General features: G+C 66.3%; 57 protein-coding genes (2 of these 57 running past the window's edge). 9 read left to right on the forward strand and 48 right to left on the reverse strand.

The window, feature by feature from the left end; translation table 11 throughout:
• The 11 genes from ACIQF4_RS11300 to ACIQF4_RS11350 form a co-directional block, all read right to left on the reverse strand.
• On the reverse strand, positions 1 to 224 hold the 5' portion of the coding sequence (locus ACIQF4_RS11300) for a hypothetical protein (RefSeq protein WP_142938888.1). Its footprint begins 40 nt before the window's first position; the window shows 224 of its 264 coding nt (coding positions 1-224); the start codon lies at positions 222 to 224; the stop codon falls past the left edge of the window.
• A gap of 2 nt (positions 225 to 226) precedes the next feature.
• Positions 227 to 757: a hypothetical protein gene (locus ACIQF4_RS11305; RefSeq protein ID WP_400514689.1), complete on the reverse strand. Its 531-nt coding sequence runs from the start codon at positions 755 to 757 to the stop codon at positions 227 to 229.
• A gap of 206 nt (positions 758 to 963) precedes the next feature.
• Positions 964 to 1,905 (reverse strand): hypothetical protein, encoded by a 942-nt coding sequence (locus ACIQF4_RS11310; protein WP_400514691.1) that lies wholly within the window; start codon positions 1,903 to 1,905, stop codon positions 964 to 966.
• A gap of 62 nt (positions 1,906 to 1,967) precedes the next feature.
• Positions 1,968 to 2,588: a hypothetical protein gene (locus ACIQF4_RS11315; RefSeq protein ID WP_142938885.1), complete on the reverse strand. Its 621-nt coding sequence runs from the start codon at positions 2,586 to 2,588 to the stop codon at positions 1,968 to 1,970.
• A 107-nt stretch (positions 2,589 to 2,695) separates the two neighbouring features.
• Positions 2,696 to 5,485: an AAA family ATPase gene (locus ACIQF4_RS11320; protein WP_400514693.1), complete on the reverse strand. Its 2,790-nt coding sequence runs from the start codon at positions 5,483 to 5,485 to the stop codon at positions 2,696 to 2,698.
• A 328-nt stretch (positions 5,486 to 5,813) separates the two neighbouring features.
• Positions 5,814 to 6,017 carry a hypothetical protein gene (locus tag ACIQF4_RS11325; protein WP_400514695.1) on the reverse strand — a complete coding sequence of 68 codons (204 nt, stop codon included), beginning with the start codon at positions 6,015 to 6,017 and terminating at the stop codon, positions 5,814 to 5,816.
• 106 nt (positions 6,018 to 6,123) lie between these two features.
• Positions 6,124 to 8,058, reverse strand: coding sequence for an AAA family ATPase (locus tag ACIQF4_RS11330; RefSeq protein WP_400514697.1), 1,935 nt, complete (start codon positions 8,056 to 8,058; stop codon positions 6,124 to 6,126).
• A gap of 148 nt (positions 8,059 to 8,206) precedes the next feature.
• Positions 8,207 to 9,898 (reverse strand): hypothetical protein, encoded by a 1,692-nt coding sequence (locus ACIQF4_RS11335; RefSeq protein WP_400514699.1) that lies wholly within the window; start codon positions 9,896 to 9,898, stop codon positions 8,207 to 8,209.
• Between the two features lie 103 nt (positions 9,899 to 10,001).
• Positions 10,002 to 11,246 carry an AAA family ATPase gene (locus ACIQF4_RS11340; protein WP_400514701.1) on the reverse strand — a complete coding sequence of 415 codons (1,245 nt, stop codon included), beginning with the start codon at positions 11,244 to 11,246 and terminating at the stop codon, positions 10,002 to 10,004.
• Between the two features lie 218 nt (positions 11,247 to 11,464).
• The gene (locus ACIQF4_RS11345; protein WP_400514703.1) at positions 11,465 to 12,544 is read right to left on the reverse strand and encodes a hypothetical protein; all 1,080 of its coding nucleotides are present in this window, start codon (positions 12,542 to 12,544) and stop codon (positions 11,465 to 11,467) included.
• 88 nt (positions 12,545 to 12,632) lie between these two features.
• Positions 12,633 to 13,583, reverse strand: a complete 951-nt coding sequence (locus ACIQF4_RS11350) for a hypothetical protein (RefSeq protein WP_330194200.1) — start codon at positions 13,581 to 13,583, stop codon at positions 12,633 to 12,635.
• 171 nt (positions 13,584 to 13,754) lie between these two features.
• On the opposite strand from ACIQF4_RS11350, the gene ACIQF4_RS11355 reads away from it, so the two are divergent.
• The gene (locus ACIQF4_RS11355) at positions 13,755 to 14,312 is read left to right on the forward strand and encodes a LysM peptidoglycan-binding domain-containing protein (protein WP_400514705.1); all 558 of its coding nucleotides are present in this window, start codon (positions 13,755 to 13,757) and stop codon (positions 14,310 to 14,312) included.
• Between the two features lie 70 nt (positions 14,313 to 14,382).
• Here the strand turns inward: ACIQF4_RS11355 and ACIQF4_RS11360 are convergent, their stop codons facing one another.
• The 7 genes from ACIQF4_RS11360 to ACIQF4_RS11390 all read right to left on the reverse strand — a co-directional run bounded on the left by ACIQF4_RS11360 (position 14,383) and on the right by ACIQF4_RS11390 (position 18,788).
• Positions 14,383 to 14,724 (reverse strand): hypothetical protein, encoded by a 342-nt coding sequence (locus tag ACIQF4_RS11360; protein WP_142938877.1) that lies wholly within the window; start codon positions 14,722 to 14,724, stop codon positions 14,383 to 14,385.
• Positions 14,717 to 15,013: a hypothetical protein gene (locus tag ACIQF4_RS11365; protein WP_257371019.1), complete on the reverse strand. Its 297-nt coding sequence runs from the start codon at positions 15,011 to 15,013 to the stop codon at positions 14,717 to 14,719. The genes ACIQF4_RS11360 and ACIQF4_RS11365 overlap by 8 nt, the downstream gene beginning before the upstream one ends.
• Before the next feature lie 216 nt (positions 15,014 to 15,229).
• Complete coding sequence (locus ACIQF4_RS11370; protein WP_316963748.1) at positions 15,230 to 15,757, reverse strand: hypothetical protein; 528 nt, start codon at positions 15,755 to 15,757, stop codon at positions 15,230 to 15,232.
• Between the two features lie 169 nt (positions 15,758 to 15,926).
• Positions 15,927 to 16,244: a transcriptional regulator gene (locus ACIQF4_RS11375; protein ID WP_056387481.1), complete on the reverse strand. Its 318-nt coding sequence runs from the start codon at positions 16,242 to 16,244 to the stop codon at positions 15,927 to 15,929.
• Between the two features lie 230 nt (positions 16,245 to 16,474).
• Entirely contained in the window at positions 16,475 to 17,113 is a 639-nt protein-coding gene (locus ACIQF4_RS11380; protein WP_400514709.1) for a hypothetical protein, read from the reverse strand.
• Positions 17,110 to 18,231 (reverse strand): hypothetical protein, encoded by a 1,122-nt coding sequence (locus tag ACIQF4_RS11385; protein ID WP_400514711.1) that lies wholly within the window; start codon positions 18,229 to 18,231, stop codon positions 17,110 to 17,112. Before ACIQF4_RS11385 ends, ACIQF4_RS11380 begins: the two co-directional genes overlap by 4 nt.
• A complete protein-coding gene (locus ACIQF4_RS11390) occupies positions 18,231 to 18,788 on the reverse strand; it encodes a hypothetical protein (protein ID WP_400514713.1) in 558 nt (185 codons plus the stop codon). Before ACIQF4_RS11390 ends, ACIQF4_RS11385 begins: the two co-directional genes overlap by 1 nt.
• A gap of 116 nt (positions 18,789 to 18,904) precedes the next feature.
• On the opposite strand from ACIQF4_RS11390, the gene ACIQF4_RS11395 reads away from it, so the two are divergent.
• Both ACIQF4_RS11395 and ACIQF4_RS11400 read left to right on the forward strand, forming a co-directional pair.
• Positions 18,905 to 19,603, forward strand: a complete 699-nt coding sequence (locus ACIQF4_RS11395; RefSeq protein ID WP_400514715.1) for an SDR family NAD(P)-dependent oxidoreductase — start codon at positions 18,905 to 18,907, stop codon at positions 19,601 to 19,603.
• Positions 19,604 to 19,605: 2 nt separating this feature from the next.
• Positions 19,606 to 20,691 carry a hypothetical protein gene (locus ACIQF4_RS11400; RefSeq protein WP_400514717.1) on the forward strand — a complete coding sequence of 362 codons (1,086 nt, stop codon included), beginning with the start codon at positions 19,606 to 19,608 and terminating at the stop codon, positions 20,689 to 20,691.
• Here ACIQF4_RS11400 and ACIQF4_RS11405 read toward each other — a convergent pair.
• The 28 genes from ACIQF4_RS11405 to ACIQF4_RS11540 all read right to left on the reverse strand — a co-directional run bounded on the left by ACIQF4_RS11405 (position 20,688) and on the right by ACIQF4_RS11540 (position 44,635).
• Positions 20,688 to 21,377, reverse strand: a complete 690-nt coding sequence (locus tag ACIQF4_RS11405) for a bifunctional 2-polyprenyl-6-hydroxyphenol methylase/3-demethylubiquinol 3-O-methyltransferase UbiG (RefSeq protein WP_056387501.1) — start codon at positions 21,375 to 21,377, stop codon at positions 20,688 to 20,690. The genes ACIQF4_RS11400 and ACIQF4_RS11405 overlap by 4 nt on opposite strands.
• Positions 21,378 to 21,537: 160 nt before the next feature.
• Positions 21,538 to 21,885, reverse strand: coding sequence for a hypothetical protein (locus ACIQF4_RS11410; protein WP_133830752.1), 348 nt, complete (start codon positions 21,883 to 21,885; stop codon positions 21,538 to 21,540).
• A 28-nt stretch (positions 21,886 to 21,913) separates the two neighbouring features.
• Positions 21,914 to 22,276 carry a hypothetical protein gene (locus ACIQF4_RS11415; protein ID WP_056387508.1) on the reverse strand — a complete coding sequence of 121 codons (363 nt, stop codon included), beginning with the start codon at positions 22,274 to 22,276 and terminating at the stop codon, positions 21,914 to 21,916.
• Positions 22,277 to 22,358: 82 nt separating this feature from the next.
• The gene (locus ACIQF4_RS11420; RefSeq protein ID WP_400514720.1) at positions 22,359 to 23,687 is read right to left on the reverse strand and encodes a replication-associated recombination protein A; all 1,329 of its coding nucleotides are present in this window, start codon (positions 23,685 to 23,687) and stop codon (positions 22,359 to 22,361) included.
• Positions 23,688 to 24,170: 483 nt separating this feature from the next.
• On the reverse strand, positions 24,171 to 24,485 hold the full coding sequence (locus tag ACIQF4_RS11425; protein ID WP_400514723.1) for a hypothetical protein: 315 nt from the start codon (positions 24,483 to 24,485) through the stop codon (positions 24,171 to 24,173).
• A 29-nt stretch (positions 24,486 to 24,514) separates the two neighbouring features.
• Complete coding sequence (locus ACIQF4_RS11430; RefSeq protein ID WP_400514725.1) at positions 24,515 to 24,925, reverse strand: WhiB family transcriptional regulator; 411 nt, start codon at positions 24,923 to 24,925, stop codon at positions 24,515 to 24,517.
• Between the two features lie 202 nt (positions 24,926 to 25,127).
• A complete protein-coding gene (locus ACIQF4_RS11435) occupies positions 25,128 to 25,472 on the reverse strand; it encodes a hypothetical protein (RefSeq protein WP_256248792.1) in 345 nt (114 codons plus the stop codon).
• Complete coding sequence (locus ACIQF4_RS11440; RefSeq protein WP_256248791.1) at positions 25,469 to 25,954, reverse strand: hypothetical protein; 486 nt, start codon at positions 25,952 to 25,954, stop codon at positions 25,469 to 25,471. Before ACIQF4_RS11440 ends, ACIQF4_RS11435 begins: the two co-directional genes overlap by 4 nt.
• The gene (locus tag ACIQF4_RS11445; protein WP_056387525.1) at positions 25,954 to 26,295 is read right to left on the reverse strand and encodes a glutaredoxin family protein; all 342 of its coding nucleotides are present in this window, start codon (positions 26,293 to 26,295) and stop codon (positions 25,954 to 25,956) included. Before ACIQF4_RS11445 ends, ACIQF4_RS11440 begins: the two co-directional genes overlap by 1 nt.
• A 58-nt stretch (positions 26,296 to 26,353) precedes the next feature.
• Entirely contained in the window at positions 26,354 to 27,034 is a 681-nt protein-coding gene (locus ACIQF4_RS11450; protein ID WP_400514730.1) for a hypothetical protein, read from the reverse strand.
• A complete protein-coding gene (locus tag ACIQF4_RS11455) occupies positions 27,031 to 27,300 on the reverse strand; it encodes a hypothetical protein (RefSeq protein WP_256248789.1) in 270 nt (89 codons plus the stop codon). Before ACIQF4_RS11455 ends, ACIQF4_RS11450 begins: the two co-directional genes overlap by 4 nt.
• The gene (locus tag ACIQF4_RS11460) at positions 27,297 to 27,497 is read right to left on the reverse strand and encodes a hypothetical protein (RefSeq protein WP_056387535.1); all 201 of its coding nucleotides are present in this window, start codon (positions 27,495 to 27,497) and stop codon (positions 27,297 to 27,299) included. Before ACIQF4_RS11460 ends, ACIQF4_RS11455 begins: the two co-directional genes overlap by 4 nt.
• Entirely contained in the window at positions 27,494 to 27,811 is a 318-nt protein-coding gene (locus tag ACIQF4_RS11465; RefSeq protein WP_256248788.1) for a hypothetical protein, read from the reverse strand. The genes ACIQF4_RS11460 and ACIQF4_RS11465 overlap by 4 nt, the downstream gene beginning before the upstream one ends.
• 104 nt (positions 27,812 to 27,915) lie before the next feature.
• Positions 27,916 to 28,434: a hypothetical protein gene (locus ACIQF4_RS11470; protein WP_400514733.1), complete on the reverse strand. Its 519-nt coding sequence runs from the start codon at positions 28,432 to 28,434 to the stop codon at positions 27,916 to 27,918.
• Positions 28,435 to 28,523: 89 nt separating this feature from the next.
• Positions 28,524 to 28,823: a hypothetical protein gene (locus ACIQF4_RS11475; RefSeq protein ID WP_166185640.1), complete on the reverse strand. Its 300-nt coding sequence runs from the start codon at positions 28,821 to 28,823 to the stop codon at positions 28,524 to 28,526.
• Positions 28,820 to 29,002, reverse strand: a complete 183-nt coding sequence (locus ACIQF4_RS11480; protein WP_256248786.1) for a hypothetical protein — start codon at positions 29,000 to 29,002, stop codon at positions 28,820 to 28,822. The genes ACIQF4_RS11475 and ACIQF4_RS11480 overlap by 4 nt, the downstream gene beginning before the upstream one ends.
• Positions 29,003 to 29,203: 201 nt before the next feature.
• Positions 29,204 to 29,821, reverse strand: coding sequence for a hypothetical protein (locus ACIQF4_RS11485; RefSeq protein WP_400514737.1), 618 nt, complete (start codon positions 29,819 to 29,821; stop codon positions 29,204 to 29,206).
• A gap of 547 nt (positions 29,822 to 30,368) precedes the next feature.
• A complete protein-coding gene (locus ACIQF4_RS11490; RefSeq protein WP_071416425.1) occupies positions 30,369 to 32,237 on the reverse strand; it encodes a DEAD/DEAH box helicase in 1,869 nt (622 codons plus the stop codon).
• Between the two features lie 39 nt (positions 32,238 to 32,276).
• The gene (locus tag ACIQF4_RS11495) at positions 32,277 to 33,107 is read right to left on the reverse strand and encodes a hypothetical protein (protein ID WP_400514739.1); all 831 of its coding nucleotides are present in this window, start codon (positions 33,105 to 33,107) and stop codon (positions 32,277 to 32,279) included.
• A complete protein-coding gene (locus ACIQF4_RS11500; protein WP_400514741.1) occupies positions 33,104 to 33,523 on the reverse strand; it encodes a dATP/dGTP diphosphohydrolase domain-containing protein in 420 nt (139 codons plus the stop codon). The genes ACIQF4_RS11495 and ACIQF4_RS11500 overlap by 4 nt, the downstream gene beginning before the upstream one ends.
• On the reverse strand, positions 33,520 to 33,849 hold the full coding sequence (locus ACIQF4_RS11505) for a VRR-NUC domain-containing protein (RefSeq protein WP_071416422.1): 330 nt from the start codon (positions 33,847 to 33,849) through the stop codon (positions 33,520 to 33,522). The genes ACIQF4_RS11500 and ACIQF4_RS11505 overlap by 4 nt, the downstream gene beginning before the upstream one ends.
• Positions 33,850 to 33,855: 6 nt before the next feature.
• Positions 33,856 to 34,305 (reverse strand): hypothetical protein, encoded by a 450-nt coding sequence (locus ACIQF4_RS11510; RefSeq protein ID WP_400514743.1) that lies wholly within the window; start codon positions 34,303 to 34,305, stop codon positions 33,856 to 33,858.
• 163 nt (positions 34,306 to 34,468) lie between these two features.
• Entirely contained in the window at positions 34,469 to 37,693 is a 3,225-nt protein-coding gene (locus ACIQF4_RS11515; protein WP_400514745.1) for a hypothetical protein, read from the reverse strand.
• A 298-nt stretch (positions 37,694 to 37,991) separates the two neighbouring features.
• Entirely contained in the window at positions 37,992 to 38,228 is a 237-nt protein-coding gene (locus ACIQF4_RS11520) for a hypothetical protein (RefSeq protein WP_056387559.1), read from the reverse strand.
• A gap of 7 nt (positions 38,229 to 38,235) precedes the next feature.
• The gene (locus ACIQF4_RS11525; protein WP_400579961.1) at positions 38,236 to 40,164 is read right to left on the reverse strand and encodes a phage/plasmid primase, P4 family; all 1,929 of its coding nucleotides are present in this window, start codon (positions 40,162 to 40,164) and stop codon (positions 38,236 to 38,238) included.
• A 1,120-nt stretch (positions 40,165 to 41,284) separates the two neighbouring features.
• Positions 41,285 to 41,695, reverse strand: coding sequence for a hypothetical protein (locus ACIQF4_RS11530; RefSeq protein ID WP_400514749.1), 411 nt, complete (start codon positions 41,693 to 41,695; stop codon positions 41,285 to 41,287).
• Positions 41,696 to 41,865: 170 nt separating this feature from the next.
• Positions 41,866 to 42,690 (reverse strand): lysostaphin resistance A-like protein, encoded by an 825-nt coding sequence (locus tag ACIQF4_RS11535; RefSeq protein ID WP_400514751.1) that lies wholly within the window; start codon positions 42,688 to 42,690, stop codon positions 41,866 to 41,868.
• Positions 42,691 to 42,709: 19 nt separating this feature from the next.
• Positions 42,710 to 44,635, reverse strand: a complete 1,926-nt coding sequence (locus ACIQF4_RS11540) for a DHH family phosphoesterase (RefSeq protein WP_400514752.1) — start codon at positions 44,633 to 44,635, stop codon at positions 42,710 to 42,712.
• Positions 44,636 to 44,842: 207 nt separating this feature from the next.
• Here ACIQF4_RS11540 and ACIQF4_RS11545 point away from each other — a divergent pair, with 207 nt between their 5' ends.
• Positions 44,843 to 45,178, forward strand: a complete 336-nt coding sequence (locus tag ACIQF4_RS11545; RefSeq protein ID WP_056387574.1) for an Lsr2 family protein — start codon at positions 44,843 to 44,845, stop codon at positions 45,176 to 45,178.
• Positions 45,179 to 45,302: 124 nt separating this feature from the next.
• Here ACIQF4_RS11545 and ACIQF4_RS11550 read toward each other — a convergent pair whose 3' ends face one another.
• Both ACIQF4_RS11550 and ACIQF4_RS11555 read right to left on the reverse strand, forming a co-directional pair.
• Positions 45,303 to 45,791, reverse strand: coding sequence for an SLOG family protein (locus tag ACIQF4_RS11550; RefSeq protein WP_256248776.1), 489 nt, complete (start codon positions 45,789 to 45,791; stop codon positions 45,303 to 45,305).
• A gap of 168 nt (positions 45,792 to 45,959) precedes the next feature.
• On the reverse strand, positions 45,960 to 46,292 hold the full coding sequence (locus tag ACIQF4_RS11555; protein ID WP_400514755.1) for a hypothetical protein: 333 nt from the start codon (positions 46,290 to 46,292) through the stop codon (positions 45,960 to 45,962).
• Positions 46,293 to 48,406: 2,114 nt separating this feature from the next.
• Here ACIQF4_RS11555 and ACIQF4_RS11560 point away from each other — a divergent pair.
• The 5 genes from ACIQF4_RS11560 to ACIQF4_RS11580 all read left to right on the forward strand — a co-directional run.
• Complete coding sequence (locus ACIQF4_RS11560; protein WP_256248774.1) at positions 48,407 to 48,874, forward strand: hypothetical protein; 468 nt, start codon at positions 48,407 to 48,409, stop codon at positions 48,872 to 48,874.
• Between the two features lie 52 nt (positions 48,875 to 48,926).
• Complete coding sequence (locus ACIQF4_RS11565) at positions 48,927 to 50,240, forward strand: hypothetical protein (RefSeq protein WP_400514758.1); 1,314 nt, start codon at positions 48,927 to 48,929, stop codon at positions 50,238 to 50,240.
• Between the two features lie 26 nt (positions 50,241 to 50,266).
• Positions 50,267 to 50,653, forward strand: coding sequence for a hypothetical protein (locus ACIQF4_RS11570; RefSeq protein ID WP_256248772.1), 387 nt, complete (start codon positions 50,267 to 50,269; stop codon positions 50,651 to 50,653).
• A gap of 3 nt (positions 50,654 to 50,656) precedes the next feature.
• Positions 50,657 to 51,130 (forward strand): hypothetical protein, encoded by a 474-nt coding sequence (locus ACIQF4_RS11575; RefSeq protein ID WP_256248771.1) that lies wholly within the window; start codon positions 50,657 to 50,659, stop codon positions 51,128 to 51,130.
• Between the two features lie 235 nt (positions 51,131 to 51,365).
• Positions 51,366 to 52,725: the 5' portion of a M50 family metallopeptidase gene (locus tag ACIQF4_RS11580; RefSeq protein WP_400514760.1), read on the forward strand. The gene runs 95 nt beyond the window's last position; the window shows 1,360 of its 1,455 coding nt (coding positions 1-1,360); its start codon is at positions 51,366 to 51,368; the stop codon falls past the right edge of the window.

The following is a 52,725-nucleotide window of genomic DNA, read 5'->3' on the forward strand; positions in this document are numbered from 1 at the left end:
GCCACCCAGTACTCCCCGAGGGGCTGGATGGTCCCGTTCTCATGGCCATGGCAGGTCAGTTCGAGAGAGCCCGCCCATTCGTGGGGACCCTGGGTAATCGCGGTGCCAGCCGGCACCTGCAGCGGAGCGTGGTCGTGGCCGTGGTAGTCGCGGCAGGCCGACTCGTCGTCGTTCGCGAGCTTGAGGGCGCAGCACGCGCAGAGGATGAAAACACCACTGGCCAAGGTCAGTCCCCGCCTTCCTGGTTGTCGTACTGGCTGACATAGCCGATGAGAAAGTTGTCGTCGACCGGATCGAAGCCGTGCTGCTCTGTGAACTCCGCGTGGTACTCGGCAGGGTCCCGGTCTCCCGGGTGCGGCCGGACGGAGCCGATCGCGTTGGCGATCCACTCCAGTTCGTCGGCACCGGACCACTCCGGCTTGGTGCCGAGGCCGAGGGCAATGGCGTCGACGATGTCGGTGTCGGTCACAGGTCCGGGGTTGCCGTTGGTCCGGGACAGCGGCCTGCGGCAGTCGGGGATGAATCCCATGGCAAGCAGGACGGTCACCGGCAGGTGGTGGGCGTGCCAGATCGCGTCGGCGGCGTCGGTGGGGGAATCGCCCGAGGAGAGTCCGCCGGAGAGGTACAGCCGGTAGCCGGCGACCTCGATGGTGTCCGTCTCGCTGGAGTTCAGCGCCTCTTCGAGCTCGTCGATGACCCTGCGGCCGACGCGTTTGATGACCTCCGGGCTCGGCTCGCCCTCGGCGTCCAGGTGCATGTCGGGGTCGAAGTCCTCGACCAGCTCCTCGAGCTGGGACTCGGGGTCGTCGAACCGGAACGATTCAGGGTCCGCGGTCTCTCGACCATCAGGCGGCCGCGTTCGAAGTCGATCGGCTTGGTGCGGTCGGCCGGGACGGCGATGGCCGCGGTGAGCATATCGGCGCTCATGGGTTCTCCTTGGGTCGGGATGTGGGTGGGGTCGGCTCAGGCGGCGGATTGCTGTGTCTTCGCGGCGGCGTGCTCGCGGTAGAGGCGCACAGCCAGGTCGACGCAGTAGCAGGTGAACAGGAAGTGGATGTCCCAGTCGCGCAGGTCCCACTCCCAGGTGTCGGAGCCGACGGTGTCCTCGTGCTCAGCCAGCCATTTGTGGGCCTCCGACTCGCTGTCGGCGTGCCAGCGGGCGTCTTCGATGATTTCCATGCGCCGCTCGGCAGGGGAATGTCGTGGGACCTCGATGTCGGCGAGCTCCATCCAGTTGTGTTCCTCTGTGAGCCGGTCGAACTTCTCGTCGGGGATGCCGTCGGTGCTCCAGAGGGCAGCGCGCACGGCAGCGGCCGCGTTCCGGCGCTCGTGGTTCAGCACGGTGCCGGTGGCCGCGAGGTGCTCCTGGGCGTTCCAGTGGGCCTCGAAGAGCGCCAACTGTGCGTCCCCGTCAAGGCCGCGCAGTTCGTGCAGGCGCGCCAGCAGCGCCAACTGCTGATGGTGGACCTCCTGGGCCTCGGTGCCGAGTCCCTCGCTTTCTTCGAGGTGCTCCCGCACCAGCTGGATGAAGAGATCTGGGTCGTACTGCTTTACTTCGCGGGAGCGGCCGCCGCAGAGCTTCTCGGCCCAGTAGCGGAAGTCGATGCTTGGCGCACCGTCGGAGTAGTAGCCCTCGCTCTTGCCGGCCGACGCGAAGAACCCGATCATGTCTGGTTCTCGGGTGAACATGTAGCCGTCGGCGATGTCGCCGCTGGTGGCCAGGTGGCCGGGCCAGGTGGTGACGTCCCAGGACCACATGCGGGTCCCTGGGGCCTGGATCCTGAAGTGGCGGTAGAGATCCTCGTCGTGCAGAACGACGAGGACGTGCTCCCGGGTTTGGGCGAGAAAGTCGGCGTACGTATGGGCGTACGGGTTCTCGGGCTTGACGGTGTCAGGTGCGGACATGGCGGGTCCCTTCCGGGTCTGCTGGTCAGGGTTGTGGTCGGGGCCGTCCGCTCGGGCGGTGCTCAGAGGATCGGCAGTGGCCGGCCGGAGGGCTTGTAGTGGCCGTCGGCCTCGTCGAGCACGGCCTCGGTGAGGAGCACGGTGGCGGGCATGAGGAACGCACCCACGAGCGCGGCGAGGCGCTGCTCGTCGGCCAGCACCCGCTCGGGGATGCTGCCGCGGGAGCTGAAGAACATGTCGGCACGCTCGATGAGGCTGGCCCGGCGGGCCTCTCTGGAGGTGAAGTGCTCGGCGACGGTCTGTCCGGGGCCGTACTCGGTGATCACCGAATAGAGCGCGGCGGGAACCTCGGTCTTCTTGCGGGTTGTGCTCACGTAGACCTGGACGCCCCATCGGCGGCAGAGCTTGGCGATGGCGTTAACCACGCTGTCCGGGGCGCTCTCCCACTGCCCGGAGCTGGACTGGTACAGCTCGTGCACTTCGTTCGCGGCGGAGGCGTCGATTGCGCCCAGGACGACGTCCGAGGCGGTCAGCAGCTGCGCGCACATGCGCAGCCGGAATGCTGGCGAGGGGTAGTGGTCGTGGAAGACGATCCGGTCGTCGTGGCAGATGACCAGGTCGTAGGCACTGTCGGGGCCCGGCACGAGCTCCTCTGAGCCGGCCTGGATTCCAGTGGCGGTCATGGCGTGCTCCTTCGAAGCTGCATTGGCTGTGTTTATGGGATGGGAAGCAGGAGGCGCGGGCGCTCCGACCTCTCGTGGAGGTGGAGCGCCCGCGCCGGTGCCGTCGGTCAGACGGCTTCTGCGACCTGCTGCTGGTCGCCGGCGGTACCGGCGTCCTCGTCGTCGACCAGAAGGGTCGGGTCGATGCCCGCAGCGCGCTGCGCGTTCTTCTCGTCACGCTCGGTGAGGGCGTTGACGATCTGTTCGTAGCTGCTCTGGATCGGCGGGTTCTTCGCCGTGCCGTAGGAGAGCACGTACTGGCTCTTCATGGCGCGCGTGAACGCGACGTAGAACATCCGCTTGGTGTCCTGGGTCATCTTCGCGTCCTCCTTGTAGAGGACGACGACGTTGTCGAACTCGAGGCCCTTGGCACCGTGGATCGTCGAGACGACGAGATCGGCCTTGGACTCGAGGTTCTTCCGCTTGCGCTCCTGGTTCTTCTGCTTGTTCACGTTCAGCTTCTGCTGGTTGCGCGTGATCTCGAAGGACAGGAGGTTGTCGCGGAGCCGGTCGAAGAACACGTTCGCAGGCAGACTGCCCTGGTTGCACAGGGCCACCCAGCCGTTGATCGCGGCGCTGTTCTCGACCCACCACTCGGAGATGGTGCGCAGGATTGCCTTCTCGACGTTGACGTTTCCGGCATTCTTCGTCAGCTTGCCCATGTTGTCCTTGATCCCCTGGGAGACCACGAACGAGGCGTTGGCCGGCTGCACCTGCAGGACGTCGTTCCAGAAGAACTTGATGTACTTCGAGAAGATGTCCGTGGCGTAGACGCGGTCGCTGACGAGCGAGGCCACGTGCTTATTCGGGTAGGCCTTCTCGAGCACTTCCTGGATCAGCGCCACCTCACGGCGGGCGTAGGCCAGGAAGGCCACCTGCTCGCCGCGGTCCAGGCAGGCCTGAACGTACTCCGGGATCACCGTGTTGCGCACGAGCGGCTGCAGGTCGTTGGCGATGAAGCCGGTCAGGCGGGCCACCTCGTGGTAGTTGAGGGTGACCTTCTCCTGGAAGGAGTCGGCCGTGGGCACCGCCAGCGAGTTGGCCTGCAGCTGGATGTTGGCGAACTGGTTGGTCTCCAGACCGCCAAGCACGACGTTCGCGAAGTCGAGAATCTCCTGGTTGCTCCGGTAATTCGTCGTGAGCCGGAAGGTTGCGAAGACCCCCGAGCCCTCCAGCGTGTTGAGCGCCCTCGGGTTGGCCGAGCGGAACTCGTACAGCGTCTGGCTGGCGTCGCCGACGATGAACAGCGACTGGGCGTGCTTGGTTATGTACTTCAGCACGTAGATGAACTCGAAGACCGAGTTGTCCTGGACCTCGTCGATGATCAGGTACTTGCTCTGCACGTGGGCAGGCTCGGACATGTCATCGATCTTCTGGTAGCAGATGATGATCTGCAGCTCCAGCGAGGTCTGCTCGATGCGGTCGAGCAGCGCGATCACCTCGTCGAAGTGGTTCTCGACGAAGGTGTTCAGGGCCGTGAACGCGCCGGTCTTGTTCTGGTCGACCTCCAGCAGGCGGTGTCGGAACGTCGCCGCGAACTGGCTGTTCGGGTAGAAGATGTCGATCGAGTTGATGATCGTGTCGATGGCCGAGACCTTGTGGGTCGGGTGGTTCATCGAATAGATGTCGATGATCATCTTGGCGATCGTCATCGAGCCGACGTTCGGGTTCTTCTCGGTGATGTTGTCGGCGGCGGCGTTGGTGAACGACAGGACGGTGATGTCGCTGGCGGGCACCCCGCAGGTCTCGAGGTACTTGATGCGCTCGAGGATCACGGTCGACTTGCCTGTGCCCGCGCCGGCCTGCGTCATCACCAGCGGCTCGTGCGTGCTGAGCGCGTCGAGCTGCTGCTTGGACAGGTGCGGCGGGAACACCGCCGCCGTGGCTGGCTGCGGCGGCGTGATGAGCTGGCCCTTCATCCGCTCCAGGTGGTCGAGGGTGTGGTTCATCAGCAGGCTGAGGTTCTGCTTGGACAGCTTCGCCGCGATCGGCGCGGAGAACGTGGTGTCCAGCTGCTGGTGGATCCGGCGGTACGCCTCCAGCGGGACGTTGTAGTTCTCCAGGTAGCGCAGCTGCACCGCGAGCATGTTCAGCTGCTCCTCGGTGGGGCTGGCCAGCATGTCCTGCACGTACTGGCAGACCGTGTCGGAGATGGCCTCGGAGTCCCAGATCCGGGCCAGGCGCGTGATGCGCTCGTAGATCGGGTACTCGTCCATCCAGTCGGCGAGCTTGTCGAGGTTGGTGGCACTCAACCCTGCGGCCGAGAGCACATCTTCGATGAACTCACGGGCGTTCTCGGCAGGGCTGGTGTCCCACTGCAGGAACACCGCCGCGTCGTGGTTGCCGTAGCCGACGGAGCGGGACACCGAGACGGCGCGCTCGGGCTCAGCCACGCCCTGCTTGAGGAAGTAGAGCTCCAGGCGGTACTGGATCACCAGGTCGCGGCGGATTTTGTCGCCAGCCTTGTCCTCGTACACGGTCAGGGCCTGGGGGGTCATGTCGAAGTGCACGTCCCAGGAGTTGGCCGGCGTCGGAAGGTCGAGCTCGAAGCGGTCGTCGACATGGGGCACCGGGAGCGTGAACGAGCCGCCCGAGAGCAGGGATCGACGTGTGATCGGGGCAAGCGGCACCAGCGCGGTGGTGATGTCGTGGTGGGTCGAGCTCTGCTTGACCTCGATGTCGCGGTCCACCGCGTAGGCGGTGTTGGTCGCAGTGTTGATCGGCCGCAGGCTCTCGTTGAGCAGGCCGGTCTTCTTGCCGGACCCGGTCAGACGAGAGGAGAAGAACTTCGGGTCGACGGTCTTCTGGGCAGCGACGGCGGCTGCGGAAAGGTCGATGTCGTCAAGCAGGATAGGCATGGTGTCGTCTTTCTTCGAACGAATCAGTAGGCAGGTCGAGAGGGTTTATCGAATGGGAGCCGTATAGACCATACTCACAGGAGATGAATGGTCAGTCGAATGCTCTTAGACGAGCGCTTGGGTCACGGGCGCGGGCATGAGAGCGGGAGGGCTCGCCTCTGGCGACGAGCCCTCCCGCACTCCTCTCAACCCACCCGTCAGGGGCCGTGAGGCCCCTGAATCCGGGCGCAGCGGCGTCAGCCGCGCGGACCCGGACACCGCGCGCTACCCAGGCGCGCGGTCGTTCATCGCAGGCTCACCTCTTGGGTAGGCCCGGCGGGAAGCACCTTCAGTCGGCGTTCCAGGGATTGGCCTTGGTGACGGACCCCGAGGGGTCCACCTCGACAAGGCCGAGCATGATCACGAGATCACGGCAGTCGGCCGCGTCCTCGGAGTGGGCGGAGACCAGCAGCCGTGCGTCGTCGCAGATCTGCTCGCTCCTGTCTTCGGGCTGTGCTGCACGGATGGTGGTGTGGGTGGTCGTGATGGTCATGGCGGTGACGTCCTTACTTCCTGTGGTGGAACGCGATGCGCGTACGCACGAGCACCCCCACCCCGGTATCCGGGACAGGGGTGCTCGAACGCAGTGTGGTGCCGGATCAGTCGATGGACAGTGCTTCCGGCTCGTCGGAGACGGCGGCCGCAGGTGGTGCGGACGGGACTGGCGCTGCCTGGGCGGCGAGCAGCCGGTCCTCGATCCACACGCGCACAGCCTTGCCGGCCGGACGCGCACCCTGGGAATCGACGTAAGTCTCCTCGGCGACGGCACGCAGCTCGTCGTCGGGGATCGACGCGGGCAGTGTCTGGCCCAGGCGGGGCCTGGCGTCCAGGATCCGTTCGCGCTGGCGGCTGTACTCCGCCGCGAGGATCTCCCGGTAGGCCTGCTCGTCGACCGGGTTGAAACCCACGACGAGTGAGAACCGCCCGAGCAGCTCTGCGTCGAAGAACTGAGCCAGCTCCTTGGTCAGGGACCGGTGGGAGACCGCCGGCGGGGCCGAGCCGAAGCCGACCGGCTTGCGGTTCAGGGCTTCCCGCGCGGCGTTGGTCGTGCAGATCACCAGCGCCTTGGAGAAGTCCAGCACCTTGCCGTGGGCGTTGCGGATGTAGCCCTCGTCGAAGGCCGAGAGGAACAGCCGCTGCACGGCTTTGTCCGCTTTCTCGAACTCGTCGAGCAGGATCACCCGGTGGGGGTTGGACTCGAGCGTGTCGAATGGCAGCTCGCGGTTGGAGTCCGAGCCCACGTAGCCGGGAGGTGCCCCGACGATCTTCGCGGTGTCCGAGGGAGTGTGGAACTCCGTCATGTTCAGGATGATCGGCTCGGTGCCGGTCATCTGCTCCGCAATGATCTTCGCGGTCTCGGTCTTGCCCACGCCCGAGGCTCCGGCGAGCATCCAGGTTGTCGGGGTCGACGTCGGGAACAGGTCCAGCTCCTCGCGGGCCAGGCGGTCCACGAGTTTCTCGAGCACGTCGGCCTGTCCGCGCAGGCGGCCCAGCAGGGTCGCCCGGAGGGTTGCGACGTCGAACTCCGGGCGCTGGGCGTTTCCGGTCATCAGACGCTTGGCCACGTCCAGGACGCGCTTGGTAGTCAGCGGCACCTGCGGGATCGACCGCAAGGTGTTCACGAGTGCCGTGTCTCCGGCTGCCTCGGCCTGGACGATGAGCTTCTTCTGCTCCAGCACACGGTCGGCCATCGCCCGGTCCAGCAGCGTGATGGCGCTGTCGGGGCGGTGCTGCCCGGCACGGGAATTCTCCTCCGCGATCCGGACCGTCTCCGCCAGGACGTCGTCGGAAACCGCGATCTGATGGCGGTAGTGCGCCACCAGGCCCGGCCGGACGCTGCCGAGCACCGTGAGGGTTTGCTCGACGGTCAGTTCGTCGACGATGAGCGGGGTGAAGCGCCGCGCGAAGGCAGGGTCGTCGTCGAAGGCCCGGGACTCGGTGGAGGTGGTGGCACCGATGACGCGCATGTCGCCGCGGGCCAGGGCAGGCTTGAGCACCTGCGAGACCTTTCGCAGCACTGAGTCGGTGTGGGAGGTGGATCCACCGGTGATCTGGTGGATCTCGTCCATGAACAGGATGACCTTGTTCTTGGGGTCTGAGGCGAAGTCGATGACGGTCTGGACCTTCTCCTCCAGCTGCCCGACGATGCCGGAGCCGGCGACGAGGTTGGTGATGGGCAGCTCGTAGACGGTGAAGCCCTTGAGCTGGTCCGGGATGAGGGTGTCGCCCAGGGCGATCCGGCGGGCGATGTCCTCGACGATCCGGGTCTTACCAACGCCGGCGGAGCCCTTCAGGAGCACGTTCGGCTTGTTCCGGCTGATCAGGACGGAGAGGACCTGCTCGATGAGCGCGTCGCGGAACATCGTCGGGTCAGCGTTCTTGAACTTCTCGTTGTAGTCGACGAGGAGCTCCTTGACGGCGTCGTCGGACTGGCCGCCCTGGCTGGGGATGCCGCCCATGGGCGGGAAGCTCGGAGGCATGCCGCCGCTGTTTGTGTCGTCGTCGGAGCCCGACGTGAAGTTGTTGAGGCCCATCGCGGGTCCCTCCTTCGGTGGGGTTCGCCGGGCGGCGCGCTGGGTGGGCGCGCCGGGATGCCTGGCAGGGTTACGGGTAGGTCTGAGGGAGGAGGAGACGCCGGCCGGTTCGGCCGGTCGGCGTCTCCTCCATGGCTGGAGGGCAGGGTCAGAGGACCATGCCCAGCAGCTTCTGCCGGATGCTCGGGTCGATGTGCTGCATGCCGTTCGCGTACGCCTCGGCGGAGCGGACCATGTACTTCCAGTCCATGGCCGAGCACGGGGCGTAGTAGAGGTTCGCCGGGTGCTCCTCGCGCCTGGCCGGCGGAGGCCACTCGAAGTCGGTGATCATCAGCGACAGCTGGCGCTTGCGCTTTGGCGAGGCGTTGATGTAGTCCCAGATCTGCTTGAACTCCGTGCCTCCGGTGACCTTGGGTACTTTCCGGAACTCATTCCAGATCTGCCGCGTCGACTTGTTCTCTACTTTCAGCAACGTTTCCTGGGAGAGCATGTGGCTGAACGAGTTGAAATACAGGTTGACGTTGAGCTTCTTGGCGATCTTGATCAGCATCAGCACCGCCTCCTGGTAGTTCTCCTCGGAGATCGATCCGGAGGTGTCGATGTAGATGTGCAGGTCTGGCATGTACTGCACCGAGGTGATCCGGCCGGGCTTGTTGAAGTCGTCCGGGTTGCGTCGGTTGGCCTTGAGGAAGGTCGTCTTCGTGGTCCGGTAGATGTTTTGCGACTTGTTGACCTTGCCCATGCGCTTGAGCACCCGGGTGATGTCCTTGAACAGGTCCAGCTTCGTGGGCGGGGCCTTGCGGAACTTTACCTGGGCCGAACGCGAGCCGGGCTGGCCCGGCTGCTGCCGTGCGCCCATGGCAGCGGCCCTGGCAGCTGCCCGCGGGAGCGAGGTCAGCTTGGACAGCGCGGCGTTGGAGACGACTTTCACGGGCGAGGCGAGGGACTGGTTGATGAGGTTCCACTCCCCCGTTACCTTCGCGGCGGTGGCGCGGGCGTGGGCCTCGACGTTGACCAGGACCAGCGACCGCGGGCAGAACAGCTCCCCGACGGTAAACGGCATGATGCCGGTGTCGAGGGCAGCCGCGCCTGTTGAGGCGGCCTTGCGCCGCTGGTCGACGTAGGTCATCAGCATGCGAATGACCAGCCGGGCGAAGGAGAACTCGTCGTTGCCGTCGGAGTCGTCCTTGCGCAGAAGCAGCGACTCGGTCAGCCCCTTGAGCGAGAGGTTCGCGAAGTCGTTCAGCAGCCGGAGGGTGTCTGCGGGCATGGCGTTCGCGCCGGCCATCGCCTGCAACTGCTGGTTCAGCCAGATCTTGAAGCCGTCGAAGGCGGCAGAGGACTGGAACCAGAAGCCGAGGGTGTTCGGGTGGTAGGTGTAGGCGACGGAGGCGAAGAAGGCGCTTTCGTCGGCCGAGCCGGCGAGCAGGCCCTTGGCCGCGGGGATGACATCGTTCTGGGCTGAGTACAGGACCCGGGCTGACGGCGCGGGCCACTTGTTTTGCTGCCCGGCCTGGACGGCGAACAGCTCACCCACCGGCAGGGGCGTGCCCTGGTCATAGCTGACCAGGGTCTGTCCGAGTAGCTCCTTGGCGTTCTTTTCAGCGGCCGGGTCCATCGTTTCGCCGAGGCAGCGCATGACGATGTCCAGGACGTCGCCGGTGATGTCGTGGCCCGAGCCGTCGACGATGCTGGCCGGAGCGCTGGGGTTCAGCGGCTCCAGCAGCGGGTCGACCAGGACCTTCTGGATGGCCGGCATGGGGTCGTAGTCGCCCGTGCACGAGATCGTGTGCAGGGCGTCGAGCACCGCCGGCTTCTGGTTCGTGACGGTGATCGTCATCGTGGTCTCCTATTGCAGTCTGAGGCGACGGGTGTCGTGGGGTGGCGGGGAACGCTCCGGAACGGAGCCGGTGGCATCCCCCGCCGCCCGGTGCCGGGTCGGCTCAGAGGAAGGCCGACAGGGACGGCTTGACCGCGGCCACGATCGGCGAGTCGACCTCGAGGAACGCCTCCAGGTTCTGCCGGTCGAACTGCCCGGTGGTCACCAGCTCGAACAGGGTACGGGTGTGCTCCGGTTCGATCTGGACGGCCGCCTGGGCCAGCTGCTCGATGAGGCGGGAGTTGTCCTCCTTCTCCTTCATCGCGTAGAGCAGCGAGCCGGAGACCTCGTTTTGGGTCAGGCCCGAGATCTGCGCGGCGAGGTCGGTGACCGTGCCCGCGGACTTGAGGGTTGCGTAGCAATTCGGCTTGGGCACGTTGACGCGGTTGTGTGCCGGGCCGCCCGAGTTCGAGGCAAGGTCTTCGGCGATGACCGCCACGAGCTGGGTGGTGAACATGGTGTCGCCGGTGAATGCCTCGATGGCCTCGTTGAGCAGTGAGGTTTCGCGGCTGCCAATGTGGACCGGGGTCGCGAGGTGGCTCGCCAGTTCCTGGCGGTCGACCTTGTTCAGCCACCGTGAGAGGTGGTCGATGGTGCGCGGCGTGGTGAGCTGGTTCATCTCCTCGCCGCCGTCGAAGAGCTCGGCCATGGTGACGTTGCCGTCGTCATCGTCGTCGTCGCGGCCGTCGGCCACGATGGCGTTCGGCGTCGACTTCTGGAAGATGAGTCCGGGGTGCTGGGTGAGGACCTTCCTCACCCAGGGGTTCAGCGCGTCGCCGAGGACGGACATCAGGGTCGCTGCGTCGGGCTCGACGTGGAAGATCGCGAAGCGCGAGAGCGAGGCCTCATCGAGGGTCGTGACGTTGCCCTTGTCGTTGCCCGCCACGACGAGGCGGACGTTCTCCGGCAGTTCGATGTGGCCCATGCGTCGCAGGGTCACCAGGGTGAGCGCGCCGGAGGTCACGTCGGAGGTCGTGCGGTTGATCTCATCGAGGAAGAGGATCGGCCACTCGCGCGGATTTTCCAGCGCGTAGTCGATGCACTCCTGGATGACCTGGTGCGGGTAGAAAACCTGCTTGTAGGACTGTGTCCCGTCGCTCTTTTCGTAGGGCACCAGGCGCGCGCCGGTGAGGTCGGCCTTGTCGGCGAGCTGGTTGCAGGGCAGAACGAAGGCCTTGGTACCCATCGAGTAGGCGAGGGCCTCGACGAAGGAGGACTTGCCGATGCCGGGCTCGCCCATGAGTGCGGGCGTGGCCCCGACCTCGAGGGACTGCTGGATCAGGGTCGTCAGGGTGTCGTTGAACTTCATGGGAATGTCTTTCTGGTCGTGGGTGAGCTGTGAGCAGGTGAGACGGGGAGACGGACCCACGGCAGGGCTGAGAGCCGTACGGGACATGTCGGAAGCAGGGCCACAAGGCCCGGTGACGGGGCGGTCGGGCTCAGAAGCCCACCGCCTCTCCATCCCCGATCGGGCTCCGCCCGATCCAGTCTTTGTTCCACCGCCAAACCGATGGGCAACCCGGGAGGTCACCCCGCTTCGGCGGTGGCCTCCCGTGCCGCTACGAGAGCCGCAGCACGGTCCAGCAGGAAGGGCCTGCCGTTACGCATCTGGGCGTGCTTGGGCCGCGGCTCGATGACCGCAAGTGAGGTCTTGTACAGCAGCCAGGCCTCGTCACCGGAAGAGAACTGCGCGCCGAAGGACCGGTAGGTGCGCAACGGCAGCTGCATGCCGGTGTAGAGCACGCCGAGCACCGAGAACTCCCAGCGGGAGCGGTCGTTGTCGAAGTCCTCGGATGTCTTCAGCCGGTCGCGGGAGCCGGCCAGTGTCTGCTCGACGATGGCCTCGGCGTACGGGATGTCGGGCATTTCGCCGTCGGTGCCGACAGCGGTCGAGGGGATGCTGATGCTCGGCTTGGCTTTCGCTGCCAGCTCCGCGTACAGATCCTCTACCGAGGAGAACCGGCCCGAGGACGGCCGTGCTGCAGCGTGTTCGACGATGCGCTGCGGCACCGGATTGCGGGTGAAGGTGCACCAGTGGTCCAGGAGGATCTCGTACCAGCCGTGTTCCTCGCGCAGGACGCGCTTGTCAGCGGCAATCGGGAAGTCGTGGAGGTTGGCGGGTAGCGGGGCGACCAGGTGGAAGCCCCGGCCCGACATCGACAGCTCCGAGTATAGGATTCCGGGCAGGCGCAGAATCTCGGCGGCCACGTCTGCCGGGCAGCCGGGTTCCACGTCGATTACCACCAGGCCGTCCGAGGGTGCCTGCAGGTAGAACGCCGCGTTCGCCGCGTTCGGCAGTGTGTCGGCGAGTTGGTCGAGGGTGAGCAGGCAGGTCGCGTCCAGGGCGAACGCTCCGCGCAGGGGGCCTGCATGGCGGCAGCCCGCATTGCAGCCGTCGAGCAGGTGCCGGACGTCAATAGGTGCCTTGCGGCCGGTGTCTTCGTCGTCGAGCTCGCCGAGCCTTCCTGAGATGGTCCAGCGGCAGGCGGTCGCCAGGGCGCGGATCGCGGGGTTGTCGTAGAAGCTGGGGAAGATCGCGCGGGGATCGACGGCGGTCACATCAATGCCTTCTTGTCGGGAGCGGATGAAAACAGAGCCGCGTTGCACCGCGGCTCTGAAAGACGAGACCCCCGTACGGCGTGGATGCCTGCACGGGGGTCTCGTCTGGGGTTCGGTCGGTCGGATCGGCTTTAGATCAGCCCTGGTAGGTGATCCCGGCCTGCTGGGCATCGCCGGAACCGCCCCACGGGCCCTGGCCAGCGGGAGCACCCACGGCCGAGCCCGCATTCTTCAACTCGGCGTTCTCACGCTCGAGGCGGGCGAGCTTCTGCTCGGGCGTCTCCTGCTGCGGCTGCACCGCGGGGACCGGGGCGGGAACCGGAGCCGCGGGAGCTTCCGGAAGCACCGCGACCGGTGCGGTGGCGACCTGCGTGTGCACCTGGGCCGGAGTCGGTGCCGCGACTGGAGCCGCGACGGCGGGCTGCGGGGCCGGGAAGGACAAGCCGTCCTCGACCTCGGTGGCGACCGGCTCCTCGCCGTTGCCGACGGCGGAATCCGTGCCCGGCTGGGCCTGGACCGCGCGGGGCGGGGTGTTGAAGACGATGCCGCGGGCCGCGAGCTCGCCACTGGCGACGCCGCCGGCGTTGTAGTAGCGCGGGGTCTCGTGCACGATCACCTGGTCGAGGGACAGGCCGCGGTTGGCGAAGTTCTTCGGCTTGTAGACGCGCAGCACGAGCGTCACGTCCAGTCCCTGTGCCAGCTCCTGGCCGGAGGTGTCCTGGTCGTAGGTGCCATCGCCCTTCTCGGACGGGATCGCGATGATCGGCAGGTTCGTGCCCTTGGAGTCGATCGAGTAGTTCGCGCCCGAGGCTGGGTTCTTCTTCGAGGTGTAGCGGCGCTCGGAGACGAACTGCTCCTCGACCGTGGGGTTCGCCGGGTCGGCGAACTGCACCTCGGCCTCGGTGATCGTCGCCGTGGTGTGCGGCTTGCCCACGGGGCTCATGCCGTTCTGGACCTTGCGCTGGTCGCTGGCGGCGAGGGCGGCACCCTCGATGAGGCTCGTCAGCCGGGCGAAGGCGAGCTTGCCGCGGATGAAGACGCTGGTGCCTTCGGTGAGCTGGTTGGCGGAGATGGCGTAGTTGGCCATGGTGGCGGGTTCCTTCTGTTGAGTGATTCGATGGTTCGTGGCGGCCTGTCGGACTGATCTATGACTCGTCTATTCCTTCTCCTATTCTATCAAGACGCACTGGACTACGAGTAGAATGTGCATGAGGACTCGAATGGTCGGAAATGGCGAGCAGGATAGAGAGGGACAGGGATGACGGATACGATGCACAGGCCCGAGGAGAAGGTCGCTGATGCGGCTCCCCCGGCCCGGGTGGCGGTGCAGCGGAGGGACCGGCTGGGGCCTCTCGGGTATGGCCGTGGACCGGTACTGGCGGCTGGGCTGATGGCCGGCGGGGCGCTGTTGTTCGCAGGCTGGGGCGCGACGCAGCTCCTCACTGCTGACCGGAGCCCGGCGAGCAATGCGGCGGCAGCTTCCCAGCACGAGGAGGGCACCGTGACGGTGACCCTGCCGGACCGGGACCGCAACGGGGTCCCGGACGCCTTCGAGGACAAGGCCGGCGACGGGGGGTCCACGGACGGTCAGGGTTCGGGCACCTCGGCGTCGGGCAAGGGTGACGAGGACAAGCCGGCACAGCTCCCCGAGCCGAAGCCTCAGCCGCGGGTTTACGTGATCCAGTGGGGTGACACCCTCACGGAGATCTCGGCGGAGACCGGAGTGCCGATCGGGACCCTGGTCGAGGAGAACCGGATCCAGGATCCGAATCTCATCTATGCCGGCGCTTCTCTGCTCATTCCGCCCACGGCGTGAGAGCAGGCCTGGGGCCCGGACAACGCTGACCTTCAGCGCTGTTCGGGCCTCTTGCTGTGTCCGGAAACGGTCAGACGGCGGGTCCTGCAAGCATCTGCTGCAGCGACCTCAGCCGCAGCAGCTCTTCCTGCATGCGGGTGACGTCGTCTGGCTCGTAGTCCTGGGGATAGTCGAGCTTGTACTCGCCGAGCAGCTCGATCTTCGCCTCGACGAGTCCGTTCAGATCAAAGCCGTCGACAATTGCCTGGGCAAACTGGAGAAGGCCTTTTTCGTAGGGCACGTCCGCACCCAATGCCCAGCAGAGTGCCTCGAAGCAGCTTTCGTCGTCGTCTACGGTGATACCGTGGGCGCTGATGACGCTATTGGCGGCTTCTTCGGCGGCATCCTTGATGGCGGCGCTTGCATCAGTCATCGCCTTCGCTCTCTTCTTCCTGCCGGACGTTGCGGGCAGGCGTCTGGATGTCGAGCCAGATCTGCATGGCCTCAAGGACTGTGGAGGCTTTATCCTGCTCATCGAGCTTGATAAGGGTCGTCCACCCAAGTTGTGTGAGCGTTTCGACGGTGTATTCGCCGTGGTTGAGCTCGAGAACCCGATACAGTCCTGATCCAGGGACTTCGTAAATGGTCTGACCGGCTCGATGGGTTTCACGCAGCCGCTCGTACTTGACTGGCAGCTGGGCTGCGCGGAGAGGGACGGTCATGGGCTACTCCTGTGGGTCGAGGCTCTCAAGAACAGACGATTCGGTAACGGTGGCCGCGCCGCGCACCGCGCGGCTGCGACCACCACGGAACGACCCCCGGGACCGGCGTGAGCCGGTCCACGGTCTTTCCACCGGTTCCCCCGGGACGCAAAAGACCCCGCCTCGGCCGAAGCCGGGCGGGGTCGATCGAACGCCAGAAGAAGTGTTGCGTCGCTCTCAGGCGGCGTCGGTGTCGGCCTCACCGGGATCCTCGGCAGCGTCGTGCTTGTCAAACAGGAAACCCCGGGCCTGGCCGCTGGCCATCATGTCTCCGAGGTGCGCCAGGAGCACCGCGCGCTGCGTGGTCCGGCGGTCCTCCAGCGGGTCGTAGTCGCGCAGGGCATCCAGGTTGACCACCCAGCCGTTCTCGCGTTCGACGGCTTCCTCAAGTTCGGAGCCAGCGGCGACGGTCATACCGGTGAAGTCGTGGTCGAACTCGGGTGTGACGTCGAGCCGCTGTGTCGGGTCGTCGATGTAAAGCGTGTCGCCGAACAGCAGCCCGCCGGAGCGGTCGAAGGCGGCGAGAAAGACGCGGTCGGCGCGGGAGGTGTTCTCGACGTGCACGGCGGCCACGGCGTCGTTGGCGAGAAAGTCCGTCTGGCTCAGACGGGCATAGGTGCGTGAGCGGGCTTCGTAGCACCACATGATCGACCGGGCCTCGTCGAATCCGCGGAACTCGTCGGAGGGGGGCTGCATATCGACCATCTGATGCTCCTTCACGGGCGTGATCACCTTAGTCCGGCGGGACATCACGATGTACGGAATCGCCGGGCTGTGGTTCCCATCCTTCCACAGGAGTGGAAAAGATTCCACTCAAATACCAAACGCCGGCACGAGGAAGACGTCCGCAGGGTGGTGGGACCCCGCGGCGGGATCAGTCTTGAGCGGAATCAGGGCTCTTGGGAGGGTCGTCGAGCTGCTCGCTCTTGCGCGCCAGTTCCACAATGGCCCGGATGCTGGCCAGTGCGCCGTCGCTGAGCCCGTGCACACGCAGGGCGATGGTGCGCTCCTGCGGGGTCAGCTCCTGCTCGGTGGCGCTGTCTGGCTCGTTCTCCTCCAGGAAGTAGGACAGGGGGACGTCGAAGGCGTCGGCCAGGGCTCGGAGGTGCTGCAGGCGGGGATTGTGGGCCTCCCCCTTGCGCAGTTGCTGCAGGTAGCTGAGCGACATCGAGGAGATGCCGCGCTGCTCCATTCTCTGGACGATTTCCTGCAGGGTGACGGGGCGACCGTGTGGTCCCGCCGTCTCCGCGAACAAGCGTTCTAGTCGCTGGGCGATGGTCACGGAGCTGGATCCTCCTCGTGATTTCAGACATGAAGTCATCGAGACGAACGGTGCACGCGACGACACCTTCATACTAGTGGAAGATCTTCCAATGCGGTGGCATCGGCACATTTCCGGTTGCGCCGGAGCAGCGGGCAGTCCTAGCCGGCCGTGGGCATGTACGCACTGGCTCCGAGCATCACGGCGGCCGCCAGGCCGGATCCGAGTGTGAGCTCGAGGCGTGTGTGGTGCTTTAGCTTCAGCCGGGCGAAGGCGACCACGGGCAGCAGGGTTGGGAGGGCGAGCAGCCACCAGGGCGAGAGCAGCATCGCCGCGAGGACGACGAGGGAGGTGAAGCAGAACGCGTGCATGGAGACTTTCGGTCCCAGGAGGGTCACTCCCCCGGCAAGGACGAGCCCGGCAACCATCGTCGGCAGGATCCACAGCAGCGTGGGCGGTGCGTCCAGCAGCACCGCCGTTGCCATGCCTCCAAGCACAGACGCCACGCAGACCAGGAAGACCCACCAGCGTTGATCGCGCCGGGTGACGTGTCGGTCGGTGAGCTGCTCGCGCCGCACCGCGACATGGATGGTTGCTGTCGGGATCACTGCGCAGAAAGAGCCGATCAGGATGCCCCATCGGAGACCAACCCATGTATGCGGGTGGCCTGTGACGCCGCAGAGGACGCAGATGAGGAATACGGACACAGCGGGCGCGAACACGTCACTGAGGATCCGGGCGGCCCGGGTCGCAGGATCGCCGGCCGCGGGGATGCGGATTTTCGTTCCGTTCCCGGTCATCGCCCGTCCGTCCCATTCATGGCACTCATCGCCACTCGGATCTCGTAGAGGCTCTGCACAGAGGCGGCCAGGGTTTCGTCGTCTTTCAGCTTGAGCGTGCGGAGCCGGCTCAGGGCGAGTGTGAACCACCCGAGGCTGGGAACGGCGTTCTCGCCGCTGAGATGGCGCACCAGCCCCGCCGACAGGTGCGGATCCTCGGGGTGCTGCCTGTGCAGGGGTTCCAGTGCGGGGTCGTGGTCCTCGCGGATGAGTCTGAGCGCGTCGTGGGTTTCGATGGTGAGCCTTGAGAGCGTCATCAGCTGATCGAACCCCTGCCTGTCTTCGGGAGGAAGCTTTACGTCGGGATGAAGAGTGGTGGTCGTTCGCCACAGAGGTACGACGACCTCGTGCGCGAGGCGGAGCGCGAGCCTCACCTGCGTTTCTGTGCTGATGCGGCGGATGACCCCTGTTGCGAGTCCCAGGAAGAAGAAGCTGACAACGGTGACGAGGAGTTGTGTCCTCAGTTCAGTTCCGCCGACGACCGGACTGCCAAAGAGGTCCAGGAGTGATGAGCCGATGAACAGGGCAGATCCGATGGCCCCCGTAAAGACGAATGCAACCGGAAGGCGGGCGGAGAAGGGTTGGTTCTTCTGCGTCATGGTCCGCCAACAGCCGACGGCAACTACGGCAGTTGCCGCGGCGAATGCAGAGAGGTACAGGAAGTTGTAGGAGATCAGCGCCCAGGCCTGGCCGCGGGCAAGGGCGGCGTCGATGTCGACCCGGTCGTAGATGGTGCCGTCGGCATGGACGGGGATGAACCACACCAGCACGGCCTCGCCCAGGGCGATGATCCCGGCGAAGAGGTAGATGAACCGGGTTGCACGTCGTGAAAGCGGAGTCGCGCGGAACGTGAGGATGAGCAGCGCCACGGATACCTGGGCGGTCAGGATGGCAAGGCGCTTGAGGAGGTCGACGGCAGGTCCGTCTAAGGGCGGCTCCACGCCACGGCAGACCGTGGCCACGAAGAGGGCGGCACAGGTGACCCTGAGAAGGTTAACCCGGCGTCGGCGTCCTTGATACAGGGCAGAGACGATGATGATCAGGCCCATGGTGATACCGACAATGATGATCTCAGTCATCAGATCTCATCGTCCTCGTTTGATCCGGACAGGAAGGCGAGGACCTCGCTGCGTTCTTCCGATGCCCGCCGCTTCCGGTGCAGAGCATCCATCAGCCGCATGCCGGTGGTCTCGGCGCGCTTCTCCACCGGATCGTCGAACATGCTGCGCAGATGGGTGCAGTCGGTGTCGGCCCGGACGTCGCCGTGCAGGATATGGGCGAACTCGTGGAGGATTGTCTGCTCAATGTTGAGGGGCGGGAGCTCAGGGTCGTAGAAGACGTGGGCCACTCGTCCGATCACAGTGGTGAGGCCGCTGACCTCATGATGGCGCATCTCATCCGGGATGGGCCGTATCACGATCTCGAGGCCGCAAGCTGAGGCGATGGCTTTCCCGAGTGCTTCGAGGCTCAACTCGTTCGGCCAGTCGAAGAGGTCGAGCTGAGCGGGCTTCGGGGTGCAGCTGGTGGGACCGACCTTGGCAGCGCCTTTGCGCATCAGTCGGGCGAACAGGGGGTGACGGGGCTGGCCGTTCCGAGGCGTATTGGCGGTCGCAGCGGATGGAATGAAGGCAGGCATCAGCGTTCCTCTAAATAGCGAGAAGAGCGGACACCGCCTGTCGTTTGTCAACGAAGGGGTACAAGTCCAGTAAAGTTCCGTGTCACAACTTTACAACCTGGGAGGGTAAGAAAAAAATGAGCGACATGGGGAGAACTGCCCTGGTGATCGGTGCAACCCGTGGGATCGGGGCGGCCACGGCTCGAGCCCTGCTCTCCGCCGGCTACCGGACGGCGGGTACGCATCGTACCGGGGGGACCGTGCCCGAGGGGGTGCTCCCCCTCGAGATGGATGTGCGTGACGGTAATTCGATCGCAGCTGGCGTCAAGGCTGCTGCCGCCGACCTGGGTGGTCTGGATGTGCTCGTCGTCGCAGCAGGGATCACCCGCGACAAGCTGCTCATGCGGATGAGCGAGGAGGACCTGAGCGAGGTCATGCAGGTCAATGCGATCGGGCCGATGCTGGCCTGCAAGGCGGCCCTGGGGCCGATGCTGCGGCAGCGCGGCGGATCGATCGTGCTGGTTTCATCCATGTCCGTGAAGTACGGCGTTGTCGGCCAGTGCAATTACACTGCATCCAAGGGGGCATTGGAAGCGTTTGCACGATCGATGGCCAGGGAGTACGCAGCCCGGAACATCCGGGTGAACGTTGTTGCTCCAGGCGCAACTGATACGGACATGATGGCTGATGTTGCTGAGGAGGCACGGATGGCAATGCTGGAAGGAATCCCGCTGGGTCGGTTCGGGACGGCAGATGAAGTCGCTTCGGCGATCGTTCACACCGCGGAGAATACCTACATGTCGGGGGCCACTGTGCAGGTCTCAGGCGGTATTTGATCATGCAGGTCCAGCTGGATGTAGGTTCCTGGGGCCTTTTCTGCGGAAGCGACGGCAAGCAGCTGGTTCTGGTGGACGATAAGCCCTGTGGTCCGGTCTCCGCTCGGAAGCCCACGCGTGCAATTCCCAGGCGTCTTCTACTTGATGAGAACCGCATCGCCCAAGTGATGCGCAGTGGCAATGTAATTACCGAGACAGTCCCCCATGCGGACGAGCAGTGGGCAGTTGAGGTACGGCCCGTCTTCTCTCCACGTACCTCCACGGCGATCGGTGTCCTCGCCGGCGTGGCCAAAGCGGCTGATCCGCTTCCGGAACCACCGCTGGTCGGTGGCTGGGAATGGGAGATCGAGCGTGACGCCGACGGTCAACCAACACTGCGCCGGCGCACGTACTGGGACCGGAACCTGTTTCGTATCTATGACGTCGACACAAGCGTCGCCCAGCAGCGCAGTGGCTATTGGGAAGCCGGGGAATGGGCGAGCGAGCTCATCGACCAGTCCGACCGGATGCGCGTGAACAGCCTCATCCGCGACGGCATCCAGGACGGGCTGATGGGCGTAACGGGCAAGGTCCGATGCCTGACCTACAACATCGTCACAGGTTACGGCACGGCTTCACAGGACCGTCGGCACATGCGCCTGGTCGGCGTGATTCCGCCGATCGAGCCCGATCACGACAAGATCTATCTGCAGGGCTTCAGTTACGAGGCCCCGGAGACTTTTCACGATATGGCCTTCGAGCAAGACGCCAATGCGGGGCGCGTGGACGACGTGCTTCGCGGAGTCATGGCCCTGGCCAAGGAACCGATGGCCGTCGTCGACTCTGCAACGCTGGATGTTCTTATGACGTCGCCATCGTGGCGTCGGGAAGACTTCGGGTATGTCGGCGGCCTTGGTGAATTTGCCATTGACGCTTCAGGTGAGTTGCACAGGTTCATCGCGGCTGCGGCGAGGGATACCGCTCGTTCTCAATCGATGGGTCTGGCGCTTCGCCGGGTCGACGGTTCCGTGCAGAATGTGCGCATCACCGCCACCGGAGTCAGGTCTGGGGCTGAAGGGCGGGATGCAGTCATCAGGCTCGACTTTTAGTCGAGTCCACCTGCCCCGCCGTTTCGCAACGGGTTTCGTGCACTGAACACCGCCACGGTACCGATGACGTCGACCTTCACTTGGTCGAAGCTTCGCCGCAGTGCAGCCTCAAGTCCTGCGGCGTCGTCTTCGCGGTTGTGAAAGATGCCCAGGCGGTTGTACAGGGCCATGAAGCCGCGGCCGATGAGGTTGTGGCTCACGCCACTGCCCAGGATGGTACTGCCGAACAGCACACCGTCAGCAGCGAGCCGCTCCCCTAGGTGTTTGAAAGCTACGCCCTTGTCCGCCCAGGAGCCGGGAACGCAGTGGAAGACGTAGTTCGCCGCGATGGAATCGAATTGGCCGAGAGCCTCGGGGATCGGTTCGAGGACGTTCGCGGTCACACCTCTGGTGCTTACGTGGGTGTGGGCGAGTCTGGACGCTGCGTGCTCCACGCTGTTTTCGTTGAGGTCCATGAGTGTGATCTCAGCAGATTCGGGGAGGTCGGCATTGGCGAGGTACCAACCAGTGCCGGGACCGACATCGAGATGGCGGGTGCCGATGCAACGGTTGTACTGGTCTAGCATGAGCTGGCTGGGGCATCGCCAGGCCAGCGAATTGGAGAACTTCACGACGAGCAGGTCGTAGAAGCCCAGCACCGGCTTGCTGTAGATACCTGCGCCGCGGCGCACTTCCTGGTCGTTCATGTGATCGGAGCCTATCGGTCGAGGTCGGCGAAGTGAGGGTGAGCAGGGTGGTTTCACGAAGGAGCAAGGACGGCTGTGCTGGGGTCCGTGTCCACTGGGTAGCTCTGAGATTGCATCCTAGTGGAAGTAGTTCCACTGGTGAAGTCGAGCCGGTGCGGCGTCAGCCGAAGACCAGCTCGCCGTAGCAAGCGGTCTGAAGGATGATGTCAAGGTCTTGGACGCAGCCGAATCCGAGCTGTTCGGACTCGATGGCGGCAGAGCAGCAGAGGTGGTACCCCTTCTGCTTGGCCTTTCGAAAGGCTTCCTTGATTTGGGCGGCCGACAGCTCGTAGTCCTTGGTCTTGGACTCGTCATCAGACTCTGGATCGTCAAGTGTGATGCTCACGTGCAAGCCGTCTTCTGTCAGCTTGCTCCCGTGGTACCAGGGAAGCGCGCCACCGAAGTAGAACTCTTCGACGTCCTGCAGGACTGAAGCTGCTGATTGGGTGAAGATACCGGTGTTGGTCATGTTTCCATTCCTTCGCGATTCCGTGCGATCAGGGCAAAATGACTTCGCGGGAGGCGAGGTCGGAGAGAACGGCCGGATCCGGGACCCGTGCATCGACGCTGTCCTCCTCACAGAGGGCATCGATCAAAGGGTGGCCTTCCAGCGCGCTGCGGGCTTCTGTGGGAGATGCGAAGACGACAGCTGTGCGGGGATGGAACTCCCGGTCGATGAGCACGTAGCCTAGTTCGCCGGGCTCGCGGCGCTGCATGCGCAGCAGGTCGAGATGCAACCGTGCCTGCGCTTCGACGGCGGCGACGTCGATACCAAGATCTGCTGAGAGTCGGTCGTCCACAGTCCTGGGCTTGTCGGACTCCGGGGTCTGCCTCGCGCGTTCAGTGTTGTCGTTGATCATGCTCATCCCCTCTCGTAGGTCTTGTGGAAGCCGACGACTTTGCTGGTGATTTTCCATGCAGCGACGATCCAGGATGATGCGGTCACGGTTCTACCTCTGGTCCGCGATCTAGTCGAGGGGGGTTCCTGTCCTCCACGGTCATCTGATCGATCGCAGCCAACCGTCTGGCGATGGTTTGTTCGAAGCCATAGCCGGTAGGACGGTAATACTGTGTGCCGCGGACGGCATCGGGTAGGTATTGCTGCAAGACAACTCCGTGTTCGAAGTCGTGAGGGTAGAAGTAGCCTTCTCCGTGCCCGAGGCCCTTCGCGCCCGGGTAGTGCGCGTCGCGCAGGTGCACCGGCACGCTCCCGGTCCGGCCGCGCCGGACGTCTTCCAGCGCTTGGTCGATGCCGCGGATGACGGCCGGCGACTTGGGGGCCGTGGCGATTGCGACAGTTGCCTGAGCGAGGTTGAGCCGCGCCTCGGGCATACCGATCAGCTGGACTGCCTGGGCGGCGGCCACTGCGATGCCCAGCACCGAGGGGTCGGCCATGCCGACGTCCTCGGAGGCGTGCACCACCAAGCGCCGTGCGATGAACCTCGGGTCCTCCCCCGCCTCGATCATCCGGGCCAGCCAGTGCAGGGCCGCATCCGGGTCGCTGCCTCTCATGCTCTTGATGAATGCGCTGACGACGTCGTAGTGCTGGTCGCCATCGCGGTCGTAACGCTGCAGCGCAGCGCCGGTGACCTGCTCCAGCACCTCGCGGTCGACGACGCTCTTGCCTGCGGCCTGCGCAGTTGCGACAGCGGTCTCCAGCCGGTTCAGCGCCTGGCGGACGTCGCCGCTGGACAGCCCTGCAATGATCTGCAGCGCGGGGTCGGCGAACCCGATCCCGGTGGCTGAGAGGACCGGGTCCTCCTCTAGGGCACGCGAGAGCAGGTTCACGACCTCGCCGTCCTCCACAGGGCGTAGGACCAGCAGGATTGAGCGCGAGACCAGTGCCGAGTTGACCGAGAAGCTCGGGTTCTCGGTGGTCGCGCCGATGAGCGAGATGACCCCGGCCTCCACGGCGGGCAGGAGGACGTCCTGCTGCGCCTTGGAGAAGCGGTGGATCTCGTCAATGAACACGAGCGTCTGGAGGTCGTCGTCGAGGGCCTTCTGGGCTCCGGCGAGCGTTTTGCGGACATCGGCTACGCCGGCGCTGGTCGCAGAGAGCTCGACGAAGCGGCGGCTGGTTTGGCGGGCGATCACCGAGGCGATGGTGGTCTTGCCGACGCCGGGCGGACCCCAGAGCAGGACCGAGGTCGCACCCTCGCCCTGGGCGAGCAGCTCGAGCGGCGAGCCGGGAAAGACCAGGTGCTCCTGGCCCACGATCTGGTCGAGGGAGGTGGGCCGCATGCGGGCGGCCAGGGGTTGGATGGCACTCATGGTCTACTCCTTGTTTGGTTCGAGGCGGGCGATCTCGGCCTCGACCCGGGCTTCTTCGCTCTGTGCCGCGGCGGTGCGCGCCCTGGCCTCGGCGAGCCGGGCACGCGCCTCGCGCAGCGCCTGCGCGTCCGACGTCCTCGACGGCGTGGATCGCTTCGAGCACCGGGGCGGCTGCGTACGAGGGCACCCGGACGCCGATCTGCAAGTAGAAGTCGTCAGCGTCAGATGCGTGACCGACGCTGGTCGGCCGGCCGAACGCTGTCGTGCACTCCTCGTTCTTGCGCGTGTGGATCCGGCCGGCGAAGATCTGGGCGGCGGTCACGCTGCAGTCCGCGACGGCGGCGTGGATGGCCCGGAGCACCGGCTCGACGAGCTGGGTGTCGGTGCGCTGCTGTGGATTGACGGTCGGCAGGAGTCCGGGGTCGAGGTGGCTGTCTTCGATGCGGGGGTGCATGGTTGCTCCTTTTGCGGCGGGGGTGGCCATCAGCTCTCGATGAGCGTGAACGGGCCGGAGTTGTGGACGAACAAGGCGATGATCGGCACGTACCGGGCGTCGCGGTGTACGCCGCCGGCGTCGGTCCAGCCGCCTTGGGCGTCGAGCGTCCAGCGGTCGCCCGTTGCGTCGAAGTACTCTCCCGGCTCGGCCGGGAGCCGATGCTGTTTCACCATCCGGCGGAGCTTGCGGTCAATGGCGGCGCGTTTCCTGGCCGGCATGGGCGCGCCTGTAGTCCGTTCAGGGGGATAGGCGTCCCCGGGCAGCAGGTTCTGCTGCCTGAAGCGGCGCGGGAACAGTGGCATGGCGGTCCTTTCAATTGACGGTGCTGCGCTCAGGCGGAGACGGCGTCCTCCCGCTCCTTGTGCCGGGCGAGCACCCGGTAGACGGTGCGGTCGGTGACCTCGGCCATGTCGGCGATGGTCCGGGGGTCGATCCCCCTGCCGGCCATCGCGACGATGAGGGTGTCGCGTTCCTGCTTTTGCGCCTGGGCGGCGCTACGGTGTGCCACCGGTGAAGTCTTGATAAGGCGGTCGCGTTCGGCGGTGCTGAGTCCGCCCCAGATGCCGAAGCGCTCGTCGGCGCTCAACGCGTAATCCAGGCACTGTGCGCGCGCCCCGCACTGGGCACAGACCTTCTTGGCGTCGGTGGTGTTGCCGCCCTTCTCCGGGAAGAACGCGTCGGGGTCTGTTTCTGCGCACAGGGCATCCCTGCGCCATTTCTCGTCGGGGTCCTCGCCGCTCATGACGGTGCGGCCGGGAGGCGTGTGTTCTGCTGTGCGTGCACCGTGGCTCCTCCTCGAAGTTGTCGTGCGTGTGTCGGTACTTCGTTCTTGGGGTGTGCGGGCACAGAGCCCCGGAGGATCCCATTCCTCCGGGGCTCTGTGCGCGAGGCTTCCGTCCTGTACTCCGGGGCGGCTGCGCCGCGCGCTGCTCCCGCTGTTCCTTTTAGTCACTGAAAAGGTGCGCGAAGTGTTCGTCGCTGAGGTCAATCTCGACACGCTGGCCCCCACGAGAGACCGTGAAGACGCAGCCTTCGTCAGCACTGGGCTGCCATGGTCCGCGATGGAAGACCTCCCGCCAGACCTTGCTGGCGGCCTCAGCGGGCGATGCAGCATCCTGGTCGATCGTCCATCCGACGAGGTACTCCTCGCTGCCGGTGCCCTCAAACGGGTCGAGCTGATCCTGGGGGAAGACCTGGTCGAGCGCACGCTCGAAGTCTTCCCGGGTGGTGTCGCCGCCGGACACAGCTCCGCGGACGAGGTCGGCAAGGCTGTCGATGTGCAGGCTCATGGGGTTGCTCCCTGGGTTTTGGTTCGGGTGGGGTCTGCTGCGACCAGCGCGGCGATGAGCTCGAGGTCGTCTCCGCTGTCGGGGTCGATGAGGGTCCCGGCGGATCCGATGTCGGCCAGCGGCTGCTCGTGCGTCTTGCCTGCCGTGTCCCGGTAGACGAGCGTCACGCCGGACAGGTCCACGGCCGTGGTGCTTACCGGGGAGGACCCGGAGGCCTCGAACGCCGGCCGGATCGCCTCGATGAGCGCGATGAGGTGCTGTACCTCTGCTTTCCGTTCGAGCAGCGCCTTGCGCTGGAGTGCGCGCTGCTCGAACCGGGCCAGGTGCGCGTCGCAGCAGGTGTCGGTCTTGTCGGGCTCGTCCTTGGGATAGGACAGCAGGTAGTGGTCCGTCTCGACGGATTTGTCGACGAGCGTGTCGAGCAGGATGTCGGCCTGCCGGGCGGTGATGCTGAGGCCGAGGCGCTGCCGTGCCGCTGCCATCAGGACGCCGCCTTCCGGTCCTCCGGGACGATGCCCTTGGTGCACAGCCGGACGAGGGCGGTGAGCATGTCCTGGCGGTGCCCGCCCCAGTGGACGGTGCGGCCGGAGGCCAGCTTGACGACGATCACGGGTGCCTGGGCGTATCCGAGGTCTTCGGTGATGTGGCGGTGGTTTTCATCGCCCTGCTCGATGTCGATTTTGGTGTACTGCATCGCGGGCTGCTGCCGATCGAACAGGCTCTTGGCCTTGTCGCAGTTGGGGCACTCCGCCGGCCCGTAGATGGTGATTTTCGGCGCGGTGTGGGCGGTCCGGGGCAGGTCGCCGATCGTGGTGGGGGTCATGGGACTTGGTTTCCTTCTCTCCCCTGCTGGGGTCGTTGTGGTGTGGAGGCCCTGGCTCTCAGACGTCGGGCTCCAGGTCGAACAGTCCGGGCTGGGCCACACGCTCGCGCAGCTGCCGGGCGGGTTCCTCGCCGAGGCGCTCGACGGCCTTGTCCAGGTCGCGGTAGGCCTCGGACTCGCCGAGTCCACCCATGGCCTCGATCTGGAAGTACAGCTCGGCGAGCTCCCGCTCGCTCAGGCGGTGGCCGAGCACTTCGGGGGCAGCGAGGTCGGTGTACGAGGCGCTGTAGCCCAGCTCCCAGTCGGACTCGGTCTGCTGCTCGGCTGTAAAGGCTACGAGGATGCCGTGGTCGGGCACGAGCGCGCCGACGAGCAGGTCCGCCAGCTGGTCCGGTGTCGGGCTCCACGGCTGCGCCTGGTGGAGGACTGCGCGGACCTTGGTCCGCAGCACCGAGTCGGCGTACAGCCCGGGCTTCCCGCACGGGCAGGTGCCCGCGAGGGGGCCGCGATGGATGGGCACCCAGAGCCCGTGGTCGTGCTCGAGGTGCTGGTCGGCGTCGTGCCGGGCGATGGCTGCTGGTGTCGACATGACCGTGCTGTGCTGCCAGCTGCACCCGATGCACGCCATGCCGTCTGCGCGCTGCTGGCCGTAGACGTAGACCTCGTGCTTGCCGGGGTGCTTGGCGCGCTTGCCGTCCGGCGTCGCGTCGACCCACCAGTCGGGCAGGGGCGCGTTCACGGCTCCACGTCCTTGGCTGTGCTGTGCATCTCGGCGAGATGGGCGATGGTGCGCCGGCGGAGCCCGTCGTAAAGCGCCCAGAAGGCGTCGTCGCGCGCGGCGAGCTCGTGTATCCAGCTGTTGATCTGTCCGTCTGGGAGCGCTGCGATCTCCGCCGCCTGCTCCGGATCGAGGCCGTGGGCCTCCGGGGCCTCCCGCAGCTCGGTGCGCAGTGACTCTGCGTCGAGCGCGATTCCGGTTGCGGGCCCTCGGTTGTTGTCGGTCATGGGTGGTCTCCTCGGTGTCGCTGCTGGTCGCGGATCGCCTGTCGCTCCCGCTCGCGGCGGGTGCCCTTGCGGGGCTTGGGGGTGTGCCGCTGCGTCGCACTGGACTTGCGGAGTTCCCGCATCCAGTGCGCCTGTTCGGGATTCGCCGATGGCCGGAAGCCCTCGGTGGAGTAGTGCTGCCTGCGCTTTCGGCTCATGGGTTCTTCTCCTTCGCCATGCGGGCGATGTGACGGGCGCAGCCAGCCGCCCACGTGCGGGCATCGGCGGTCTGCGCGTCGGCCACCGCCTTCGCGGCGCGGTCGGCGTCGATGGGCAGCCGATGCCTGATGAGCAGCGCCAGGGTGACGTCGAGCATCACGGTGCGCTCGTGGTCGCTCAGCTCCGTCTGCTCGGAGTGCTCGTGCACCCCACGGCGTTCGTGCAGGGCACGGTCCGCCCGCGAATCGAGCAGGGTCTGCTCGATCTCAGGGACGAGCTCTTCTGCGGTGGTCATGGTGGTCTGGGGCGTCATGCGGTTCTTTCCGCCGGGCCGCTTGGCCCGGGATCGAGGAGCCCCGTCGCGCCGCCGTCCCACAGGGACCCGGCCGCGGCGAGGCTGCGGTCGTGTGGTCTGGGTCAGTCCTTCGAGTCGTCGCGGAACTGGAGGTACTCCCGCAGGGTCGGCGCGTCCGCGCCGGGAAGCGAGATCCGGTCGAGGGCTCCGTACAGGTCCTCGTCTCCGATCAGCTCGCCCTCGTGGGCGACGACGGCTTGCGCCAGGCGGACCAGCAGGACCTTCATCTCCTCGGCGCGCTCCTCGTCGGCGGTCCGCAGGCGCTTGATGTCGATGAGGCGCTTCTCGCAGAGGCTCTTGAGGTAGAGCGCGCCCTTGCGCCACTCGAGGAACTCGATCAGCTGTGTGCTGTGATCCAGCGGGGACAGCCGCCAGATCTCGGCGTCGTCCTGGCGGAATGAGAGCTGCTGGTCGATGCTTGAGGCGGTTGTCTTCAGCCAGTGCTCGGTCTGGTTGAGGCCGGCCGGCGTGGTGGTGACCTCGGCCCAGACTGCGTCATCGCGCAGGCAGCTGCGCATCACGGCGTCGAGCGGGTCCTGCAGGCGTGGAGGTGCGGGGCGGGCGGTGGTCGTCATGGTCATGGCGGATGTCCTTGTCGGTCGTTTCGTTGATGGTCTGCGGAGCGTCGGCCCCGACAGCGCGCCCGTGGCGCTGGTTGTGGAATTAGGGCTCAGTCCCTGGTGCCGAAGCGCAGGTCGGGCCAGATGGGCTCGACCGAGACGCCCAGCAGCTGGATACGGGGGTCGCGGTCCTTGGCGCGTTTCCAGGCGCGGCGAACGGCCGCGGCCTTGTTCCGGGCCTTCTTTTGGTCGTCGAACGGCCCAATCAGGCGCGAGTAGGTCTGGGGGCTGGCGGACTTCAGGCTCTCGGCCTGCATCATCACCACGACGCCGTAGCCGTTGGCCTCCTCGGCCACCAGGTCCTCCCAGGAATCGTAGGTGCGTTCGGTCTGCGTGCTGTACGCCTTCATGGCGAGACCTCCTGGTCGTCGTGACGGATGTCGATGGGCCGCTCCCAGAGCGGCATCCCGTCCTCGCCGGTCTCGGCCGAGAACTCGAGGCGGACCTCCTGGACCTCCGGCTGGTCTATGTGTGCGCCGAAGTCCGACCAGCCCGCAGGCGGGAGCCGGTAGATGGGCTGCTCAGCCATGGGACTCGCTCCTTCTCGTTGTGGTGTCGTGGCAATGAGGGGGACCGGGCCGGGACCCGACCCCCGACATCACTGCCCCGGCACCCGGGTCGGCCCTGCCGACCCCGACGCTGTGCCCTCCGGTGACCAGCACCCGCAGGGTGCTGGTCACCGGTCGGTCATGAACCAGCTGCGATGCGTTCCGTCCCGGTCATCCTGGTCTCAGCCATGGGGCTGTTCTCCTGCGTTTCCGGGTTGGGTCTGCCGACGTTCGGCGGCCCAGGGGAGGCGGGAGTCCTGGTCAGCGGAGCACCAGAGCCCGCCAAGCGAGGCGCTGCGGTGGGTGTGGGGCAGGTGGTCCTCCCGGTCTCCGCACAGCCCGACGGGCAGACCGGCCGGGTCTCCAGTCAGCTCGGCGAAGCGCAGGCGGTACTCGAGCTCGGCAGCATCCGGCCTCCAGGCCTGGATCTCGATCCCGAAGGGCTGACCTGGAACCTCCCAGTCCCCCGTCGGCTCGCCCAGCAACGCCGCGCGCTCGTCGAGCAGGATCCGCGAGTCGGCGTGCTTCACCTCGGCGGGCATGGCGGGGTCGATGCTGAACTTCTGGGCGATGGCGACCATGACACCGTCCTCGACGGCCCGGTACTCCGGCATGTGAAGCTTCAGCGGGCGGACCATGTCGCCCACGTATGCCTCTGTCGCGTCGTGCAGCAACGCCCAGAGCGCATGCTCCGGGGCGACGAGTCGCGAGAGGAGTACGCAGTGCTCGGCGACGGACATGAACCGGCGGACGTGGCCGTTGTAGCGGCACTGCATGGACAGCGCGTGTGCGATGTCCACGTCCTCGGGCCGGGGTCCAGCGGGTAGAACCGGCGACCCGTGTAGGTCTGCATCCAGTTGCCGCGCGGGACTACGGTCGTGGCGGGCCGGGCTCCGGCTGTGGCCATCCCTGCTCCGTGATGGCGAGTGACGCTCCTTGTCCCCCGGGCGGGGTCGAAGCTGGCCGGCAGCTCGCGGTCGAAGAGCTCCTCGAGCAGCGCGACGTCGGGGTCGACGGGTTCGTGCTCTGCGCTCTGGAGCCAGAGCACGCCGTAGCGTTCCCCGGTCTCGCGCAGCACGACGTCGTGCAGGCCGTCGTCGGTGTTGTCGATCGTGTAGTCCGTGTTCGGCCCGAGGGCCGGTGCGCGCAGCGGCTTCGTTCCGGGCCGCACCTGCATGGCTTCCCTGGCCTCGGCGGTGAAGCGCACGCGCGCTCCGTCGGGCCAGGCCTGGTGCTTCGGGTCATTCATGGATCAGTCCTCCTCGGGCCGGGTGGCACTGGGGTCGGGGTGGTGCGCCGCGGAGCGCCGGCGTGTGGCTGGCGCTCCGCGGCGTCGGAATGGGTTGCTCAGACCCGTTCGGAGACCCACAGGTCGTTGAGGTCGTCCTGGATCTCCTCCTCGAGGGCGACGAGGATCGCCTCCTCGCCGGACACAGCCGAGATGAGGTCGTCCTGGACCTGCTGCTTCTCTGCCAGGACTCCGGGCATCCGCTCGTCCTGAGTGCCCTTGGTGATAATCCGGTGGATCACCACGGGCTTGGTCTGCCCCGTGCGGTAGAGACGGCCGTTGGTCTGCAGGTAGTGCTCGAGCGAGAACGGCAGCGTGTACCAGATCATCGTCGAGCCGCCGTCCTGCAGGTTCAGGCCATGGCCGGCCGCCGCGGGGTGCAGCAGCATCACCTGGATCTGCTTGGCGTTCCACCGGCGGACCATCTCCCGCGAGCCGTCAAAGACCTGCGCGTCGATGCCCGCCTTCTTGAAGCGCGCCATCAGCTGCTCCAGGTCAGAGCGGAAGTGGTACGCGACCAGCACGGGGTCTCCCCCGCTGTTGCGCACCAGGTACTCGGCCATTTCGAGCTTCTTGTCGTGGATAACCTCGTACTGGCCCTTGGTCGCCGGGTCCTCCGGGTCGGCCGTGTAGAGCGTCCCCGAGGCGAACTGCATCAGTTTGCTGGTGAGGACCGCCTGGTTCTCGGCGACGATCGACTCAACGCTCTGGGTGAGCTTGCCGTCCTCGTCCTGGTAGGTCTTCACGACGTCGAGCACGAGGTCGCGCCTGAACTCCTTGTAGGCCTGCATGAGGTCCGGCGGGAGGGTGACGTTGGCGTCCTGGATCGTCAGGCCCGGCAGGTTGAGGTTGGTGTTCTGCGCGCTCATCACCAGGTGCCTGATGGCCTCATGGATCTCGGCCTCGGCGTTCGGGGTCGGGATCCACTTCGCCGGGGTGGTGGTGCCAGGCACCATCTTCGGGATGAACCACCGGTTGCGGAACTCCGTGATGGTCCGGCCCAGGGCCTCGCCTTGGTCGAGCAGGTAGATCTGGCTCCACAGGTCGTGCAGCCCGTTCGGGCTCGGCGTGCCGGTCAGCTCGATGAGCCGCGTGATGGCCGGGCGGACCGCCTTCAAGGCCTTGAACCGGGCGCTGCTGTGGGACTTGAAGCCCTGCGACTCGTCGATGATCACCGTCTGAAACGGCCAGATGAGGGTGTCCTGTCCGTTGATGGACTGGATCGGCATCTGGTCGACCAGGCCGTAGCGGCACTGCGCGCAGCCGTCGCCGCCGCAGCTGCGACAGTCGTGGCTCTCACGCTCCAGCGCGCCGCGGGTGACGAGCTCGCTGATCGCCTCCTTGACCGCGGTCTTGGTGGGGGCTTTGTTTCCGGACTGCCCGGCAGCCAGCTGCAGGAAGTGTCCGATCAGCTGCTCCTGGGCCATTGGTCCGATCGTCTCGATGAGCCCGCGCAGCCGCACGGCCTCCGGTGAGATCCCGGCGGCGATGGCATCGCCGGTGGGGTCGCCGGTCAGCTGGAGCAGACGCGCACCCTGGGAGGGCTGGGTCAGCAACTCCTGGTTGACGAAGTACATCGTCGGCGGGTCGGAGAAGACTTCCCGGAAGCGTTCCAGTCGCTTCTCCTTGGGCAGCTTCCGGTCGTTCTCGTTGACGATGAGCGACTTGGTTCGGATCGGGAATCCCCATTTGTCGATCTCGTCTAGCCAGGTCGAGCGAGCGATCGCGATCGGTGCGACGACGAGGATGTGGCCCATCGGCCGGACTGTCTGCAGGACGCTGAGGGTCGAAAGCGTCTTCCCGGCTCCGACACCAAGCCAGGCTCCGGCGAAGGGGCGGCTGACGAGGAAGTCGTGGATCTGTTGCTGGTAGGGCTTGAGCACGATGGGCGCGGGTGACGGCTGCGGTGGTGCGATGGTCGTGGTCATGGTGTGCGGCCTCCTCTCGTGGGTTGTCGGTAGTCGGGATCAGGCATGGAATGCCTCGCGGATAAGGCCCAGGCGGACCTCGGCGTCATCGGCCCGGCGTGTCTGGGCGGCGAGCTCTGCCTCCAGCCCGACGATCCTGCGCTGCAGGGCGGTGACACGCGTGTCCTCACCCAGCGCGGTGCGTACGCGCTCAAGCACCGCTTCGGCAGAGGCATCCCCGACGGCCGAATCGGGTATGGGCGTCGCAAACGGCAAATCTTCCTTGGCCTCGGCGGTCATGTCGTCCTCTGCTTCCTGCCCGGGCTCGGGCGCGATCATCAGGTGTCCCCGGCGGCGGGTGGGCCGGGCCGTCGCGGGCTCCGGCTGGTCTTGTTCCGGTGTATCGGGCTGCGCGGGCGCGTCGACGGGCACGGCCTGGAAGGCCGGCTCCCCGGCCCCGTCGAACGAGACCTCGATGAGCTGGTCCGCAGGCAGGCCCTCGGGCTGGGCGTCGAACCAGCGGGAGAAGGCGGCTGGGTGCTCCACGAAGGCCACCGCGACGGTCATCTGCAGTTTCCCGCGTGGCCTGCGGTCTGCGGCGGATACTGCATGATCGGCCCGGTGCCCGCCGAGCAGCCGTTTCATGTCGGCACGGGCGTTCTGCGCCGTGCGGTTGGGTGAGGTCATGTTGCGCGGCACTGAGACGGATCCGCCGGCATTGTTGCGCAGGATGGCGTGGCCCCGGGACGAGACACGCCCAACGCAGCCGGCCCGCATCGCTTCGAGCACGAGCTCCGTGGCCTCGCGATCGAAGGTGCCCAGGTCGGCCCGGGTGAGCTGGCGGAAGGCCGAGGTGGCCTGGCCGTTGCCCTTGGTGACGCGGCCGCTCATCGGGCGGCCTCCGGGGTTCCGGCGTCACCGCGGGCGATCATCGTCCGGGTGCTTTCCGCGGCCAGGAGGTTGAACACCACGGCAGCCGCGTGGTCCTCATCGTCTTCGCCGCACATCCACTGCATGAAGTGGCGGAAGGCGCTGGCGCGGAACTCCTCCATCTCTGCGGCAGTGCTGGCCTGCTCCCAGTCGTGCGAGTCGTACTTGCGCGCTCCACGCTCCACGAGCGCGGCCGTCCTGGTGAGCAGCTGGTCCTGGTAGGGCACCTGAAGCGGTACGAGCAGGTCGAAGCGGGGCTGGCCTGTCTTCACCTCGCGCTGCATGCCGGAGGCGGTGACCCTGCGTGATCCCGAGTCTTTCGTTTCGTAGTCGCGGGCGGCTGTCTCCGGGCCCGCGGCCGTGGCTGTTGCGGTCATGATGCTGCTTTCTGCTGGCTCTCGATCCGGCGGTAACCGAGCACGTGGGTGATGAAGGCGTCGACGGCCTGCTCGTCATCCACGACGTGGATCTCGGCACCGAAACGGCGCATCTTGGCGTGCATGACGCGCTGGCGCTTCTCGAGGTCTCCGCCGGGTCGCTTGACCTCGACGAAGACCGTGCCGGTGGGCGTGAGGACGATTCGGTCGGGGACGCCCCCGCGGGCCGGGGACACGAACTTCAGGCAGAACAGACCGTGCCGGCGGCACTGCGTGAGCAGGTACTGCTCGACCGCCTTCTCCCGCTGGTTCTTCTTCCTCGGCATGGGGGCTCAGTCCTCGTCGGTCCCGGCAGCGTCGGAGGCGTCGCCGTCAAGGAAGTGCCCGAAGCCGACGATGTCCTCGTCGTCGATGTAGGCAGCGATGGCGTCCGGGTCGTAGACGAAGCTCGGGTCGTCAGGGTCGACTACGACCCAGCGCTTGGCTGCATTGCGGTAGTTGGAGAAGCCGTCGATGTCGGCGACGGTCACCAGGCCCTGGTGGGCGAGCTCCTTGAGCCGGGTACGGATGCCGGAGTCCGAGGAGCGCGGCACCTCGCCGAGGCTGGTGACGACGCGGTCGTGGCAAGCGGCGATGAGCTCGTCGTGGGTGAGCGGGCCCTTCTCGCGGACGATGTCGAGCACGATGGGACGGACGCGGGATGCGCCGAGCGCGGCCTTCACGGCGGCGGCGTAGGAGGTCTCCGGGTCAGTGGAGCGGACAGGGAGTGTTGACTGGGACATGATGGCCTCTCGTGGTCGTGTCGTGTCGAGTCTGAATTGCCTTTCGTACTCAATTATGACTCGAAGTGAATGATCTGTGCGGAACCATTCGCAATGGTGCACAGGGTTGAACAAGGGGGCCGCGGCGTGCGCGGCCCCCTTGTGCGGGCTGTGGTGGATCGGCTCAGGCGGCCTCGTTCATCCAGTTCTTGGTGAACGTCTCCTCGAGCATCCGGACGTAGGTGTCCAGGTCCAGCGAGGCGATGAGCCGCTCGATCCGGTCGGCCGGCAGCTGGTGCAGGTCGTCGTTGACGACGACCATCGACCAGGTTGGGTCGATGGCGTTAATGCGCCGCACCACGACGTCCTGGTCGTCCGGGAGCACGGCGAGCCCGTCCGACATGCTGGCCTCGGCGCGGGAGCGGGCCCAGCCGTGATGGCGCAGCACCTCCAGCGCGACCGGGTCGCGCTTGGTCCGGCCGATGTCCTCCTCGCGGCGCTTGGCCTGGCTGGCCGCGGTGACCTTCCAGGCACCGGCGTTGAGCAGGCTCCGGGCGTTCTTAGTGCCCTCGCGGACGATGAACACCCGGTTGACCATCTGCAGCACCTGCGGGTCGCGGACGTTGGTCACGTGACCCTGCTCGCTGTACTTCACACCCACGGCGGGGTCGATGGGTGCAGCCGAGAAGGGGTAGGTGATCGAGCCGCGGGAGGCCGCGATGACGTTCTGGAACAACAGGAGCGACCGGATCGGGTCGTCCTCCAGGACCGCCTCCTCGATCACCTTCCGGCCCAGCATCAGGTCGAAGGGCTCCGCGATCGCCGACTCTCCCCTGCTCGCCACCGTCTGCAGGTAGCGGGCCAGGGCGAAGTCGATCACGGCCGGGTGGGCCAGCGACTTCGTCGGAGTCGGGCCCGCGTGGCAGGCCAGCGTGCCGCCACCGGCGGCGATGATCGGACTGTCTGCCACGGACCGCCCCGGCTCCGGGGCCTCCAGCTCCAGGCGGTTGTTCGAGTCCTTGCTGATGAGGAACATCAGCTCAGGTTCGATGTCGACGCCGATGGCCTCCTGCTGCTCGGCGAGCACCCGGTTGTTGGTCGCTTCGTCGAATCCGTTCTCGCCGCCGACGACCGAGTAGAGGCCGTCGGTGTTGGTGGAGATGATCCGCGCCCCGGCCAGGGTCTGGGCCTGTCCGATCCGCCAGCTGAACAGCTGGCCAAGGATGCGCATCGAGATGATGCGGTTGTTCATCCGGATCGGCGTCCGGTGACTTGCGTCGCCTGCGCCCGAGGCCGAGTTGAGGATCAGCTTCGTGCCGTTGCGCAGCACGCCGAGCCCGGCGATCTGAGCCTTCAGCCGCGCAGCTTCAGGGCTGTCGCCCGGAAGCTGCGCCAGCTGCTTCTTCAGCCCCTTAATCTCCTGGCCGTAGCGCTCCTTGTCGAAGAAGATCTTCGCGTAGCGGTCCTCACCCAGCTCGGGGTTCCAGAACGCCCGCATGTTGCGCAGCAGGTTCGGGTAGTAGCTGGTGAAGTCCTCGTGGATCACCAGGCCAGCCGAGGTGCGTGCGAACTTCGGGTGCAGCTTGTCGGAGCCGTCTTCCTTGGCGATGAACAGCTCCGGCTTCTTCTTGGCCGGCTCATCGCGGTAGGCGGCATTGGTGGCCGTGCTGTTGGCGAGTACCACCTTGCCTTCCAGGACACCGCCGTCGGGCAGGACGACGTTCAGTGCCTCCGCCTCGGGCCGCTGGGTGGTCAACAAGTCCGCCGGGTCAGGCACCTGGGCCTGGGCGCGGGCGAGCTGCCCGGCCTGGTCAGGGTCGTCCTTCTTCGGCTTGCGGTACTTGACCTTCTCCGGGTCCGAACCCAGCAGGACCAGCCGCTTGTCGACGAAGGTGCCGTCGGGCAGGCGGAGCATGGCGTGCTGACGCTTGGCCTCGGCCACGAAGTCCTTTGCGTCCGGGAAGGTCTGCGCTGCCCGGATGAGCATCATGGTCTGATCGTTGTGCTCGACCTTCTCGGCGTTGAAGACCGACAGGTCGGCTTCGGCCCCGTGGATGCCGCCGGTGGAGAACGTAGCGAAGCAGGACGACGGCGAGGCGTCCGCCCGGAAATACGGCACGTTGTTCGGGGTCTTGGGCACATCGCGCAGAGACCTGGCCGGAAGGCTGAACTTGTCGCGGTACTCCTCGGAGTCGTTGAAGTTCTGCCCCTCGATCGAGCGGTAATACGCCACGACCTGCAGGAACTGCCGGTGGGCCTCGCGCTGGGCTGCAGTCACTTCGGAGTGGGTGGCCGGGTCGGGCGCGACGTTCTCCTCGAAGAAGCGCACGCACTCGTCGAGCACGTTGACCGGCTCGATCCCGCGTTCTTTAGCGACCTCGGGGTGCGGATATACGAAAGACACCGCCTCGATGTCATCCAGTGAGGCGTAGGGTGCGAGGATGCGGCCCACGAACTTTGCCGATGAGGAGTCGACTGCCAGCCGGTCCTTGCGCACCGCACCGTTCTTGGTGAACACCGTTTCGGTGAACTGGGCGAGCAGAGCGGCCTTGAGATCGAAGTTGCTCGCGTACGCCGGGTGCCGGAACAGCTGGGCCAGACCAAGGCAGTCCGAGACGTTGTAGGCCAGCAGCTCATAGAGGTCCTCTACCGCCTCGATGCTCGTGTCATGGCTGAGCTTCTCGGATTCCTTGATCTGGCGACCGAGCATCCCGAGCAGGCGCTTGAGGCTGACCTTGGACTGCAGTTCGTTCAGCCGGGCCACGTCCAGGTGCCGGCCCGAGTGAAGCATGGCGCGGCGGATCTTCGCAGCCGCCCCGTCCCAGCCGAGGTAGCCAGGCATGTACTCGATGTGCTGGGACGAGAAGAGCTGGTCGTTGTGGTCGCGCAGAGTACGGGCCGTGGTCGGCTGAAACGGCCGACCGCTGCCCGGGGCCGGAAACGCCTCGTTGAGGTAGAGCGCGACCATGGTCGTGTCATAGTTCATTGAGTTGTAGCCAGCAAGGAACGGATGCAGTGCCGGGTCGTACTCGGGGTCTGTGTCGCAGACCGGACGCAGCGCCGCGGGGTACCCGCCTGGGTCGGAGTGGTTGCACACCTGGTCGGCGTTCGAGAGGCCCATCAGTTCGGCGAGCCGGAGGCTGCCCCGTTCGCCGCCGAGGTTCCAAAGCTGGACGCTGACCGCGGGCAGCCCCGGGTTGGAGCGGATCACGGTGTCGTAGAGGGCCTGGGGGTCGACGGAGGCGACCAGCGCCGGGTCGTCGGCCAGGAAGAAGATCTCCAGGTCGTGGACGGCGCGGCCCGGCCGCGGGGTGTAGGCGCACAGCGTGAAGACGTTCGACAGCGATTCGATGTCGTAGAACGTGAAGAGCGCGGTCTCAGCTGTGACGGGGGTGCGCTGGGTGGTCATGGGTCTGGCCTTTCGGTCGTCACCGGCCGTCACGGCCGGGGTATGCAGTTATCTGGTCGGGGTGCCGGGCGCTGCCGCGTATGGCCTTAGGCGGCGCTTCTTCCTTGTGACGGGCGCGGGGACCGGCCGGGCACCGCGGGCCCATCGACCGCCCACCAGGGAGTAGCCGAAGTGCTCACGCTGTCCGATGCAGTCGGCGCATTCCTTTCCGGGTGAGACTCCCTCTCCTGCACATCCGTCTTTCCAGTCCGGTTCGTTCGGGTGCGGCTGCGTCATGTCCTGTTTTCCGTTCTTGTCTTCAGTCGATCGGGTTGTGTGGAGAGCGGCGGCGCGGGGCGTCCATCCGGCTGGAGGCCTCAGCCACGAGCCGCCGCTTCTCCTCCGGGTCGGCACTGATCTGCGAGCGGACGATCAGGTTGGTGATCCGCTGTTCGCGGGCGACGTCGGCCAGCGCGGTGCTCGCCCTGCCCTGTTGCTTGGCGAGGTCGGTCACCGCCCGGGCGAGCTCGGTGATGGCCCTGGCGATTGTGGGCATGGTCGGATCAGTCCTCTCCTGTGGTGTCCTCGTCGTCGGAGTCCACCTGGGCGGCGGGACCGGTATGCCGGAGCAGGCCGCGGTAGTTGGCCTGAAGGACCGGCTGCGACTTCTTTTTCGGGTCCGAGCCGCTGTAGTGCGGGTTCATCCACTTCTTCAGCTCGTACTCGGCGATGGTCGTCTCGGGGGTGGCCATCATCTGGCCGGGGCGGATCTTCTTGTTCTTGTCCGGGCAGTGCCACAGCGGGTCAGGCCGCACGATCGCAACCAGGTCCGTGATGAACTGCTTGTTGCTCACCGGCGACCCCGAGGGCGAGACGTCTGCGAACCAGGCCTTGTAGAGGTCATAGGTGAAGGTGAAAGGCACCAGGTCCCACACCAGCCGCTCGCGGAACTCTTCCCAGAAGGCGCGCACGGGGTCGTTGGCCTCCTTGTACTCGGCCAGGACGTCCTTGGTCGCCACCGGCTCGGAGAGCTGGTAGTAGTTGCCCGGGTCGGCTGCGCCGGCGCGGTTGAGCACGTACCAGAGGGCGTACTCCAGGACCTCGCGGCGCTGGAGGTAGTCGTCCTTGATGTACTTGCGCTCCATGCCGGTGAAGCTCTTGTTGAACGGTACGAACAGCTGCCGGCGGTAGAAGCTTTCGGACTTGTCCTTCACGCGTGGGAACTCGTTGAGACACTGGACCATGAAGCCGAAGAACTGGTAGGCGATCGGCATCCGGTACTTCCGGTTGATCTGGATGACGTCGTTGGTGACGATCGCCTTCAGGTTGGCCGCTTTGTCGATGAAGGTGCCCACGTCGTTCTCGTCGACGATGATCGCGTTGGCGCGCACGAGCGGCTCGAGCGCGAAGTCCTTGCCGAAGTCGCTCAGCGGGATCGAGGTGTGCGAGCGTGGCCCGCACAGGTTGCGCATGAGCGAGCACAGCGTGCCCTTGCCGTTGTTGCCCTGTTCTGAATAGAACCAGGCAGTCTTGCCCCAGCTGACGTGCGGCCGGATGATCGCGCCGATGACCTCCCAGAGCAGCTCGGGGATACCCTCCTCGTCGGAGAGCTCGCGGATCCAGGACTCGATGTCCCAGACCGAGCCGTCGACAGGGTGGACGATCACCGGGTTGTCCGGGTCTTCGACGTAGTCGATGTGGCACTTGGCCAGGAACACCAGTGCCGGGTCGAAGGGTACGAGCGACTTGGGTTCGAAGTGGAAGGCCTTGCCGCCCTCATGGATGTCCCGGGCCTCGCGGCCGTAGTGGAACACGCCGTTGTTCACGGCGATGAGGTCTCTGTGGCTGCACTGGTGCCGGCGCGGGCTGTCCTCGCGGAGTACTGCCAGGACCTCGGCGAACTCCTTGAGTGTCAGCTGCGTGTTGTAACGGCGTGCCGTGGTGCGGATATCGTCCTCGCTGGTGGTGTACGTGCCGCGGCCCGGGCCGGTGGCCTGGTACATCGCCAGCAGGTCGTACTCGCGGTCAGTGTCCTTGGCGCTGGGGGCGATGCGGATCACGTGGTGCAGGCTCAACAGGATTTGCGCCACTTGCCAGTAGGTCAGGTGCCGGGCCAGGGGCAGCTTCTCGGCAGCCACCTTGGTCTTGCTGTTCTCGGCCTTGGAGACGCCGTTCACGATCGCGAGCAGCTGCTTCTCGAGCAGACGCGGTGCCGGCGGGTCCGACGGGTCGATCAGCTGGAGGTAGACCTCGGTCGCGCGCGTGACTATTTCGTTTTGCGGGGCGATGTCGCCGCCGTCGGCGAAGTACGTCATGACCTCGGTGAAGGCGTCGGCGACAGGGTTGGTCGAGGGGGTGTCGAAGTCCTCGTCGAAGACGGGCGTTGGGTCGTCAGGAGTCGTCATGCTGCTGTCTTTCTCGATCGCGTCGAGTACCTGCCGGCAGTGAGTGGGAAGCCGATTGGTCTCGTAATCGAATAGGAACGTGCTCACGACTCTATGCCATCCGAATGGTCTTTCGCAACGAGTCGAATGATAGTCGACTCATGGTCCGACAGAGGTCCCGGGTGGTACCCGGGTGGGGCTCGGAGGGGTCGCGCGCGAGACCCGGAGGCCACGGCGACACGACGAGAGCGTGCGGTCTGGAATGAGAAACAGCGGCTCCGGGGGCGTATGCCCCACGGAGCCGCTGGCTTCTCGTGCTCGAGCACTCCCCCGCGGGCGGCGTGAGCCGCCCGACCCTCTGGTCGGGGTTAGGGGAGTTCTTCCGACCGGCCGGCCGGGAACCTCCAGAGCTGGGATCCGGCTGCAGCAGCGAGCCGGTATACCCCCAATGGGTATCGGAAGGTGTACCACCTGACGTGGTACACCTGTTTCCCCTGGTCAGTCGGGGATTTCAGGACTTCTCCAAACGGGGTGTACCACATGGAGATTTGCACGTGGTACAGGCGTTTGCCCTGGTCAGACGGGCTTTATATACCCCCTGTACCACTTGTACCACTAAATAAAGACTAGATATACGCGCATGGGGATAAGAGCTCATACTGGCTGGATGACCGATCGGAGGCGTCCTTCGCGCACATATGTAAACGCTCGGAATCTGGTGGTACTCGTGGTACACCTGCCGAAAACGCTGATCTACCAAGGCAAAACCGCGTACCACGTCCGCTCGGGCACGTGGTACAGACTCCCTCCGCCGCGGTCGCCTGACCCGCCGTTTGAGCAGGCCAGCACGGGGATCGGGAGGTGTACCACGACACGTGGTACACCTCGGCGCTGCGTCCTCCCGTGCAGCGGAGCATCAGGCCCTGACGGCCCTGACGGGAGCGATCGCGATGGGTCCGGCGTCCTGGTCGACCGGGCTTCCGAGTTATTCCCAGTGATTCCGAGACAGACCTTCGAATGGTCGCCGGAATGGGATGCCGACTGCATTGCACATGATGAATCGACACTGATAGAGTGGGCATTGGTGTTAGGGCCAGGAACCGTCACCAGGCGTTGTTGTCACAGGAACGTGAAAACAGAAAGGCCGGAGAAGCATCCCCGTGGGAAGGGAGCTCTCCGGCCTTTCTGCGCGTTCACGCTGGTGCGAGGCCCAGGGTGCGCCGGCCGCCTAGAAGGCGGCCGCGCTGCGGCCTCGCCGGTATCCCGCATTGGGGGACTCGGGTATGTGGGCACGGACCCGGTGGCCGTCCTCGACGGCGTACAGGATCTCGTAGGTGATGGAGACGTTGCCGTTGCAGGGCATCACACCCTGCCTCCGGCGCATCTCGAGCTTGCGGAAGCCAGCGACGGACTCGGCGCGTTCGAAGAAGCGGGCGAGCATCTCGCGGGCGCGTTCGTGCGCCTGCTCCGCCGTGCGGCCGCTGGTGCTCATGGTGAAGAAGTGCATGGACCCTCGATCGAAGGTCGGCCTCTCACCGGTGTCGAAGTCGCTGGCGAACCGCGCGCGGCGGACTTCGCTGCCGGTGGGGCGCACGAGCCGGCCTTGCGCGTCATACGCGCACTTGTTGACGACTGCCATGGTGGATCCACCTCCTCTCAGGTCTGGCTGACGAAAATCCTTCAGCCAATCCCCCGGTGACCGGATCACCCCGGTCACCCGAGAGCAGGCCCTCCGGAGCGACCGTCGGCCCACGGCCGAAAGGTCGCCCGGAGGGCACCAGCGTCAGTCCTGCACATTGAGCCCGGCCGCTATGCGGCCTGTGGCTCGTTTTCCCTGCCTTCTTCCCCGCCGGCTTCCCTGTCGTCCTGTGCAGGCCCGGGCGCGGGTGCCGCCATGCGGTACACCGCCAGGGCGCACGCGAGGAACGCCGCGGTCATCAGCAGCGCTGAGACGGGGTTCGCCAGTGCGCCCAGCAGCTGGGCGGGGACAAGGACGGCCGCGAGGTTGAAGGCCAGGTGGAGCAGCACGCACGGCCACAGGACGCGGGTGTGTTCGTAGACCAGCGCCAGCAGCACCGCCAGGGGCAGCGTGGCAGCAAACTGGACGACGTTGGCGTGCAGCAGGCTGAAGCCCGCGGCGGCGACGAGCACGGCCGCGACGATGCCGACCCTGCGCCGCAGCAGCGGGTAGAGCAGGCCGCGGAAAAGCATCTCCTCGGCCACCGGCGCTGCCACCAGTGCGAGCAGGAGGGCCACGACGGGACCGGCGTCTGTCCTGGCTCGGGTCGATTCATCGAATCCCGCCGAGCCGCCCAGGGTATAGAGCCACAGGGCCAGGGACTGGCCGGCGAAGAACGCCAGAGCCAGGCACCCAAGCACCGTTCGGGTAAAGCGCGGTGTTCCGGACATCGGTCGGACCGTTGGCGCGTTGGCGAACCACCGGGGCCGGAAGAGCCTGGCAGCGCCGACGAGCAGCGCCACCAGGCCTCCGAGCACCGCCGTGCCCAGGACGGGCTCGGCGACCACGGAAACTACGGCAAGGCCAAGTCCCAGGTAGGCGGCGAGCACGCCGAGGGGCACGAGGACACACCACGCGATGGAGACGAGCCGGGACTTGATCGGTGGAGCGGGCATCCCCGCCTCCTTTCCGTGGTCAGACAGACGCGGGGATCTGCTCTTCGATGACGGCCTGGACGCGGGTCTCGCCGCGGAAGGTGTTCAGCTGCAGCTTCGCGATGAAACGCAGCGTTCCGACCTCGGTGCGGCTGGCCGACCGCGTCAGAGCCGAAATCTCCGGCTCCTTCTCCTCGGCGACGTTCCACCACAGGCAGGACAGCCCCGACCTGGTGACCAGCCGCAGGTGCTTCTTGCACAGGCGGCACACGCGGTAGCCGCGGGCGTTGGTCATCAGGTTGGCGTCGGTGCGCTCATGGCCGCAGTCAGTATCGGAACCGATCCGGTCCACCCGCAGCCCGAGGGGCTCGACAGCGATTTCGACCACCGGCTCGACGAAGCCGTGGCCGAAGGGCCGCAGCGCTTCCACACGCCGGACGAAGCCGACCAGAGGCTCCAGGTCGTCCAGGCCAGCATCGCAGTCCCGGTCCGGGCCCAGGACCAGGTCGGCCCGGCGCTCATCCTGGACGACAGCCAGCAGGGCAACCTGCGTGGCCTCCCGCAATGCTTCGACCAGACCGTCGAGCAGTTCCGCCCGGTCGACCTTGACGCCGCAGGCCTGCTGGTGGCCCATGGCGCGCATGCCGTCCTGGTGCTCGAGCGTGTCGATGATGCCGAACCACGACGGTGCCCGGCCGGAGCCTCCGACGTAGTCATCCGGCCCGGCGGGACGGTTGAGCACGACGACCGGGTGGCCGTGGCGCTCCATCAGCCGGTTGGCGAGCAGACCGTACATGCCCGGGTAAGCCTCGGAGAAGTAGACCCAGGGGGCCAGCGGCTGATCACCCTCCTCGAGCTCCCGGGCGTGGACCTCGACAAGCTCCTTGCGGCTCTCGTTGGTCGCGATGACCTGGTGTGCCGCCTCGAGCATCAAGTCCTGGTCAGGCGCGGTGAACACGCCGAAGCACGGTGCGAGCGGGTCGCCCGTGCGGCGCGGGGAGTTCATCGCCGGCGCGAGGTAGAACCCGTAGAAGCCCTCGTCGATGCTGTCGATGTCGCGGACCTTGCCTGCCTGGCCGAAAGCCTTCAGCAGGACCGCGAAGCCCTCGAAGGCCCGGACGAAGGCCGGGTGGTGCGGGTCGACGCGCAGCAGCTGCATCAGCGTCGACTGCCCGACGTCGATCGCCTCGGGGTCCGGGTCGAAGCCCCAGGGGGTCGGGACCGTGCGCGGCGCGGGCGCGTACAGCAGCCGTGCGATGGACAGCGAGTCGCGCACCAGCTGCCGGTTCTCGTACAGCACGGGCATGACGTCGGAGACGGTGCCCAGGCCGGCGAACAGGCGCAGCAGGCGGATCTCCCAGAGCTTCTCCGGCCGGTGGACGCGGGCATAGGCCTCCAACACCTGGTAGAGCACGTGCGCGCCGCAGATGCCGGTGTTGGCGTAGGTCTCGTCCATCCGACAGGGGTCGACGGTGACGTCGGCGCTCGAACCGGGTTCGAGCTCCTCGTGGTGGTCGGTGACCAGGGTCTTCCATCCCAGAGCCCGGGCGGCGGCGATCCCGCGGTGGGAGTTCACTCCCCCGTCGCAGGTCAGCAGGACCTTGGTGTCCGGCCACGTCGCGGCGATCTCTGCAATGTCCTCGGGCGTGAGGTCGTGGCCGCGGCGGTAGTCGGGCACGTGCAGCTCGACGTCGAAGCCGAGCTCTGACAGTCCGGCGTAGCCGAGCACACCGGAGGAGATCCCGTCCATGTCGAAGTCAGGGGCGATGGTGACCTTGTGGCCGGCGGCCCGGGCGTCTTCCAGGGCCTCGACCATCTCGGCCAGGCCCAGGAGCTCGTCGTGTTCAGCTGATTCGATCTCGCGGAGGTACTCGTCGGTCCAGCCGCGGCGCTGGCACATCAGGGCGAACAGGTCGACGCCGTCGTCCGTCAGCGGATGGTCGTCGACGGTCTGGAGAATGGTCATGGTGGGGGGCCTCTCGATCGTGTCGAATGGTCGGTTTACAGGGGTGGGGAAAGGCACGCACTGGCAGTGTGATTTTAGCAGTGTGGCAGGTGGATTATGCTGGTATTGCAGTGTTTTCGGCCTAGGATGAAGGCATTCGAAAGATCTGTCGTTCTGGCGCGCCCAAAGACTTCTCTAAGGTGGTTCGGATCGTCTACCATTCAAGACATGGCTATTCGAAATATTGTGGAGTCGGACATCAGTGGCAAGCCGGATGCTGCCACAGTCACCTTCGGACTGGGCGACACCTGGTTCGAGATAGACCTGACCGACGAAGAGCGCAAAGAGCTTGAGAAGAATCTCAAGGAATACATCAGTAAGGGTCGAAAGGCCACTAAGAAGGGCGAGAAGAAGCGACTCGTGCCCGAGACGACGCCCGAGGAACGTGAGGAGATCCGTAAGTGGGCGCGCGAGAACGGTCATGAAGTGCCCGAGTTTGGTCGCATTCCGAAAGCTGTCATGAAGGCCCACGATGAGGCACACGGCATCGAGCGGACTCTCTAGCCTCACCCTTTCCGCAGTCTTTCGGGCCATACCGGAGAGATTTCCGGCCACCTATTCGAATCAAGGATCGACAGCCCTGCAGCACCAGCTGCAGGGCTGTTGTCATGTCCGGGGTGTGCACTTGTCAGAACGGAGGCAGGCGCGGGTGGATGATGTCTTCGACCTCGATGCTTGCAGCCAGGGCGCGGGAGCGGGCGTGCACGGTGCCATGTGAGAAGTGCCCTGGCGTTCCGGGCATCAGCTGCTGCTGGCCGGTGCGTTGGTCGCACTTGCTGCAAAGGTCCAGGAAGGCGGCGACACGGACCTGCGTTCCCCCGGCGCGCATGGCGACGAGGGCATCGACCATCCGTTGGTTCCGGGTGAAGCCCGCCGCCTTGGGCTCAGCGCTCCAGTCGGCCGGGAACTCAATTACTTCGAAGCCGGCAGCCCGCCACAGCCGCTCGGCCATGGCGTCAGCACCCTTGGGACAGTGCCCTGACAGGAGCACGGGTCGGGCGACCGCAGACGGTCCCCAGGCTCTCCAGGCCTCGTTCAAAGCCGCCTTCATGGCCTCCGCGGCGTCCCAGGTTCGGGAACCGGTCACGAGCAGGGCATGGCTGAATCCACTGGTCATCGTGATGCCTCCCGGCTGGTCATCTTGGTCATCGGCATAGATCCCGCCTAGGCCGCCGCGGTGGCAGTCCGGATTGTGATACTCGTCTGTCGCTGCATCATTCGCGTTCTCTTTCGCCGCAATGTTTTCCGGAATGATTCCCGGTGTTCCTTCTCAGTCGGCAGGTCACTACGCGGCAGCTGCCGACGCCTGGGCACCGTTGACCCTGGCAACGCCGCGTTCGTAATGGATTGCCACCCGGACCTTCCGGTCCTCGCTGAGCGGTGCGACGTGAAGGGTGTATCCACCGTCCATGTCGCGCTCGAGGTAGGCGACGCAGACCGTGCCGCTCTCTTCATCGTCGAAGTCGACCTTGCCAAAGCTCTCCGCCGGAGTCGCCGCAGTGACTCGCTCTCCGTAGGGGATCCACGGCTTGGCCTCGCACCTGGCTCCGGTGTCGTAGGGCGAGAGCTGCGGCTGTCGCCGGCGTGCGGACCTGGATGCCTTCCGGGCGTGTGTCATGACGATGCCTCTTCTGTTTCTCGGGATGCAGGTGTCGGGCATCGAGTGCAGGTCCCGCCAGGGGTCCGCGGAGACTCGATGTACGGTCCAGCTCCCGTGCCAGCTCCGCTGGCCTGACGGCCCACTGGTGAACCGTGTCGGGAACTGCTCCGACTGGGCCGCGCAGCGGGCCGGCCGACGGGCCGTCCTCCTCGGACAAACCTGGTGCGCAGCGCCAGGTGATCCACCGCCTGGCTGCACCCTTTGCCGCGTCGTCCACCTGTGGACAAATGCGGCGGGGCAGGCGGGGGCGTCCTCCACTCAAGCGCAGCGCTGGGCATAGCCGGAGGGAGCGCAGCGACTGACGGACCGGCGAGCGAAGCGAGCGGTGGAACCTGTCGGCTATGCCGACCAACAGCGTCTCGAAGCGCAGCGAGAGACCGGAGCGAAGCGGAGGGTCCGCAGGACCGCTGTTGCCAGGTTCCCTTATGCCCTTTTCCTCTCTTGCCGCCATTTCGCCATTCCACGGCTGGAGCGTTAGCGGAAGCCTGGAATATCAGGGGAAACGACCCGTACACCCTTGACCCGTACACCCCCTCTCCATCCGCGCAGCGGGTGTACGGGTCACGTCGTTTCCGCTGGATTTACGGGCTTTTGGGTGTACAGCCCTTTTGCCGTCCGCTGCAACGCCGTACGGATGCATCTTCCGCACCACCGCGAGGCACGAGCGGGTACCCGTACAGGTCCTCACACGTAGCGTTAGCGACGTCGGGCGCAGCCCGGTCCGCACCCCCTGGTGCATCCTGCTGCCGCAGGCGCATCAGACCCGGCGCGCAGCGGTCCACCACTCCTCGCGACCTGTCGCGTCAGGCTGTGGAAAACTCTGCTGTCACAGCACTGCACTGATCTGTCGGTGCGCTTGTCGCACCGGTGTGCGGGCGCTCACTCCGGCTCTGTTTCGCGGTCGCGCCAGCACCTGTCGCTCCGCGTCCGAGGCGGGCCCCCACCGCTTCCTGGCCGGGGTCCGTTCCGGGCCGACCGCCTGCACCTCCTGGTGGCAGCTGCACCCCCGGACGAGCGACAGCGAGTCCTCGACGGCCACCGCCCGGCCTGTCCCTCGTGGACGCATCAGAAGAGGAGCTTTCCCGGGAAGCATGAAGCCTCCCTGGATCCAACGGGAGCCCCCGCTTCCACAGCGTCACCGAGCCGTCCGGGTCTCCCATCAGGTGCAGCTTCCTGGAGAGGCTCACGGGTTCTCACCTTCTGGACCCCCACCGCCCGTGAGCCTCTCCAGGAAGCGGAGTATTTGCCCTTTCGCTCCATGCGGGGCCCTACTACCCGGTTCGCCTTTTCCCTCCGCTCTCCCTGCGGCCCCCGGGCGGGTCGGTGACGCCACAGGCGCAACCACAGCTGCTCCACCATGTTCCGACAGCTCTTCCGCTCGCTCCAGGACTGTCGCCAGGTACCGGTCCATGCCGCATCGCTGGACCCCTTCTGGTCCCCGAGTGGACAGATCATTGCACCGGCATGGCCAGACAGGGACACAGACCAGACCCATACAAGACCCGAGAGAGTCCAGAAAGGCCATTCAGACCCCATTGAGTTCCGGAGGGCACTCCTCGGGGCCGCTTCGGGCGTCCTGCTGGTCCCATGATGGTCTCTTACAGGTCTGCTCTGGTCCGGCTCGCGACGGTGGACTGTTGCTGGTCTCTTCGAGGGCGCTTCTGTGCTTTGTGTGGGACCACCGAGCGCCCTCCAATGTGCCGTGGCCTGATCGAGGTCTTCTGCTGGTCCGCAGCGGACCGCGTGCCGGTCCCGGGTGAGCCCTTGATGAGTCCTGTGTCTTCTGGTTCCTCGGCTGACCCGTGGTCTTCTGCGGGTCCTGCCGGCGGCTCCCACGGGCCCCGCCGCGGCCAGGGGTCGCTCACGGTGATGCAGGCCTGATCTGCTGGTGGCCTTTTGCTGGTCTTGGCGTGGTCCTTGCAGAGACCATTGAAAGACCAGTAGAATGATGACTGATAAATGAGTCGAAAGGTCCTCGACTGGCAGTAGCGCCTCGGGGACCGCGCATGAGAGGGGGCCGCGATGACCGAGGACAGTGTCCATCAGCACGAGGGCGCAAGGGGGTGCTCGCAATGACCGATAAGGCCGAGCCGCGCCGTCTGCGCTGGAGCGTCCCGCGGGCCGACGAGTCGACGAACCGGTGGCTCGACGAGCAGTACGACATCTCGAGGTCGCTCCAGCTGTTGATCCGCGAGTCCATCCAGCGCGACGGCTACATCGACGTGGTCAACCGTCCCGTCGAGCAGCTTCCCCGGCGCGGCCGCCCGCCGCAGGGCGAGCAGGACCCTGGGCGCAGCGAGGCCCATGAAGGAGAGGAACGTGGCGATGACGGCCGTGACGGGAGTGAAAGCCAGCACGAGAGTCGCGAAAGCCGTGACGAGGCTGCCGTGCCTGTTGCTGTTCCTTCAGAGCCCGTGCAGCGCGTCGAGGCAGCCCAGGCTGTTCAGCCGCCGCCCACGCCTCCCGTCCGCGAGCCCCACCCTGTTCCCGTCGAGGAGCCTTCTGTCCCTTCGGGGCTGGACGCCTTCCTCACCCGCTGATCCGCACCGCACTTCCTGAGACACCGACTTCCTGACCGAGAGGGACACAACCATGAGCAACACCCGCACCGCCGGGAAGACCATCCAGCTCACCGGCGGCATCGACGTCGGCAACGGATACGTCAAGGGCGTCATCCGCGGCGAGGTCCACGGCAAGGAGGTCTTCGACACGATCGACCTTCCTTCGGCCGTGGTGAGCACCTCGCGCTCCACGCCCAAGGTGCCCGAGGCTGACTCGGATGCCTTCAAGATCGTGGTGGAGGACGACTTCTACAACCGCGTCGCCGCCTCGTTCACCACTCCCCTGATCGGGCACTCGGACCTGCGCACCTTCGGCCGCGCGGCACTGAGCACCCCGGGGTCGAAGTTCACGCAGTTCGAGGTCGTCGGATCCCGCTCGAAGGCTGACCAGGAACTGAGCTCGGTGCTTGTCCTGGGCGTCTTCGCCGCCAAGGCCCTGCGCGACTATGTCCGCGAGCACGGCGCGCTGCCGGACCGCGAGCTGCGTGCCTCAGTGCGCACGGGCCTCGCTCTGCCGATTGCCGAGTACGTGCAGCGCCGCAGCGCCTACGCTGCCCAGTTCGTGGGACTCCTGGGCGCGGCTGACCCCACGGTGCACCTGGTGACCGTGAAGAACTTCTCCACGCCGGTCACCGTGCGCCTGCAGTTTGAGGATGTGCAGGTCCTGCCCGAGGGCGCGTCCGCGCAGTTCGCGATCACCGACAAGGGCGCGCCGCTGGCGCAGGCTCTGCTGGACGATCTTCTGGCCTCGGACCCCGAGGAGGCCGCGCGCCTGCAGGGTGTCACCGCCGAGCTGCTGGTCGGTGTGCGCAACACCGTCGGCGTCGACGTCGGCGAGGGCACCGTGAACTTCCCCGTCTTCACCGACGGCGCGTTCAACTCCGAAGCGGCCAGCACGCTGGACCAGGGCTACGGCACCGCGCTGACGAACGCGCTGGACCGCATGAGCACCAGCGGAGACAAGGACCTGCGGTTCAAGAACCGCAAGGCGCTGGCCGACTTCCTGCAGCAGGAGCCCAGCGTATTCCTCCAGGGCAGGTTTGACCGCGCCAAGGGTTACGTCGACGAGGAGGCCGAGTACCTGGCCGAGGAGATCGGCGCACGCTTCGAGGACGTCCTCGCCGAGGTCGGCGGCACCACCGAGGTGGTGTACGTCTACGGCGGCGGTTCGGGCCCGATCAAGGAGATCCTGCGCCCTGTCCTGCAGAAGGCCGCCGGCGGCATCCCGGTGCTCTACCTCGACGCCGCGTACTCGCGCCACCTGAACCGTGAGGGCCTGTACCTGGCGGCGAAGGCCGTCGAGATCCAGAAGCCCGAGGGCAAGCGCAGCAAGGCCGCGGCGTGATAGTCGCGCCTGGCCCCTCCGTGGCCGTGACCGAGCTGCTGGCCTTGCAGGACGAGCAGGGTCAGCTCCTCGGTCGGCTGACTGAGCTCGATGTGCGCCGGACCGAGCTTCTCGGCTCGCTGGCCGGGGCTCCGGCCCCGGCCGCTGGGACCCACGCCGTCGACTGGGACGACGAGGCGGAACAGTCGCCCGACGTCGTCGTGCACAAGGGCGTCGAGCTCGGCGGCCGCGTGATGCTCGATGAGGACGTCTACGAAGGCGTGCACACGCCGCCACGGGTCTACGTCTTCGAGGAGTATGACTCGGAGGCGACCGCCGGGTCGAACTGCACGCTCGTCAATGTGGCGAGCGGCGACTGGACGGTCCGCGGCATTGGCGAGCTGGTGCCGGTGGACGACGACCAGGAGAGCTGAGCCGTGGCCGCGCCGGTCAACTACTCCACGAAGATCTCGGCGGCGCAGACCGTCGCCGAGATGCAGGCGCTGCTCGCGCAGCACGGGGCCCGCCGGATCAGCGTCGACTACGACGCCTCCGGCGTGCCCAGTTCCTTGGACTTCCTGCTCGCGACGCCGCATGGTCAGCGCGGCTTCTCTCTTCCAGCCAGCGTCGACCGCATGGAGGCGCTGCTGCGGAAGGAGGACGCCGCCGGCCGGCTGAAGGCGGGATCGCGCGCCGAGCGGACCAGCCGGGCCCAGGCTGAGCGTGTTGCGTGGCGCGTGATGAAGACCTGGCTCGAGGCGCAGCTCGCGCTTGTGGCCGCCGGGATGATCGACGTCGACCAGGCGCTGCTGGCGTTCCTGCAGGTCGATGCGGCGGGCCGGACGCTCTACGAGGTCTACAGGGAGCGTGAGGCGGCTGCTCTTGAGCTGACGCGCGGTGACTCGGACTGACCCGGGTCCGCGTGGGCGAAGAGCCCTTCCTGATCATCGAAAGAGGATCAGGAAGGGCTCTTCGCATCTCTCGGCATCAATGCCGCGTCCTGTCTGAATTGCATTCGACATGCGAGAATTGACGTATACGAGTCGATGTTCGCTGTTATCGCGATAGAGCATCGACAGACGAGGCACGACGAGGGGATGCATTGATGACGATCGCACAGAGCCGGCCCGATGAGGGGTACACGCCGTGACGGGTCCGGAGGTCGCCCTGTACGCGCTCGGTGTGGTGATCTTCCTGGCCGCGATCTTCGTCTCGATCGCGCTGCACGAGCTGGGGCACCTCTACTTCGCGAAGAAGTTCGGGTGCCGGGTGAGCCAGTACATGGTCGGTTTCGGTCCGACGGTCTGGTCCCTGAAGAAGGGCGAGACCGAGTACGTTATCAAGCTCATCCCGCTCGGCGGCTACGTGAAGATCATCGGTATGTTCCCGCCCGAGACGGACCGCGAGCAGCAGATTTCCCGCGGCGAGCAGGTGCCAGCCGATACAGCAGCCGCGCCGGCACGCCAGGAAGCTCACAGCGACGTCCTCGTTGCAGCCAGCGCCGCGACCCCGGATGCGCCCCTCACGCTGCGCAAGTCCAACACGGGCCTGTTCGCACAGATGGTCTCGCAGACCCGGGCGGCGGAGTTCGAGCTCGTCGAACCCGGCGACGCTGACCGTCTGTTCTATAAGCTGCCCGCGGCGAAGAAGATCCTGGTGATGGTGGCGGGCCCCGGGGTGAACATCGCCTTGGCGCTCCTCTGCTTCCTCTGTGTCTATGGCATCTACGGCGTGCACTCGGTCGAGCCGACCGGCCGCCCTGCGGTTTCCGTCGTCTCCGACTGCGTGATCCCCCAGGACGCCAAGCGCACTGCGTGCCAAGACAGCGACCAGGTCTCCCCCGCCCGGGCGGCGGGGCTGCGTCCCGGCGATGTGGTCGTCAGCTTCAACAGCCAGCCAGTCACCTCGTGGTCACAGCTGTCGGACCTGATCCACGCCAACGGCGACAGCGTCGCTGCCATGGAGGTGGAGCGCGATGGTACGCAGGTGAAGCTCCAGGCCTCGCACACGATCGCCATGCCGCGGGACCTCGATGGTGGCGGCCCGAAGCAGACCGCGACAGTGGGCTTCCTCGGTGTCGAGCCGGAGTCCCGCGAGGTGGTGACCAGGCACGGCCCGGTCTACACGATGGAGCGCATGGGTGAGATGACCGGGCACGCAGTGTCTTCCATCGTGCAGCTGCCCGCCCGGGTGTACAACGTCGCCCAGGCGATCTTTGGTCAGGGCGAGCGTGCCCAGGACCCTCCCATGTCGGTCATCGGTGGATCCAGGCTCGCCGGCGAGGTCGCGGCATCTACCAAACCCGGCCTCGACATCGGCGGCAAGGCTGCGCTGCTCGGGCTGGTGGTCGGCTCGTTCAACCTCTTCATCGGGGTGTTCAACCTGATACCGCTGCTGCCGCTGGACGGCGGCCACATCGCGGGCAGCGCTTTTGAAGGGGCCAGGCGCTGCCTGGCACGGCGGTTCAGCCGACCTGATCCCGGTCACGTCAACGTCGCCAGGCAGC

The organism is Pseudarthrobacter sp. NPDC092202 (assembly GCF_044755505.1).
GTDB lineage: Bacteria > Actinomycetota > Actinomycetes > Actinomycetales > Micrococcaceae > Arthrobacter.

What these genes read in the sequence shown, in the direction of transcription:
- ACIQF4_RS11460 (WP_056387535.1), bottom strand. Translation starts at nt 27,497, where the DNA reads ATGAGCCGAAAGCGCAGGCAGCACTACTCCACCGAGGGCTTCCGGCCA.
- ACIQF4_RS11305 (WP_400514689.1), bottom strand. Translation starts at nt 757, where the DNA reads ATGCACCTGGACGCCGAGGGCGAGCCGAGCCCGGAGGTCATCAAACGC.
- ACIQF4_RS11375 (WP_056387481.1), bottom strand. Translation starts at nt 16,244, where the DNA reads ATGGAGCAGCGCGGCATCTCCTCGATGTCGCTCAGCTACCTGCAGCAA.
- ACIQF4_RS11550 (WP_256248776.1), bottom strand. Translation starts at nt 45,791, where the DNA reads ATGACCAGTGGATTCAGCCATGCCCTGCTCGTGACCGGTTCCCGAACC.
- ACIQF4_RS11380 (WP_400514709.1), bottom strand. Translation starts at nt 17,113, where the DNA reads ATGACCGGGAACGGAACGAAAATCCGCATCCCCGCGGCCGGCGATCCT.
- ACIQF4_RS11400 (WP_400514717.1), top strand. Translation starts at nt 19,606, where the DNA reads ATGCAGGTCCAGCTGGATGTAGGTTCCTGGGGCCTTTTCTGCGGAAGC.
- ACIQF4_RS11435 (WP_256248792.1), bottom strand. Translation starts at nt 25,472, where the DNA reads ATGAGCCTGCACATCGACAGCCTTGCCGACCTCGTCCGCGGAGCTGTG.
- ACIQF4_RS11465 (WP_256248788.1), bottom strand. Translation starts at nt 27,811, where the DNA reads ATGACGCCCCAGACCACCATGACCACCGCAGAAGAGCTCGTCCCTGAG.
- ACIQF4_RS11320 (WP_400514693.1), bottom strand. Translation starts at nt 5,485, where the DNA reads ATGCCTATCCTGCTTGACGACATCGACCTTTCCGCAGCCGCCGTCGCT.
- ACIQF4_RS11505 (WP_071416422.1), bottom strand. Translation starts at nt 33,849, where the DNA reads ATGCCGAGGAAGAAGAACCAGCGGGAGAAGGCGGTCGAGCAGTACCTG.
- ACIQF4_RS11385 (WP_400514711.1), bottom strand. Translation starts at nt 18,231, where the DNA reads ATGACTGAGATCATCATTGTCGGTATCACCATGGGCCTGATCATCATC.
- ACIQF4_RS11420 (WP_400514720.1), bottom strand. Translation starts at nt 23,687, where the DNA reads ATGAGTGCCATCCAACCCCTGGCCGCCCGCATGCGGCCCACCTCCCTC.
- ACIQF4_RS11545 (WP_056387574.1), top strand. Translation starts at nt 44,843, where the DNA reads ATGGCTATTCGAAATATTGTGGAGTCGGACATCAGTGGCAAGCCGGAT.
- ACIQF4_RS11515 (WP_400514745.1), bottom strand. Translation starts at nt 37,693, where the DNA reads ATGACCACCCAGCGCACCCCCGTCACAGCTGAGACCGCGCTCTTCACG.
- ACIQF4_RS11490 (WP_071416425.1), bottom strand. Translation starts at nt 32,237, where the DNA reads ATGACCACGACCATCGCACCACCGCAGCCGTCACCCGCGCCCATCGTG.
- ACIQF4_RS11510 (WP_400514743.1), bottom strand. Translation starts at nt 34,305, where the DNA reads ATGTCCCAGTCAACACTCCCTGTCCGCTCCACTGACCCGGAGACCTCC.
- ACIQF4_RS11540 (WP_400514752.1), bottom strand. Translation starts at nt 44,635, where the DNA reads ATGACCATTCTCCAGACCGTCGACGACCATCCGCTGACGGACGACGGC.
- ACIQF4_RS11310 (WP_400514691.1), bottom strand. Translation starts at nt 1,905, where the DNA reads ATGTCCGCACCTGACACCGTCAAGCCCGAGAACCCGTACGCCCATACG.
- ACIQF4_RS11445 (WP_056387525.1), bottom strand. Translation starts at nt 26,295, where the DNA reads ATGACCCCCACCACGATCGGCGACCTGCCCCGGACCGCCCACACCGCG.
- ACIQF4_RS11395 (WP_400514715.1), top strand. Translation starts at nt 18,905, where the DNA reads ATGAGCGACATGGGGAGAACTGCCCTGGTGATCGGTGCAACCCGTGGG.
- ACIQF4_RS11335 (WP_400514699.1), bottom strand. Translation starts at nt 9,898, where the DNA reads ATGACGATCACCGTCACGAACCAGAAGCCGGCGGTGCTCGACGCCCTG.
- ACIQF4_RS11325 (WP_400514695.1), bottom strand. Translation starts at nt 6,017, where the DNA reads ATGACCATCACGACCACCCACACCACCATCCGTGCAGCACAGCCCGAA.
- ACIQF4_RS11360 (WP_142938877.1), bottom strand. Translation starts at nt 14,724, where the DNA reads ATGACTGATGCAAGCGCCGCCATCAAGGATGCCGCCGAAGAAGCCGCC.
- ACIQF4_RS11370 (WP_316963748.1), bottom strand. Translation starts at nt 15,757, where the DNA reads ATGGTCGATATGCAGCCCCCCTCCGACGAGTTCCGCGGATTCGACGAG.
- ACIQF4_RS11340 (WP_400514701.1), bottom strand. Translation starts at nt 11,246, where the DNA reads ATGAAGTTCAACGACACCCTGACGACCCTGATCCAGCAGTCCCTCGAG.
- ACIQF4_RS11365 (WP_257371019.1), bottom strand. Translation starts at nt 15,013, where the DNA reads ATGACCGTCCCTCTCCGCGCAGCCCAGCTGCCAGTCAAGTACGAGCGG.
- ACIQF4_RS11355 (WP_400514705.1), top strand. Translation starts at nt 13,755, where the DNA reads ATGACGGATACGATGCACAGGCCCGAGGAGAAGGTCGCTGATGCGGCT.
- ACIQF4_RS11500 (WP_400514741.1), bottom strand. Translation starts at nt 33,523, where the DNA reads ATGACCGCAACAGCCACGGCCGCGGGCCCGGAGACAGCCGCCCGCGAC.
- ACIQF4_RS11410 (WP_133830752.1), bottom strand. Translation starts at nt 21,885, where the DNA reads ATGACCAACACCGGTATCTTCACCCAATCAGCAGCTTCAGTCCTGCAG.
- ACIQF4_RS11480 (WP_256248786.1), bottom strand. Translation starts at nt 29,002, where the DNA reads ATGGCTGAGCAGCCCATCTACCGGCTCCCGCCTGCGGGCTGGTCGGAC.
- ACIQF4_RS11565 (WP_400514758.1), top strand. Translation starts at nt 48,927, where the DNA reads ATGAGCAACACCCGCACCGCCGGGAAGACCATCCAGCTCACCGGCGGC.
- ACIQF4_RS11415 (WP_056387508.1), bottom strand. Translation starts at nt 22,276, where the DNA reads ATGATCAACGACAACACTGAACGCGCGAGGCAGACCCCGGAGTCCGAC.
- ACIQF4_RS11330 (WP_400514697.1), bottom strand. Translation starts at nt 8,058, where the DNA reads ATGGGCCTCAACAACTTCACGTCGGGCTCCGACGACGACACAAACAGC.
- ACIQF4_RS11475 (WP_166185640.1), bottom strand. Translation starts at nt 28,823, where the DNA reads ATGAAGGCGTACAGCACGCAGACCGAACGCACCTACGATTCCTGGGAG.
- ACIQF4_RS11440 (WP_256248791.1), bottom strand. Translation starts at nt 25,954, where the DNA reads ATGGCAGCGGCACGGCAGCGCCTCGGCCTCAGCATCACCGCCCGGCAG.
- ACIQF4_RS11530 (WP_400514749.1), bottom strand. Translation starts at nt 41,695, where the DNA reads ATGGCAGTCGTCAACAAGTGCGCGTATGACGCGCAAGGCCGGCTCGTG.
- ACIQF4_RS11555 (WP_400514755.1), bottom strand. Translation starts at nt 46,292, where the DNA reads ATGACACACGCCCGGAAGGCATCCAGGTCCGCACGCCGGCGACAGCCG.
- ACIQF4_RS11405 (WP_056387501.1), bottom strand. Translation starts at nt 21,377, where the DNA reads ATGAACGACCAGGAAGTGCGCCGCGGCGCAGGTATCTACAGCAAGCCG.
- ACIQF4_RS11455 (WP_256248789.1), bottom strand. Translation starts at nt 27,300, where the DNA reads ATGACCGACAACAACCGAGGGCCCGCAACCGGAATCGCGCTCGACGCA.
- ACIQF4_RS11350 (WP_330194200.1), bottom strand. Translation starts at nt 13,583, where the DNA reads ATGGCCAACTACGCCATCTCCGCCAACCAGCTCACCGAAGGCACCAGC.
- ACIQF4_RS11560 (WP_256248774.1), top strand. Translation starts at nt 48,407, where the DNA reads ATGACCGATAAGGCCGAGCCGCGCCGTCTGCGCTGGAGCGTCCCGCGG.
- ACIQF4_RS11520 (WP_056387559.1), bottom strand. Translation starts at nt 38,228, where the DNA reads ATGCCCACAATCGCCAGGGCCATCACCGAGCTCGCCCGGGCGGTGACC.
- ACIQF4_RS11535 (WP_400514751.1), bottom strand. Translation starts at nt 42,690, where the DNA reads ATGCCCGCTCCACCGATCAAGTCCCGGCTCGTCTCCATCGCGTGGTGT.
- ACIQF4_RS11390 (WP_400514713.1), bottom strand. Translation starts at nt 18,788, where the DNA reads ATGCCTGCCTTCATTCCATCCGCTGCGACCGCCAATACGCCTCGGAAC.
- ACIQF4_RS11470 (WP_400514733.1), bottom strand. Translation starts at nt 28,434, where the DNA reads ATGACCATGACGACCACCGCCCGCCCCGCACCTCCACGCCTGCAGGAC.
- ACIQF4_RS11430 (WP_400514725.1), bottom strand. Translation starts at nt 24,925, where the DNA reads ATGAGCGGCGAGGACCCCGACGAGAAATGGCGCAGGGATGCCCTGTGC.
- ACIQF4_RS11495 (WP_400514739.1), bottom strand. Translation starts at nt 33,107, where the DNA reads ATGAGCGGCCGCGTCACCAAGGGCAACGGCCAGGCCACCTCGGCCTTC.
- ACIQF4_RS11425 (WP_400514723.1), bottom strand. Translation starts at nt 24,485, where the DNA reads ATGCCACTGTTCCCGCGCCGCTTCAGGCAGCAGAACCTGCTGCCCGGG.
- ACIQF4_RS11315 (WP_142938885.1), bottom strand. Translation starts at nt 2,588, where the DNA reads ATGACCGCCACTGGAATCCAGGCCGGCTCAGAGGAGCTCGTGCCGGGC.